The following is a 55,954-nucleotide window of genomic DNA, read 5'->3' as shown; positions in this document are numbered from 1 at the left end:
GCAACCCGTCCTCGAACGGCCCACAAGGCCAGTCGACACGCCACACTGGAGGGGTGAAGCGATCAGCGGTTCGCCCCAGCCCACTGTTCCTCGGCCTGCTCGCGGCAACCGCCGCCGGAGCCGCCCTCACCCTTCTCGAGGGTGACGCCGCCATCATCTCGGGCACCATCCTGTTCGTACTCGCCGGGTGGGCGGTGACGCTGTGCCTGCACGAGTTCGGGCACGCCGCCGTCGCGTACAAGGGTGGCGATTTTTCGGTACGTGACAAGGGTTATCTGACTCTCGACATCCGTCGTTACACCGACCCGGTGCTCAGCATCGTCCTGCCGCTGGTGCTGCTGGTCATGGGCGGAATCCCCCTTCCGGGTGGTGCGGTGTGGATCAACCACCACGCCCTCCGGTCGAAGAAGATCGAGTCGTTGGTCTCACTCGCGGGCCCGCTGTCGAACCTCGTGATCGGCGTCCTGCTCGCGCTCGTCGTCGCGATCTTCTCGCCGCCGGCCGCACTGGCCTCCGCGATTTCGTACCTTGCTTTGTTGCAGGTGTTCGCGTTCGTGCTCAACATCCTGCCGATCCCCGGTCTGGACGGCTGGGGCGCGATCGAGCCGTTCCTGCCGTACAGCGCCCAGCGGTTCGGCGCGAAGGCGCGGCCGTGGGCGCCGCTGGTGCTGTTCGCCGTCCTGATCGGCTTCAGCGCGGTCAGCCAGGTGTTCTTCGACGTGTCGACCGCGCTGTTCCAGGCCGTCGGCGGCGAGCCCGGCTACGCCTACGCCGGCTCGGCCGCGTTCTCGTTCTGGCGCTACCTGTAGGGGCGGATCGGCTGCAGGGGCGGATCGGCGCTGTGGAAGCATGGGCGGGCGTGAAGGTCGTAGCACTCGTCGGCGGGGTCGGCGGCGCGAGGTTCCTGCAGGGACTCAAAGCTCTCGGAGCTGACGTCACGGCGGTGGTGAACACCGGCGACGACGTGTGGATGCACGGGCTGCGCATCACGCCCGACCTCGACACCTGCATGTACACGCTGGGCGGTGGCATCGACACCGAACGCGGCTGGGGTCGCGAGGGCGAGTCGTGGACCGTCAAGGAGGAGCTCGCCGCGTACGGCGCCGAGCCGACGTGGTTCGGCCTGGGCGACCGGGACATCGCGACGCACCTCGTTCGCACCCGCATGTTGCGCGCCGGCTACCCGCTGTCCGCGGTGACGGAGGCGCTGTGCGACCGGTGGAAGCCGGGCGTGAGGCTGCTGCCGATGTCGGACGACCGCGTGGAGACGCACGTCGTCGTGGAGATCGACGGTGAGACGAAGGCCATCCACTTCCAGGAGTGGTGGGTCAAGCACCGGGCCGGTCTGCCCGCGAAGTCGTTCGCGTACGTCGGCGCCGAGACGGCCACCGCCGGTCCGGGGGTGCTGGAGGCGATCGGCGAGGCCGATGCCGTGGTCCTGGCGCCGTCCAACCCCGTGGTGAGCGTCGGCACGATCCTCAACGTGGCCGGCGTGCGCGACGCGCTGCGCAAGACCGAGGCCGGTGTGGTGGGCCTGTCGCCGATCATCGGCGGGAAACCGTTGCGCGGCATGGCCGACGCCTGCCTGGACGCGATCGGCGTGGAGACCTCGGCCGAGGCGGTCGGGCAGCTCTACGGTTCCCGCAAGTGCTCCGAGGACGGCATCCTCGACGCGTGGCTGGTGCACACCGGCGACCGCGCGGACGTGCCCGGTGTCGCGGTGCGCGCCGTTCCGCTGCTGATGTCCGATGTGGACGCGACGGCGCAGATGGCCCGCGCCGCGCTGGAACTGGCCGGAGTCGAAGTTGACTGACCACGCCGCGGCGGCGCTGGAGCTGCTGCCGGTCACGGGCCTGCCGGAGTTCCGCCCCGGCGACGACCTGGCCGGCGCGATCGCGGCGGCCGCGCCCTGGCTGCGCGACGGCGACGTGCTGGTCGTCACGTCCAAGGTGCTGTCCAAAGTAGAGGGACGGCTCGTGCGCGTGCCGGCCGATCCGGAGGAACGCGACAGGATCCGGCGCGAGCACGTCGACGCGGAGTCGGTGCGGGTGCTCGCCCGCAAGATGCGCACGCTGATCACCGAGAACAAGCTCGGCATCGTGCAGGCAGCGTCCGGAGTGGACGCTTCGAACGTGGCGGGCGACGAGATCGCGCTGCTCCCGGTCGACCCGGACGGTTCCGCCGCTTCGCTGCGCGCCGCGCTGAAGTCGTCGCTGGGCGTCGAGGTCGCCGTGGTGATCACGGACACGATGGGCCGCGCGTGGCGGATGGGCCAGACCGACGCCGCGATCGGCGCGTCCGGCATCCGCGTGCTGCACGACTACGCCGGTGCGGTGGACGAGCACGGCAACCAGCTCGCCGTGACGATGGTCGCTGTCGCCGACGAGATCGCGGCGGCCGCGGACCTGGTGAAGGGCAAGCTCGGCGCGGTGCCGGTGGCGGTGCTGCGCGGGTTCGACGTGGTGGACGACGGGTCCACGGCCCGCGACCTGAACCGGCCGGTCGAGGACGACCTGTTCAGCCTCGGCACGGAGGAGGCGCTGGCACGGGGCCGTTCGGAAGCCGTGCTGATGCGGAAGTCCGTGCGGTTCTACTCGGACGAGCCCGTCGACCTCGCGGTGCTCCGGCGGGCCGTCGGCGCGGCGTTGACCGCGCCCGCGCCGCACCACACGAAGCCGCTGCGGTTCGTGCTGGTGCGGGAGAAGCGCGCGGAACTGCTGCAGGCGATGCGCGAGCAGTGGGAAAACGATCTGCGGGCCGACGGGTTCACGCCCGAGCAGATCGCACGGCGGGTGCGCCGGGGCGACCTGCTGGTGCAGGCGCCGGAGATCGTCGTGCCGTTCCTCGTGCGCGACGGGGCGCACACCTACCCCGACGACCGGCGCGCGGCCGCCGAGAAGACGATGTTCACGATCGCCGGCGGCGCCGCCGTGCAGGGCCTGCTGGTGGCGCTGGCCGCCGAGGGCCTGGGCTCGTGCTGGGTGTCGTCGACGATCTTCTGCGCGGACGTGGTGCGAAACGTTCTGGGCGTTCCGGGCGACTGGGAACCGTTGGGCGCGGTAGCGGTCGGCCACCCGGTCGAGCCGCTCGTTCCGCGCGAGCCGCTGGAAGGGCTGATCGAACTGTGACGCTGCACGCCGACGCCGTCTCGACGCTGAGCCGGTTCCCGGGACAGGACGCGCTGAAGGAGGCCTACCTGGGCTTCCTGGCGGCCCGCGAGGACGCTTGCCAGCGATCTTGCGAGCCCGGGCACATCACGGCCTCCGCTCTGGTGCTGGACGCCACCGCGGAGCACGCGTTGCTGACACTGCACCCGCGCGTGGGCCGGTGGTTGCAGCTCGGCGGTCACTGCGAGCCAGGGGACGCCACCCTGGCCGACGCGGCCCTGCGCGAGGCCACGGAGGAGTCCGGCATGCGCGGCCTGCGCATCGAGCCGGCGCCGGTCCACCTCGACGTGCACCCGATCACGTGCTCGCTCGGCAAGCCGACGCGGCACTTCGACGTGCGCTTCCTGGTGCGCGCGCCCGTCGGCGCGCAGCCGGTGCGGTCGGCCGAGTCCGTCGACCTGCAGTGGTGGCCGCTGGATTCGTTGCCGGACAACGTCGACGACCTTCACCCTCTGATCGAGAGCGCTCTCGCGCGCCTCCGCTAGAACCTGCGGTAGTCGCGCGGCGAGAACCTCGGTGCTCGCCGCGGCCGCGTCAGACCGGCCGCCAGCAGGTAGCAGACCGCCCGGTGGCGTTGCGGCGTGTAGGGCTCCAGCAGTTCCATCATCCCGTCGTCGTCGCCGGGTGTGCCGGTCAACGCCCACGTGACGTTCTTCGCGACGTGGTAGTCGCCCACGCTCACGGCGTCAGGATCGCCCCAGGCCCGTTGGGCCACCTCGGCCGACGTCCACACGCCGATGCCGGGCACCTTCTCCAGCAGCTCACGGCTGCGCATCTCGGCGGCCTTCTCCAGCCGGTGCGCGACCTGGGCCGCGTTGATCAACGTCCGGCGGCGTGCGCCGTCGAGCCCGCACTGGTGCCATTCCCAGTCCTGCAGGCCCAGCAACCGCTGCGGTGTCGGGGGGACCTTCAGCGCCTTCGGTCCGGGAGCGCTCTCACCGAACCGCCGTCCCAGCTCGCGCCACGTCCGGAAGGCTTCCAGGCCGGTGACCTTCTGCTCCAGGATCGAGGCGAACAGCAGGTCCCAGACACGTCCGGTCGCCCCGAGCCGCAGCCCGGGCCTCCGCCGGCGCGACTCGGCGATCACGGGGTGGTGCGCGACGAACTCGTCCACGGGGTCGTCCGCGCCGAGCAGGGCGGGCAGGCCGTCCAACAGCCACGGCCCGCCCTCACCCCACGCCTCCGCCACCACCTCGGCACCGGCACGTGTGATGTGCAACGTGCCGGCGCCGCACGGTGTGTTCGCCGCGAACCAGACGCCGCCCTCCGCACTGAAGGACGGGTCGCCGGGTCCGCGGCGCAACGTTCCGAGCACCGCGCCCAGGTCCAATGGGAACGGTGGGGTCCAGGCTCTGCTAGGCATCCGTCGAGAAGCGCACGCCGGCCTCGGGCAACACCACACCCGGCCACACCCGCGCTCCCCCGATCAACTCGCACCGCGCGCCGATCACCGCGGAGTCGCCGACCACGGCGTCCCTGAGAACCGCACCGGCCTGCACGAGCGCACCGGCACCCACGATCGAACGCTCCACAACAGCACCCTCACCGACGACAGCGCCGTCGAACAGGATCGCGCCGTCGAGCACAACACCGTCCGCGACCGTGCAGTTCGCACCGACCGTGCTGCCACCTCGGAGGGTCGCACCCTCGTGCACAGCAGAGCCGTCGAGCACCAAGTAGTCGCCGGGCTGTGCAACTGCGGCAGACGGAGCAACGCCGCGCACCAGGTCCGCGGACCCCTGCACGAACGCCTCCGGCTTGCCGAGGTCCAGCCAGTACGTGGCGTCCACGTGCCCCTGCAACCTCCGGCCCGCCTCGAGCAGCCCGGGGAACGTCTCGCGCTCCACCGACACCGGCCGCCCGGCGGGAATCGCGTCGATCACCTCACGCCGGAACACGTAACAACCGGCGTTGATCTGGTCCGTCGGCGGGTTCTCGGTCTTCTCGAGGAACGCCTGGACGCGCCCCTCTTCGTCCGTCGGCACGCACCCGAACGCCCTGGGGTCCGCCACCTTCACCAGGTGCAACGTCACGTCCGCCTCGTGCTCGCGGTGCGTGTCGACGATCCCCGTCAGGTCGACGCCCGACAGGATGTCACCGTTGAAGACCATCACGTCGGGTTCACGCAGCTTGTCGGCCACGTTGCGAATCGCGCCCGCCGTGTCCAGCGGCACCTCTTCCACCACGTACTCGAGCTCCAGCCCGAGCCTCGACCCGTCCCCGAAGTACTCCTCGAACACCTCGGCCTTGTAACTCGTACCCAGCACCACGTGGGTGATGCCGGCCTCCTTGATCCGCGACAGCAGGTGCGTCAAAAATGGCACCCCCGCGGTCGGGAGCATGGGTTTGGGGGCGGACAGGGTCAGCGGGCGAAGGCGGGTGCCCTTGCCCCCGACCAGCACCACAGCTTCGACGCCGTGCACCTTTTTCCTCCTCCGCGTTACAGCAAGCCGTTCGACGGAATACTCTGACACGAAGCAGATCGTCATATGGGATCTGGTCCCGGCAAGGAGCTAAATCCGACATGGACCCCCGCGACCGGGCCGACGCCATGCTCGCCCGCGCCCGCGCACGTGGGCGGAACATCGTGACGCCGGACAACATGACGTCCCCGATGGACTCCTCGGACACGCAACAGATCCCTCGTGCCCTGGTCAACGCCATGGACCCGCGCCGAGACCCGGACTCGACCATGATCCTGCAGCCCGCCCAGATGGGCCAGCAGCAGCACCCGCACCAGGCGCCGGGCGCGCCGATGCCGACCCAGCCGATGGCGGCGCAGCACAAGCCACCGCAGTCGATGCCCGCGCAGCAGGCCCCCAAGGACGACGCGGAGATCACACAGGTGGTGCGGCCGGGTGTGATCCCGACCGTGTCGAACCACCAGCAGGCGCGCAACACGCTGACGCAGCGGCTCAGCGGCGACATGTGAGTCCGGGCACGCGCCCGCGGATCAGATCCGCGGGGGCCCGGGAACCAGCGGCCGCGTCAGGACTTCCGGGTGAACGCCCACACCCGCAACCCCAGCCCGGCCTTCAACGCCAGCCGGAACGGTGCCCACAGCACCCCGGTGTGCCGATCGGCCAGGTACCGGTACGCGCTGCGGTGGTGCTCGCGGAGCATCCGAGCGGAGGACCGACCGGTCGAGTGCCCCCCGATGTGCGTGACCTCGGCGTCTGGGACGTAGACGTTCAGCCACCCGGCGGCGGAGACCCGCTCCCCCAGGTCGACGTCCTCGAAGTACATGAAGTACCGCTCGTCGAACCCGGAGACCGCGTCGAAGGCCTCACGCCGCATCAGGAAGCACGACCCGGACAACCACCCGGCGACGCGCTCGACCGGTGCGATCTCCTGCCGGTAGGCCCTGGTCCAGGGGTTCGACTTCCACACGGCGCCGAAGACCGCGTGCCCGACCCCGCGCCCGATGGAGGGCAGCAGCCGGGCGGACGGGTAGACCTCGCCGGAGGGCTCCCGGATCAGCGGCCCGAACATCCCGCCCTTGGGCCACCGCTCGGCGGCCGCGATCAGCGCGTCGACGCTGCCGGGGGCGAACTCGATGTCGGGGTTGGAGATCAGCACCCACCCGACGTCGGGGCCCAGCGCGGCGACACCGCGGTTGGCTCCGCCGCCGTAGCCGAGGTTGCCGCCGGTGGACACGAACGTCACGTTGTCGCGGGACGCGGCCACCTCCTCCGGCACCCCGTCGGTCGACCCGTTGTCGGCGAGGATCACCTGCACCGGTCGGGAGGTGGCCTTGTCGAGGGTGTCCACAAAGGGAGCCAGCGTCTCGCCCGGCGAGTACGTGACCGTCACGACACCAAGTCCGTCGCCGTAGTTCACGCGCGTCACCCTAGCGCCGCCTGGCAGAGCCGCTGACGACGCATCACGCCGAGCCGGTTCACCGGCGCTGGCGCACCAGGGCCGCGCGCTCGTAGGCCAGGCGGTGGCGGTCCGCGCTGACCGCCCACGAGAAGTCCTTGGCCCGCTGCTGCCCGGAGGCGGCCAGCGAGGACCGGCGAGCCGGGTCGTCCAGGAGGTCGGCGATCGCGGCGGCGATGTCACCGGCGCCGACACCGCAGTAGGCGACGGCCTCGCCGCCCACCTCCGGCAGCGACAGGCGGCGGGTGGTGAGCACGCAGGCGCCGCACGCCATGGCCTCCAGGACGGGCAGGCCGAAGCCCTCGCCCAGGGACGGGTACGCCACCAGCTGGGCGCCGCCCAGGAACCCGGCCAGCTGTTCGAACGGCAGGTAGCCGGCGCGGATCACGCGGATGCGGTGCGGGACGGAGTCGAGGGCGCGCTCGACCTGGCTGTCCCAGCCGGGCTGGCCCGCGAGCACCAGGGCGGGCGGGTCGGCGCGGCCCACCATCGCCTGGGCGAAGCCGCGGATCAGCGCCGGGACGTTCTTGCGCGGTTCCAGGGCGCCCAGGAAGGCCACGTAGGGCATGTCCCCCAACGAGAGCGAGCGCCGGACGGCCGTGACCTCGTCCGGTGACGGCGGGTGGAAGCGTTCGGTGTCGACGCCGTGCTGGGCGATGTGCAGGACTCGGCGTTCGGCGCCGGCGACGCGGACCAGTTCGTCGGCGGTCGCCTGGGACGGGACCACGCACAGGTCGGCGCGCTTGAGCGACGCCCTGGTCCAGGCGCGGAAGAAGCGGGCCTTCACCGAGGAGTGCAGGACCGGGTCGGTGAAGAAGGTGGCGTCGTGCAGCGTCACGACCGAGGCGGCCTTGCCGGCCAGCGGGAGCGTGTAGTGCGGGGAGTGCACGACGTCGACGCCGAGCGTGCGGATCAGGCGGGGCAGCGTCGTCTGTTCCCAGGCCAGGCGGGCCGTCCTGGTGGCGACGGCGTCCGCCGCCCTGACCACGCGGGCGTTCGGCGCGATCTTGGTGAACAGCTCCTCGTCGCGCGGCTGGCAGACGACGGAAAGTCTGGCTCCGTCGGCGTCCAGCGCCGCGACGAGCGAATCAACGTAACGGCCGACGCCACCGCGGTCCGCGGGGATCGCGGTGGCGTCGATCAACACGCTGGGTTCGGCGGTGGGCACGATCAGCTAGCGTAATGTCATTTGCTTTTGCGTCTAACGGGAATGCACTAATCCGGTCGTACAGCGTGGGTGCGCCAGACACCCTGCGCTGTCTTTGCCCAGGTGAACTCACTCGCGCGGGTGATCCCGGCCTCGACTGTGTGATCAGGATCCGCCATGACGGCACGCAATCCTTCCGTCAACGAGGCCAGATCGCCGCGCCGCACGACGGTTCCGGCGCCGCCCGCGACCTCCACCAGTGCCGGGTCGTCGGAGTGCACGACGGGCACGCCCGCGGCCATGGCCTCCAGCACCGGCAGGCCGAACCCCTCGGCGAGGCTGGGCGCCGCCAGCACGGTCGCGCCGGCGAGCGCCGAGGCGAGCCGCGCGTCCGGGACCCTGCCGAGCAACGTCACGTGCGGCGCGCGCAGGTCGACGTCGCCCCAGCCCTGCGGACCGACCACGACCAGCGGCACCCCCAGCCGTTCGGTCGCCCGCACCAGCAGGTCGAAGCCCTTGCGGGGCTCGATGGTCCCAACCGCGAGCACGTACGACGGGGGCAGGTCTTCTGCCGGCGCACCGGCCAGTCGCGTCACGCCGTTGGGCACGACGTGGACCGGCACCTCCACCCGCACACAGGCTTCCAATTGAGACGCCACAGCGGAAGTCGGCACCACGAGAGCGCGCGCCTCGCGGGCCGCCCGCGCGATCACCTTGCGGTGCCAGGCGACTCCGCGCGGCGTCAGCGTCTCCGGGTGCGTCCACGGCACCACGTCGTGCACGGTGACGACCGCGCCGGGCAACGGCGCGAGCGGCGTCGGGGCGTGCACGTGCGGGCCGAGCTTCGGCGGGAGGCCGCGCTCCCACAACGCCACCAGCGCGCGGCGCGGCACCCTGATCACGCGGTCGGCGCGGGCGGTCGCCGCGGTCACCACGGACCACCCCTGCGGCGCGGTCTCCCGCAACGCCCGCAGCAGCTCCGCGGTGTAGCGGCCGGTGCCGCCGGGGACCGGGGCGTTGAGTTGCTCGGTCAGCACTACCAGCTCTGGCACGTCGCGTACCGTCTCACGCCGTGTCGGCAGTCAGCACCGTGGTGGTCGTGACGTGGCGCGGCCGTGACCACGTCACGGCGTGCCTGGACGCCCTCAGGGCCCAGAAGAGTCCACATAGGACGATCATCGTCGACAACGCGTCCGACGACGGCACGGCCGAGCTGATCGCCGCGCATCCCGGTGGGCACGAGGTCGTCAGGCTGCCGCGCAACCGCGGGTACGCGGGCGGGCTCGCCGCCGTCCTCGACATGGTCGACACCCCGTACGTGGCGTGGCTCAACGACGACGCGGCGCCGGACCCGTCGTGGCTGGCCGAGCTGGAGAGCGCTCTCGCGGGCGATCCCGGAGCGGCCGCCGCCACCTCCTCGATCCTGCTCACGGACGGTTCGACGCAGTCCGTCGGCGTGGCGCTGACGGCCGACGGCCACGGCAGGGACGTCGTGCTCGCCGGGCGCGAGGTGTTCGGGTTCTGCGGCGGAGCGGCGCTCCTGCGGACGGCGGAGCTGAAAGCGGTGGGCGGCGTGCCCGCGAGCTTCTTCTGCTACTACGAGGACACCGACACGGCCTGGCGGCTGCGGCTGGCCGGGCACCGGGTGATCTCGGTCGGACCGGCGCGGGTCCGGCACAAGCACGGCGCCAGCACGCGTCCCGGCTCGGCGCTGTTCCACCGCTGGAACGAGCGCAACCGCCTGCTGATGCTCCTGCGCTGCGCCCCCGCGTCCGTCGCCCTCACCCAGTTCGCCCGGTTCCTGGCGATCACGGCGCTGCTGCCGTGGCGCCGGAACGTCCCGGACGCCGCCAACTTCCGGCTCGGACTGCGCACCCGCGTGATCGGGGAGGTGCTGCTGAGGCTCCCGGTCACGCTCTGGCAGCGGCTGAGGGTCAGGACCGGGGTGTCGCGCAGGAGCGTCTGGCAGGACTGGGCAGGCCGGTGAAGGCGGCCTGGCTGCTGATCGCCGGTGGCCTGACCGCGCTGGCGCTCGGCGTCGGCGCGAGCGCCACGCTGACCCGCGGGCTGGTGTTCATCGCCCTGCTCGGCGGCCTCGCCTACGCCCTGGGCGTCAGCGGCCTGTCCCAGCGCAAGTGGATCGCGCTGCCCGCGTTCGTCCTCGGGCTCCTGGCGCCGTTCCTGCTGACGTTCGGCGTGCACAGCGTGCTGATGCACCGCGTTGGGCACGTCGAGCGCTGCACGGTCACCGCGAAGGACGAGCGGCCGTTCGCCAAGTACCCGAGCGTCGACTACGTGCTGGCCTGCCCCAGCGGCGAGGTCGAGCTGGACCGCGACTGGAACGACCGCCTGAAGACCGGCGAGGCCGACGTCCTGCTGGGGCCGCCGCTGCTGCCGGACTGGGCGGACAGCACCCGATGGAACCTCCTCCTGGTCACAAGCGTCCCCGGAGCGATGATTCTTCTCGTTCCGGTCGCCTGGGCGCTCAGGAAGCAGCCGTGAGGCGGCCGTTGCCACTCGTGGTGATCGGGCTCGCCGCCGTCGCCGCCGCCGTGGTGCTCGGTGCCGTGGTGCCCGAGCAGTACGAGCTCGCGGTGCTGGTGCCGTGCTGCCTGCTGTCGATCGCGTTCGCCTGGGGCCTCGGCAAGCTCGGGCCCGCGTGGCTCGTGCTGCCCGCGTTCATGGTCGTGATCCCCGGCACGGCGGTGCTCGTCGGCGACGGTCACCGCGCGTTGATGGACGTCCTCGCCACGCCCCAGACCTGCGAGGTCACCGGCGTCGAGGACGTGCCGGGACCGGACAACCCGGTGTTCGCGCACCGCGTCACCTGCCCCGGCGGCGCCGAGCTGCGCATCGTCGTGCGGGGTGAGCAGGACAAGAAGGTGCTGCCCGGCCCGGCCACCGTCCTGCGGCACCCGGTGATGCGGCCGCTGTTCGCCGAGCGCAACGACTGGTCCGCCGAATGGGTCTTCGGGGTACCTCTCGCCGTCCTGTTGCTCCTGATCTGTGCAACCACACTGCGGGCGCGCAGAGTGATGAGGCAGGCTTAGCGCGTGGATCGAGCCTCACTGCCCGTCGTGTCCGTCGTCGTCGTGAACTACAAGGGCGCGGACGACACCATCACCTGCGTGCGCGGGCTGGCCGAGGTGGACCACCCGGCCGAGCTGCTCGAAGTGATCGTCGTCGACAACGAGGCGCACGACACCGCACGGCTGAAGGCCGCGCTGCCCGGCGTCAAGATCGTCACCTCGGAGCGGAACCTCGGCTTCGCGGGCGGCTGCAACCTCGGCGTCGAGCACTCCACGGGCGGCGTGCTCGCGTTCCTCAACAACGACGCGCGCGCGGACCGGAACTGGATCAAGGCCGCGATCAGGGTCTTCCACACCGAACCGGCGGTCGCCTCGGTCGCGAGCAAGGTGCTCGACTGGGACGGCGAGAAGATCGACTTCGTCGACGGCGGGCTCACGTGGTTCGGCATGGGCTACAAGCGGCACGCCGGACAGCCCGACGACGGCAGCCACGACGGCCCGAAGGATGTGCTGTTCGGCACCGGCAGCGCGATGTTCGTGCGGGCCGAGGTCTACAAGGAGCTCGGCGGGTTCGACGAGCGGTTCTTCATGTTCTACGAGGACGTCGACCTCGGCTGGCGGCTCAACCTGCGCGGCTGGCGGGTCCGCTACGAACCGGCGTCGCTCACGTTCCACCGCCACCACGCGTCGATGAGCTCGATCGACCACAGCCGCGAGCTGTACCTGCTGGAGCGCAACGCGCTCATGTCGCTGTACAAGAACTTCTCCGACGAGACGCTGGCCAAGGTGCTGCCGGCCGCGCTCGCGCTGTGCGTGCGCAGGGCGACGGCGCGCGGTGAGATCGATCCCACGCAGCTGGAGATCACCCGCCGCCCGGCCGACCCCGCGGCCGACCGCGAGCCCGTCGCGGTGTCCCGCCAGGCGCTCGCCGGGTTCCTCGCAATCGACCAGTTCGTCGAGGCGATGCCCTCGCTGGCCGAGTCGCGCAAGAAGGAGCAGACCGCGCGCCGGATGTCGGACGTCGACCTGGTTCCGTTGATGCGCAAGGCTCTCGAGCCCGCCTACCCCCTGCCGCGCTACCTCGCGGCGCACGACATCCTCGTGGACGTGCTCGGCCTCGACGACGTGTTCGGCAAGCCGCGCAAGATCCTGGTGATCACCGGCGACGCGATCTCGGAGCGGATGGCCGGTCCGGCGATCCGGGCCTGGCACATGGCCGACGTGCTGTCCGGCGAGCACCAGGTCCGGCTCGTCACGACGAACCCGCTGTGCGCGCCGCCCGAGGCCCCGTTCGCCGTCGAGCGCGCCCGGCAGAAGGAACTGCCGGCGCACGTCGCGTGGGCGGACGTGGTCGTGCTGCAGGGCCACGCGCTGGAGATGGCGGGCGAGGTGAAGAAGCAGTCGTCGACCAAGATCGTGGTCTGCGACATGTACGACCCGATGCACCTGGAACTGCTCGAACAGGGCAAGGACAACGCGGACGACAAGCGCGCCCTCGACGTCGAGGCCGTCACCAAGGTGCTGAACACGCAGCTCGAACGCGGCGACTTCTTCCTGTGCGCGTCCGAACGGCAGCGGCACTTCTGGCTCGGCCACCTGGCGGCGCTGGGCCGGCTCACGCCCACGTTGTACGACAACGACCCCACGACGGCGTCGCTGCTCGGGATCGTCCCCTTCGGACTGTCGGGCAAGCCGCCGCAGCGCACCGGTCCGGCGATCAAGGACGTGGTGCCGGGCGTCACGGACGCGGACAAGGTCGTGATCTGGGCCGGTGGCGTCTACAGCTGGTTCGACCCGCTGTCGCTGATCGAGGCGATGGGTCACCTGAGCAAGCGGCAGCCGTCCGCGAAGCTGTACTTCCTCGGCATGAAGCACCCGAACCCCGAAGTACCGGACATGGACATCGCCGGCCAGACGCGGACGTTGTCCGCACAGTTGGGGCTGACCGGCGAGAACGTGTTCTTCAACGACGGGTGGGTGCCCTACAACGAGCGGCAGAACTGGCTGCTCGACGCGAACTGCGGTGTCACCACGCACTACGAGCACGTGGAGACCACGTTCGCGTTCCGCACGCGGGTGCTCGACTACCTGTGGGCGGGTCTGCCGATCGTCACCACGTCCGGCGACTCGTTCGCGGACCTGGTGCTGCGGGAGGGTTTGGGCGTCGTCGTGCCCCCGGAGGACCCGGAGGCGCTGGCCGACGCGCTGGAGAAGGTGCTCTACGACGAGGAGTTCGCGGCCGCGTGCCGCGAGCGCATCGCCGTCGTACGCGAACGGTTCACCTGGGAGACGGCACTCGCGCCACTGGCCGAGTTCTGCCGCAACCCCAGGCCCGCCGCGGACCGTCTGCCCGGTTCGGCCCCCATGGTGCGCACACCAGGGCTGAGCACGGCGGACAAGGTGAAGCGGGACCTGCTGCTGGTGCGCGAGTACCTGGACGCGGGCGGCCCGACCGAGTTGGCCAAGCGGGCGACGGGGCGCCTGCGCAAGATCGCGCGTGGCGGTAGGTAAATGGCGAGATCCCCGAAACCCCTCAAGGTGCTGCTCGACGGCACCCCCCTGCTCGGACACCGCACCGGGATCGGGCGGTACACATCGGCACTGGCCGAGGAACTGGCCTCGATGTCCGACGACGTCGACGTGCGGGCGGTGGCGTTCACGTTGCGCGGCTGGCGCGCGTTGCGGACGGTGCTGCCGCACGACGTGACGGCGCGCGGTCTGCCCGTCGCGGCACGGGCGCTGCGCCAGATGTGGCTGCGCGCCCCGTTCCCGCCCGTGGAGATGCTGGCCGGGTTCACCGACGTCATGCACGGCACGAACTTCGTGCTGCCGCCGACGGTGCGGGCCGGTCGCGTGGTCACGATCCACGACCTCGCGTTCCTGGACGCTCCCGGTGACCTGCCGCCGTCCGACCGCAGACTGCCCGAGCTCGTCCGGCTCTCGGCCCACCGCGCCGACGTGATCTGCACGCCGACCGCGGCCGTCGCCTCCGTGGTGGCGGACCGGTTCTCCGTGCCGCTGGACAAGATCGTCGTGACACCGCTGGGCGTCGACCCCGCCTGGTTCGCCTCCCGCCCGCCGACGCCGACGTTGCGCGGCAGGCTGGGGCTGCCCTCGGAGTACCTGCTGTTCGTGGGTGCGGCCGGACCGCGCAAGGGCTTGCACCACCTGGTCGAGGCGCACGCGTCCGACCCGTCGCTGCCACCGCTGGTGATCGTCGGGCCCGGCCGGTCCGGTGTGGACGGCCGGGTGCTGCGGACCGGGTACCTGTCGGACGTGCACCTGCGTTCGGTGGTGGCCGGGGCGACGGCGCTGGTGCTGCCGTCGCGCGACGAGGGCTTCGGCCTGCCGGTGCTGGAAGCCCTGGCCTGCAACGTGCCCGTGGTGTGCTCGGACGTACCCGCGTTGCGCGAGGTCGCCGGTGGGCACGCGTTGCACGTGCCGGTGGGCGACGTCGAGGCGCTGGCGGACGGCTTGGCTCAGGCCGTTGCGGCGCCGGCCACTCCGGAGGCCCAGTCCGGACGGCGGGCGCACGCGTCCGGGTTCACCTGGCGGCGGTGCGCGGAGAAGACGGTCGAGGCGTATCGGCGCAGCCGTGCCTGAGTTGCACCTGATGTTGTTGCACGCGAACTTCCTCCGCGAGCCGTGCCTGGACGAGTTCGTGGCCGAACTCAGCGAGAAGGCGCTCACGAGCACCGACGCCGAGATCGACGCACTGCTGTCCGGTGGTTGGCGGGAGAAGCTCGTCGGCTCGTACCTGGCGGGGTTCGCGCGGCGCACCGCGTTCCGGGACCGCATCGGCGCGCTCCTGGTGGAGAGCCGCACCGCCTACGCGGGCCAGGGCTACTGCTTCGCCCTGGCCGCGTTCGGGGGCACGGACGACGCCGAGTGGCTCGCCACCCATCTCGACAGGTGGCTGCCGGAGTTGAACCGCCAGTACGACCAGCCGTGGGCGATGGGCGCGTTGCTGCACACAGATCCCTTGCGCGCGCAAAGTTTCACCGACGCCTGGAATACCTGGCTCACCAAGGGCTGTCATGGCCACGGCTATCCCGGTCTCACCGATGAACGCGAGACGATCGCCCGGTTGTGCTCGCTGTAGGGCGTCAGGAAACCCTGACGCCCCAACGTGTCACCGAGAGTGCGGCCTCGTCGGGTGCTTGTCGAGCTGGCTCAGCGACACCTGCCGCGAGCCCGTGACAACAGCAACGCACTTCAGAAAGCGCTGCCGATCGGAATCCGTTGTCGCGGGACGCTGCGGTTCGCGCCCGGAATCGAACATGCCGACCAGGCTCCCGCAATTGGAACTGCGGTGCCAGACCGGTCACTCCAATGGCGCAGCACCACCACGTGGAGCTACCACTCCCGCCTCGACCGCCGCCGAAAGGGCGCTTCGCCAGTGCGGCAACGGGCGCAGTCCCGCCGCTGACCAGGCAGCACCCGACAGCACTGAGTAGGCGGGGCGCGGCGCCGGACGCGGGAAGTCCGCCGTGGTGCACGGGCGCACCCGCGTGGAATCGGCGCCGAGCTCCTCGAAAACGGCCTGGGCGAACCGGAACCACGTCGTCTCACCGGCGCTGGTCGCGTGCAGCAGGCGTTGCGGCGGCAGCACCGAGGTGAGCTCGAGCAGCCCGGCGGCGAGGTCGTGCGACCACGTCGGCGAGCCCGTCTGGTCGTCCACAACGGACACCGTCGGCCGCGAGGACTCCAGTGCCGCCATGGTCTTCACGAAGTTCGAGCCGTGTTCGCCGTAGACCCACGCGGTGCGCACGACGTAGCCGCCCGCCTCCAGCACGCGGTGTTCGCCCTCGAGTTTCGTGCGGCCGTAGGCGGACTTCGGGCCGACCGGGTCCGAAGTCTCGTACGGCCGCGTGCCCTCGCCGGAGAACACGTAGTCCGTCGAGACGTGGATCATCGGAATGCCAAGGGATGCGCACGCCTCGGCGAGCAGACCGGGGCCGACGGCGTTGACCGCGAACGCGCGGTCCTCGTCGGTCTCGGCGGCGTCGACGGCGGTGTACGCGGCGCAGTTGATCACCGCGGCGGCGCTGGCCAGGTCCGCGGCCGTCACCTTCGTCACGTCGAGCTCGGCGGAGGACACCGCGCGGACGTCAGCGGACAGAGCCGCGAGGTCGTGGCCGAGCTGGCCACGACCACCGGGAACGAGGATCACGGATCAGCCCTTCTCCAGCGCCGCGCGCTGCTTGAGCGGCTCCCACCACGCGCGGTTCTCGCGGTACCAGTCGACGGTGTCGGCCAGGCCGGAGGTGAAGTCGACCTGCGGCGCGTAGCCGAGCTCGGAGGCGATCTTGGAGATGTCGACCGAGTAGCGGCGGTCGTGGCCCAGGCGGTCCTGCACCGGCTCGACGGCCGACCAGTCACGGCCCGTGGCGGCCAGCAGCTGCTCGGTGAGCTCGCGGTTGGTGAGCTCGGTGCCACCGCCGATGTTGTAGATCTCACCCGGCCGGCCGGCCTCGGCGACGAGCTGGATGCCGCGGCAGTGGTCGGCGACGTGCAGCCAGTCGCGGACGTTGAGCCCGTCCCCGTAGAGCGGCACCTTCTCGCCATCGATCAAATTGGTGACGAAGAGCGGAATCACCTTTTCGGGGAACTGATACGGCCCGTAATTGTTCGAACACCGTGTGATGCTCACGGGCAGTCCGTGAGTGCGGTGGAACGCGCGTGCCAAGAGGTCGGAAGAAGCCTTCGAGGCCGAGTACGGCGAGTTCGGTTCGAGAACGTGCGTCTCGGTCCAGGAACCGGTCTCGATCGAGCCGTAGACCTCGTCCGTCGAGACGTGCACGAAACGGCCGACGCCCGCGTTCAGGGCACCCTGCAACAACGTCTGCGTGCCGAGGACGTTCGTGAGCACGAAGTCCGCGGACCCGGTGATGGACCGGTCGACGTGCGACTCGGCCGCGAAGTGCACCACGACGTCGATTCCGCGCATCTGCTCCGCGACCACGCCGGCGTCGCAGATGTCGCCCCGGACGAACTCGAACTTGCCCGCGACCGGCGCGAGGTTCGTCTCGCTGCCCGCGTAGGTGAGCTTGTCGAGCACCACGACTTCGGCACCGGCGAACGCCGGGTACGACCCGCTCACCAACTCCCGCACGTAGTGCGAGCCGATGAACCCGGCCCCACCCGTCACCAGAACGCGCATGCCAATTTCCTCCCGTGGTGTCCCCGCTCGCAGTCTGTCACGTGCCTAATCGTTGCAACCCACAGCAACGTCACGCCGTCTGACTTATAAAGAACTAAACTCGTGGTTGTGGGGGAGGAAACGGTCGTGGGAGGCAGAAGTCTGCCGGTCAGAGTGGTCGGAAACCGGCCATCCGCGGCCCTTCGCGCTTTCCTGGTGACGGGGAAGATCTTCGTGGCCCTCGTCTCGACCGCTGTGCTCCTCGTCACGTCGTACGGCTGGAACAAGCTGCGCACGACCAACGAGGGCATCGTCAAGACCGAGGTGATCTCCGACGAGGTCACCCAGCAGGGCCCCAAGCCGCTCGACGGCGCGGTCGACATCCTGCTGGTCGGCATGGACAGCCGCACCGACGCGCAGGGCAACCCGCTGTCGAAGGAAGTGCTGGCCATGCTCAACGGCGGCATCGCCGACGGCGAGCAGAACACCGACACGATGATCCTCGTGCACATCCCGGTCGACGGCACGCGCGCGGTCGCGATCTCGTTCCCCCGCGACTCCTACGTCGAGATGGCGGACGGGTTCGGCAAGCACAAGCTCAACTCGGCGTTCGCCCGCCAGCGCAACACCGTCGACCAGGAACTGCGGTCACAGGGCGTCACGGACGAGGCGCGCATCCGCACCGAGTCGATGGCCGCCGGTCGCAAGACGCTGATCAAGACGATCGAGGGCCTGTCCGGCAACCAGGTGCGGATCGACCGCTACGCCGAGGTCAACCTGGCGAGCTTCTACGAGGTCACCAAGGCCATCGGCGGCGTCGAGGTGTGCCTGAACGAGGCCACCTCCGACCGCGACTCCGGCGCGAACTTCCAGGCGGGCCAGCAGGTGATCGAGGGCGCGGCCGCGCTGTCGTTCGTGCGGCAGCGCAAGAACCTCCCGAACGGCGACCTGGACAGGGTCGTGCGCCAGCAGGCGTTCATCGGGGCGCTCGCGAAGAAGGTGCTGTCGACCGGCACGCTGACAGACCCCGGCAAGCTCAACGGGCTGGTCGAGGCCGTGCAGAAGTCCGTGATCCTCAGCTCCGGCTGGGACATCACGACGTTCGCCGAGCAGATGCAGGGCCTCGTGGGCGGCAAGTTCGAGTTCAAGACCATCCCGGTGGGCGACCCGACCGACACCTACAGCGACGGCAACGTGCTGCCGGTGAACCCCGCGCAGGTGCGGAAGTTCCTCACCGACCTGGCCGCGGACAAGGGCTCGGCGAGCACGTCGCCGACGGCCACCAGCACCCTCCCCGCGCCGCCGAACTCCTCGATCACCGTGCAGGTCTTCAACGCGGCCGGCGTGCAGGGCCTCGCCGGTGAGGTGATGAACACGTTGGTGGCCAAGGGCTTCCAGCGCGGCACCGTCTCCTCGGCGCAGCAGAACAGCGACACGACGGTGGTGCGGTACGCCACCGGCGAGGAGGGCTCGGCGCGCAAGGTCGCGGCGGAAATCGGCCAGAACGTGGCGGTCGAGGAGGACGCGTCCGTCCGAAAGGGACAGATCCAGGTCTTCGTCGGCGGCGACTACCAGTCCCCGGACGACGAGGCCGTCGACCCCCAGGGCGTGCCCGGCACGTCGACGGCCGCGAGCTCGAGCAGCACCCCGCCGATCACGGCGGGCGGACTGGTCTGCGTGAACTGAATCCCCGGCGTAACGCGCTAGCGATAGTTACGCTGAGAGAGCAGGTCCAGTACACGGAGGGCAACGTTGAGCACTGCCGCACGCGCGAAGAAGGCCGCACGGGTCACAGGCCGTGTGGTGATCGCGCTGGTCGCTGTGACGACGCTGGTGTTCTCCGGCTACTTCTGGACGGCGTTGCGCCTGGTGAAGCAGAACACCAACACGACGCAGATCCTCCAGGTGCTGGAGGACATCCCGAACTCGCCGCCCGTCGAGGACGGCGCGATCGACATCCTGCTGGTGGGCAGCGACAGCCGGACGGACGCGCAGGGCCGGCCGCTCCCCGCGGACGTGCTGCGCAAGTTGCGCACCGAGGGCACCGACACGGTGAACACGGACACGATCATCGTGATGCGCGTGCCCCGCAACGGCGGCAAGGCGAGCGCCATCTCGATCCCGCGTGACACCTACGTCCCGATCGCCGGCTTCCGCGACGACAAGATCAACGCCGCGTACGGCGCGGTGAAGTTCCTGACCGCCGAACGGCTGCAGGCCGAGGGCGTGAGCGACCAGCAGGAGCGCGAGCGCAAGTCGGACGAGGCGGGGCGCAAGGCGCTGGTGCAGGCGGTGCAGGACCTGACGGGGATGCGCGTCGACCACTACGCGGAGATCAACCTCTACGGGTTCTACCTGCTGACCGAGGTGATCGGCGGCGTGCAGGTGTGCCTCAAGGCCGGTACGTCGGACCCGAACTCGGGCGCGAACTTCCGCGCCGGCCCGCAGACGATCTCGGGCGGTGACGCGTTGTCGTTCGTGCGGCAGCGGAACATGCCCGGTGGTGATCTGGGTCGCATCGCGCGGCAGCAGGTGTTCATGTCGCAGGCGATGAAACAGCTGCTGTCCGCGGGCACGTTCACCGACCCGGCGAAGATGAGCGGGCTGCTCGACGCGGTGTCGAAGTCCGTTGTGGTGGACCAGAACCTCGACCTCGCGACGCTCGCCACGCAGGCGCAGGGCCTCGCGTCGGGCAACGTGGAGTTCGCCACGATCCCGGTGACCAGCATCGACGCCCGCAACGAGCGCGGGCAGAGCGTCGTCACGGTCGACCGCGAGGCGGTGAAGGCGTGGGTGGCCCAGCTGATCGGCGAGACCGCGAAACCGGCGCCGTCGTCGACGTCCGTCCCGCCGACGTCCACCTCGTCGTCGTCCACCCCGGGTGAGCCGTCGCGGTTCGGTCCTGAAAAGCTGCTCTCGCTGGACGGCGCGCACGCCGTCGCCGCCCAACAGGATGTGCCCTGCGTCGACTAGGAGTCACCGCGTGAGCGTCACCGAGATCCTCTTCACGCCGTTGCTCAAGGCCGACCCGGGTCGTCCGCTGATCACGCACTACGACGACGCGGCGGGCACGCGGATCGAGCTGTCGCGCGCGACGGTGAAGAACTGGGCCGCGAAGACGGCGAACTGGCTGCGCGACGAGCACGACGTCGAACCGGGTGACCCGGTGGCGGTGCTGCTGCCCGCGCACTGGCAGACCGTGGGCCTGCTGCTCGGCGCCTGGTGGTGCGGTGCCCGCGTGGTCGGTGCGGGCACGGACGCGAAGGTCGCCGTGGTGCCGCCCGGTGGCACTGCGGACGCGGACGTCGTGGCCGTGGCCTCGTTGCACCCCTTGGGGTTGGGTTCCGGCGCCCCGGTCGACTACGCCGACGACGTGCGCCTGCACGGCGACGACTTCATGCCATGGCAACCAGTTGCGGGTTCCACGCCCGCCCTGGGCGAGTCCACTGTGGATGAGGTGGTGGCCGCCTCACGCGAGCTGAGCGCCGGCCTCGGCGCCGAGCCGCGCGTGCTGTCCACTCTGGAGTGGGACTCGCCTTCCGCTGTGCTGGAAGGCTTTCTGGCCGTGCTGGCGGCCGGTGGCTCGCTGGTCCAGGTCAGCAATCCCGACGCGGGCCAGTTGGCCGCGCGCCGGGACGCCGAGAAGGTCACACAGCAGCTGGGTTGAGCACCTTGTTGTTCTTGAACAGCACGCGGTCGAGCGCGTAGGCGCCACCGTTGAAGCCGAGCGCCAGGGCGGCCGCGCCGAGCACGATCACGAGCTCCGCACCGCCCTCGCCGAGCAGGCCGTTGGGCAGGTGGACGAGCAGCCACGCGCCGAGCATGTCGAGGGCGAGCAGGACACCGACGACCGGCAGCGCCACACCGGCGATCAGCGCGAGGCCACCGGCGAGCTCGACGGTCGCGGCGAACCACGCGGACAACGACGGCAGCGGCACGCCCATCTTGTCGAACGACCCGGCGGTGCCCGCCATCCCGAACTCGGTGAACTTCTGCCAGCCGTGCGCGACGAACACGATGCCGACTGCGATCCGCCCGATGAGTGCGGCGATGTCCTTGACCATGATCCTTGCTCCCCGATCCTGTCGTTCCGCTGTAGGTCGTTCACGTTCGAACCAAAACTAGTACAGGTTTGAACAACCTCACGGTTTCGACAGGAATCCAACAGGGAGTCCTTAGGTTCGCAGGTCAGTCACTTCTTCAGCGTCACGCCCGCACCCTCCGGATTCGTCAGTGTCAGAGTGCTGCGATCGATCTTGTAGGTGGGCCCGCCGCCGGTGAACGCCTGCAGGACAGCGGTCTCCACCTCGTCCACCTCGCCGCACCCCTTCTGCGTCACGGGCCCGAGGTCGACCTTGATCACCTGGCCTTCGAGCGCGTACGGCCGTTCCGCGCCGTTGAGGTTGCAGCCGGTGGCGATGGCCATCGTGCCGTTCTTGAAAGTGATCGTGGCCTTCACACCGGCGGGCACGGACGAGGCGGCGTCCTTGGTGACCAGGCCGTCGACGGTCCAGATGCCCTCGAGGGTGGCGGGCTGCTCCGGCGCGAGCACGATCTCCGAGCCCGACCCGGTGAGCACGAGGTTCTCACCGTCGAGCTTCCACGACGGCTTCGCGCCGAGCAGCTTCGACAGCCACGTGTCCTGCTCGTGCAACTCGGGCTTGGGACAGCCCATGGCGGTCATGCCGAGCTCGGCGACGGAGACCTTGCCGTCGTCGAGGCTCACCGGGCCCTGCATCTGGTTGCAGCCGGCGTCGGCGATGAGCCTGTCGTCGTCGGTGAACCTGAGCTCCACGTTCGTGCCCTCGACCAGGGCGCGCGGCTTGCCCTGCTCGGTGACGGACGACGACACGTACACCTTGCCCTTGAGGTTCGCGCCCTGACCCGTGGGCGCGCTGCCGCACCCCGTCGCGGCGACCAGCAGCAGGACGGCGAGGGCGATTCGGTTGCTCATGCGCGTAGGACGGAACATCGCGGGGTCATGGTTGCCCGAAGGCCGGGAGCGGGATCTCCGCGCCCGGCCAACGGAAGGATTCGACGTCACGGCGACAACGACTCCGCGAAGTCGTAGAGGCTCTTGATGTCGTTGTCGAAGTACGGCCCGTCCATCTGGCTCGCGTCGGCGTGCCGGTGGCTGACCACGCTGTTGATGTAGCCCAGCCCGTTCTGGTCGTTGTACTCCTGCAGCCACGGACCGCCGGACGACCCGCCGGTCATGTTGCACCAGGCCCGCACCTGCTGGCCGTGGCCGTTCCAGGTCGTGCCCTGGCAGAAGTACTGCAGCTCACCGGTGAACGGCGCACCCGCGGGGTAGCCGAGGATCGTGACGTACACCGAGTAGCCCCAGTTCCAGCGCAACCCGTTGCCACCCACGACGTTCGCGATCGAACTGCCGCCGAGGGTGTTCATGACGACGATGCCCATGTCCTCGTCGCTGTTGCTGGAGTTGATCCAGGCAGTGCGAGTCGTGAGCGTGTACGCGCTCCACGTGCCGAACGGCCGTGCGCCGTTGCGGTAGCGCGGGACGAACACCCAGTTCGACATCCACTGGCCTCCGGCACCGCCGTGCACGCAGTGCCCCGCCGTCTGGACCAGCTTCCTCTTGGTGCTGCTCACGGTCGCGCCGGAGCAGACGTAGTTCAGGCCGTTGGCGGGGTTGGTGAAGAACACCTTCCCGACCGTCTGCGCCTCGTTGAGCATCGTCCCGATGCCCTGCGCCTGCTCGGTCTTGACCTTCACCGAGGGTGCGACGCCCTCGATGCTGCCCGCACGACCCGAGGGCTGGCGTGGGGAAGCGGCCTGAACCGTGGCGGGAGCCTGCGCCGGGATCGCGGCAGCCATGCGTTCCGGCGTCCAGTACGCCTCGGCTGCGGCAGCGGACTGGATCTTGTTGTCGGACGTCCTGGCCAGGCTGGAGGAGCTCCCGCTCGGTGCCGCCTGCGCGGTCGGCACGAGCACGGAAGCAGCCAGCACAAATCCGAACGCCAATGAAACCGTTCTTTTCGCTCTCATTCGAAATACCTCACTAAACGAGGTTCACTTGCGGCTTTTCGAACGTAGCGAGCCCTCTGACCTGGTGTCCAGCGGCAGTTTCGAAGTTGCTCTGTTCAGTCGCCACCGATTCCATGCTCTTTAGAAAGGAGTCCTTTCGGGCCATTTGTTTGCCTGATTTGCCTTCATGGAAATCGCTATTCAGCTAGATGATCTTGAACTTGGGGCTTGACAGCCGCCGCCCCGGTCGCTGTACTTAACCCCACGGTTAGATAACCAAGTGGTTAGGTACGAGATGGACCAGCTGAGCGCCACCTTCGCCGCACTGGCGGACCCGACGCGCCGGGCGATCCTCGCCCGGCTCACCGACGGCCCGGCAACGGTGAAGGAGCTCTCCGAGCCGTTCGACATGAGCGGCCCGGCGATCTCCAAACACCTGCGCGTGCTGGAGAAGGCAGGCCTGATCACCCGCGGCAGGGAAGCCCAGTGGCGCCCCTGCCAACTCGACGCGACACCGCTCAAGGAGGTCGCCGTGTGGGCTGAGAACTACCGCCGCTTCTGGGATGCGAGCTACGCACGCCTGGACGAGCTGTTGACCGAGATGAAGGAGAAGGACTCATGAACGACACCAAGTTCGGCACCACCGTCACCCTCCCGTCCGACACCGAGATCGCGATGACGCGCGCCTTCGACGCGCCCGCTTCGCTGGTGTGGAAGGCCTACACGTCACCGGAGCTGTTGCGCCGCTGGCTGCTCGGCCCCGACGGCTGGGAGATGCCGATCTGCGAGATCGACCTGCGCGTGGGCGGCAAGTGGCGCTACGGCTGGGCGTTGCCGGACGGCTCGCAGGCCTTCGAGATGCACGGCGAGTACACCGAGGTCACGCCGCACTCGCGCATCGTGAACACCGAGATCTTCGAGGACAACCCGCCGGCCGTCACCGTGGTCTCGTTCGCCGAGGAGGACGGGCGGACCGTCATGACCACGACGATGCGGCTCGTGTCGCAGGAGGCGCGGGACGCCGTGCTGGCCACGGGAATGGCGGACGGCGCGGGTCGATCGTACGAGCGGCTGGGCGAGCTCATCGCCACGCTGTGACCCGTTCGGCGGAGTAATGCGGGTGTTCGTGTGGGCGATGCTCCGCGTGACCGGTCACGCGGAGGTAGCTCATGAACGGAAACTTGGTCGTGCTGCTGGCGGGCCTCGTGCTGGTGGGCGTGGTCCTCTACGTCAGGAAGACCGCCTCCACGGCCCGCCGGGCCGAACGCTCCAGCGAGACCGCCGTCTCGGCGGCCAAGCTGGCCATCGTCACCGCCACCACTCAGGCGGGGCCGCTTCCCGACGACGTCGAGCAGGGACGCATCCGCACGTTCCTCCTGCTCGACGAGAGCTCGATCATGAGCCTGTACGGCCAAACCCCGCACGCCGCCGCCGAAGCACGCATCCGCGAGGTGGAGCGTGGCACCTCCCGCGAGGGCTCGCTGGGCCTGAGCAGTTCCCTGGTCGAGGCGGGCGGCAAGCGTTCGGGCAGCGAAACCGTGCGAGAAACCTTCGAGGCGGAGACGAACGCCGCCCGAGCACTCGACGTCGTGCTCCGGCACCTCGTCGCTTCGGATCAGCTGGTGCGGCTGGACCTGACCGCGGGCGCAGCGGTGCGGCCTTCGTTGCAGGGCTACGTGAAGGTGAAGGCGGCCTTTCACATCACCTTGTCGGACAACGACATCACCGTCGCAGCTCCCGGCTTGGGCTTCACCGTGCCGCGATCACGGGTGCTGCCCTCCGCCGCAGGCGTTCTCGTGGACGGCGCGACCGTCACGGCGATCTGCTTCGGCCGCGCGGTGCGCTGGGACGGGTCCACTGTGGTCGTTCTGCCCACCGCGCTCTACCTGGCGTGATGCTCTCGCTGCGTAATCACCTTCGGTGACAACGGTTCCCCCGGTCAGGGCTGTCGTTGTTGGTTACGTTCGGACGCATGGGACGTTTTCTCGTGGCTCTGGCGCTCGTGCTCGGCTTCGCCGTCGTGTCCGCTCCCCTCGCTCACGCTTCTGAGAGCACCCGATGGGAGGTCGTGCCGTGTGCGGCCGGGACCAAGGCTCTGTGGTTGCCTCGTGAGTCCGGGGCCGGGACCGACATCAGTTGCACCACCGAGGAGGCCCGGTCCGCCGCGGTGAAGGCGGCGCGGGAGAGCGGCAGTCCGACTCGGATCGCGAACGTCGCCGTGGCGTACTCGCAGCAGTTCGCGGACAGGTCGATCACGCCGGAGTCGACCTGTGTGCTCGGGGCGAAGGGGGCTGTGGGCGAGGCGATCGGCACGTGCGTGGCCGCCTGAGCCGGCGATCTTGTCGGTGGTGTCCTGCATCATGCGGTGCAGGACACCACTCGGGGGGATTGCTGGTGATCGTGCGGGGTTCTGGCGACCTGTTGGACGCTGAGGTCGAGGCGCTGGTGAACGCGGTGAACTGCGTCGGCGTGATGGGCAAGGGGTTGGCGCTGCAGTTCAAGCAGCGCTTTCCCGACTACTTCTCGGCTTATGCGGCGGCTTGTACTGCCGGGCAGGTCCGGCTGGGGCGGGTGCACGTGGTCTCGCTGGACCGGTGCTTCATCAGCTTTCCGACCAAGGGGCACTTCCGGTCGCGGTCTCGGCTGTCCGACGTGGCGGACGGGCTGGACGACCTGGCTCGGGTGATCTGGGAGCTGGGGCTGCGGTCGGTGGCCGTGCCGGCGTTGGGGGCTGGGCTCGGTGGGCTCTCGTGGGACGACGTGGAGCCGTTGATCTCAGCGAAGCTCGGGGCGGTGGACGCGACCGTGGTGGTCTATCCACCACACGACAAGCAGTAGGCGGGGCGTCGGGGGACGTCCACCCTTCGCGGGTAGCTTGGTCGCTGTACAGAACCGCGCCCGCTGAGGAGATGGCTCATGACCGGCAACGCCCAGCCCGGGCGCGTTGGCTATCGGGACATCGCGAACGACCTCCGGCGGCAGATCGACTCCGGTGAGCTCCCGCCCGGCAGCAAGGTTCCCGGCGAGAACGACCTCACGAGCCAGTACGGCGTGGAGCAGCCGACCGCCCGCCGCGCACTGGACGTGCTGAAGAACGAAGGTCTGATCGTCGCCAAGCGCGGCTCGGGAACGTTCGTCCGCGAGTTCAAGCCGATCCGGCGCGTGTCACCAGACCGACTTCAGGCCGGCACGTCGTGGGGATCCGGCCGCCCGATCTGGACGGCTGACGTCGGTACGCGCCCGCGGACGGAGGGTGTCACCGTTGATGTCGAGCTTCCGGCCGCACAGGTCGCCGAGGTCCTGAACCTCGATGGCGGCTCTCATGTCGTGGTCCGGCGGCGTACGTACGTGGTCGACGACAAACCGGTGCAGCTTGCGACCTCCTACTACTCGGAGGCGCTGGTCGCGGGGTCCGCGATCACGCAGATCAACACCGGTGATGGTGGCGCGTACGCCAGGCTCAAAGAACTCGGGTACGAGCCGGTCAGGTTCCGCGAAGAGCTGCGCGTCCGCATGCCGCGGGACGCTGAGCGCGAGACCCTCGACCTCGCGCAGGGCACACCGGTCATCTTGATCGTGCGGACGGCTTACACGGCCGATGACCAGCCAGTTGAGGTCAACGAGATGGTTCTCGACTCGGCGGCGTACGTGCTCGAGTACAAGTTCACGTCCGAAGACTGACTCGCGCTTCTATACAGAACTGCGCTTCACTCTGAGCACAGAGTTCTGTACAGAACAGGTGGTCTCCTTTGTCTCGCAGCAGCATCGCGCCGTACATCACCGCGTGGAGTGCCGAGCAGGATCTGCCGTGCGCGTTGGTGGAGCGACCCGACCGCAGCATCGGTTACGCCAGCGAATTGCTGAGTGATCGCGACCGGCATGGCGTGCTGTGGCAGCAGACGGCCTTGCGCCACGGGGTTGGCCGGCCTGAGTTCGCCAGGGTTCATCCGTTGCGGCAGCGACGCGCGATGGAACTGTTGCTGTGCCAGGTCTGCGGCGGACCGGCCGATCAGAACGAAGACGGTGTTCTGTGGCTCCAACGCGACTGCCGCGGCGACTGGCCACAATGGCCTGACGGGATGGCGTCGGCGGAGCCGCCGGTATGCCTGCCTTGTGCCGCAACGGCGACGCGCATGTGTCCGGCGCTGCAACGGGGTGCCGTGACGGTTCGTGTGAGGGACTGCCCGGTCGCAGGTGTGCGGGGCGTGTTCTACAAGCAGAGCGTGCTGGCGCCGACGGCAGCCACGGCCGGGAACTTCAGCTACGACGATCCCGCGATCAGAAGAGTTGTCGCTTCCGCGTTGATCCGCGAACTGCGCGGCTGCGTCATCGTCCCGCTCGAAGAGTTGAGCGGGACGATGACGTGAAAGGTCAGCCCTTGAGGACGGCGCGCGACATCACGACGCGCTGCACCTGGTTCGTGCCCTCGTAGATCTGCGTGATCTTCGCATCCCGCATCATCCGCTCCACGGGGAAGTCACGCGTGTACCCGGCACCACCGAACAGCTGCACCGCATCGGTCGTGACCTCCATGGCCACATCAGACGCGAAGCACTTGGCAGCAGCGGTGATGAAGCCGATGTTCGCCTCACCACGCTCGGCCTTGGCAGCGGCCACGTAGACCATGTGGCGAGCGGCCTCGATCTTCATGGCCATGTCGGCGAGCATGAACTGCACACCCTGGAAGTCCGAAATGGACTTCCCGAACTGCTTGCGGTCCTTGACGTACGCGACCGCGGCCTCGAGAGCACCCTGCGCGATGCCGACGGCCTGGGCACCGATCGTCGGACGCGTGTGGTCCAAAGTACGAAGGGCGGTCTTCAGACCGGTACCCGGCTCACCGATGATCCGGTTGGCAGGGATCGTGCAGTTCTCGAAGTAGATCTCGCGGGTCGGCGAGCCCTTGATGCCGAGCTTGCGCTCCTTCGGGCCGACCGAGAAGCCCGGGTCGTCCTTGTGCACGACGAAAGCCGAGATGCCGGCGGACTTCTTCTCCGCCTTGGGGTCCGTCACGGCCATGACGGTGTACCAGGTGGACTCGCCGGCGTTGGTGATCCAGCACTTGGTGCCGTTCAGAACCCAGTCGTTGCCGTCAAGCACAGCGCGGGTGCGCATCGAGGCGGTGTCGGAGCCCGCCTCGCGCTCCGAGAGGGCGTAGGACGCCATGGCCTCGCCGGAGGCGATGGACGGCATGACGAGCTGCTTCAGCTCCTCGGAGGCCGAGAGGAGGATCGGCATGGTGCCGAGCTTGTTGACGGCCGGGATCAGGGAGGACGAGGCGCAGACTCGGGCCACTTCCTCGATGACGATGCAGGTGGCGACGGAGTCGGCGCCCTGGCCGTCGTAGGACTCGGGGACGTGGACGGCCGCGAAGCCCGCCTTGACCAGGGCGTTGTGGGCTTCTACCGGGAAGCGCTCGTTCTCGTCGACCTCGGCCGCGTACGGCTTGATCTCCTTCTCGGCGAGCGAGCGGACGGCCTCTCGCAGCGCCTCGTGCTCCTCGGCGAGCTGATAGGTGCCGAAGCTCGGGTTCACCTTGTTACCTCCCAGTAGCGTGTCCTCGGCACGATGTTAGCGCCCGTTCACGTCGAGCGCTCCTGTGCTGTTGAGCACTCAGAGGGACTTCTGCAGGGCCGCGTCCTTGTCTAGTACGAGCTGCTCGAGTTCTGCCTGGAAGCGGGCCATGCGCTCCTGCAGACCGGCGTCCGAGGCCGCCAGCATGCGGACGGCCAGGAGGCCTGCGTTGCGGGCGCCGCCGACCGAGACCGTGGCCACCGGGACGCCTGCGGGCATCTGCACGATCGAGAGCAGCGAGTCCATGCCGTCGAGGTACTTCAGCGGGACGGGGACGCCGATCACCGGGAGGACGGTGGCGGAGGCGACCATGCCGGGCAGGTGGGCGGCGCCGCCGGCGCCCGCGATGATGACGCGGAGGCCGCGCGAGGCGGCGGACTCGGCGTAGTCGATCATGCGCTTGGGGGTGCGGTGCGCGGAGACGACGCTGACCTCGTACGCCACGTCGAACTCGGCGAGGGCCTCGGCCGCGGCCTTCATCACCGGCCAGTCCGAGTCGCTGCCCATGATCACGCCAACCTGCGTCACTCTGCACTCCCGTGAATGTCGTATCCGTCTGACCAGACGCCTGTGGACAGCCAGTCCGCGGCGAGCCGTGCGCGCTCGCGGACCTCGGTCATGTCGTTGCCGAGGAACGTCACGTGGCCGACCTTGCGGCCCGGCCGTTCCTCCTTGCCGTAGAGGTGCACGTGCGCGTCCGGGAACCGGGCGAACAGGTGGTGCACGCGCTCGTCGGGGCCCATCGCCGGTGTGTCGGAAGCGCCCAGGACGTTCGCCATCACGACGGCCGGGGCCATCAGGTCCGTGCGGCCGAGCGGGTAGTCCAGGACGGCTCGCAGGTGCTGTTCGAACTGGGAGGTGCGCGCGCCCTCGATCGACCAGTGGCCGGAGTTGTGGGGGCGCATCGCGAGCTCGTTCACGACCACGCCGTCCGCGGTCTCGAACAGCTCGACTGCCAGCACGCCCACGACGCCCAGCGCGTCGGCGACCTTCAGCGCCAGCTCCTGGGCGTCGGCGCCGTCCAGGTCCGGCGCGGGCGCCAGCACCTCGACGCAGATGCCGTCGGACTGCACGGTCTCGACGACCGGCCACGCCGCGCCCTGCCCGAACGGCGAGCGCGCCACGACGGCGGCCAGCTCGCGGCGCATCGGCACGCACTGCTCGACCATCAACGGGGTGCCGGACTCCAGCAGCTCGGGGACGACCCGCTCGGCGCTCTGCGGGGTGTTCAGCATCCACACGCCGCGGCCGTCGTAGCCGCCGCGGATCGCCTTCAGCACGCACGGCCAGCCGTGCGCAGCGCCGAACTTCAGCACGTCGCGGACCTCGTGCACCTCGGCGAACGGCGGCACCGGCAGGCCCAGCTCCGCCAGCCGGACCCGCATCTTGAGCTTGTCCTGCGCGAACTGCAGCGCGTCCGGGCCGGGGTGCACCTTCACGCCCTCGGCGACCAGCGTGCGCAGGTGTTCGCCGGGCACCTGCTCGTGGTCGAACGTGACCACCTCGCAGCCCTTCGCGAACGCGCGCAACGCGTCGAGGTCGGTGTGCGTGCCGAGCACCACGTCGCGCGCGACGAGGGCGGCGGGGTCGTTCTCGGAGACGGCGAGCACGCGCAGCGACTGCCCGAGCGGGATCGCGGCCTGGTGCGTCATGCGGGCGAGCTGCCCGCCGCCGATCATTCCGACGACGGGGAGACGGGTACGGGAGTCCACGGTTCAGGCATCCTACCTGCGGCTTCGGTCGCCGTCGCGAGCAGAGCCAGCCTCCGCGCGGTGACGCTGCCCTCCGGTGCGACGTGGATCACCAGCCGCTGGTCGTGCTCGGGCGCGCCGAGCACCTCGCAGTCGAACTCCAGCAGCCCGAGAACCGGGTGCCGCAGCCGTTTGCTCGCCGAGCGGCGCACCGCCACGTCGTGCTCGTCCCACAGCCGAGCGAACAACGGGCTGGCCATCAGCTCGTCGGCCAGCGGCCGGGCGGCGGGTCTGCGGGCCAGGGTCGCGCGCAGATCGGCGACGTGCGAGCGGGCGACGTCCTCGCGGTCCTCGGCGGGCACCCAGCTGTCCTCGTCCAGGAAGAACGCCCTGAGCAGGTTCCGGCCGACGACGTCACCGAACACCTGCTCCGCGCGTGGCGTCGCGGCCAGCACGTCGCCGAGGTCGGAGATCACCACCGCGAGGTCGTCGCGCAGCCGGTCGAGCAGGAGCCGGACGCCCGGCCGCACCGAGGTCGTCGCGGGTTCCTCCGGCACGGCCTCGCCCGCGAGCCGGAACAGGTGCGCGCGCTCGTCGGCGTCGAGTTCCAACGCGTGCGCAAGACCGTTCAGCACCGACACGGACGGATGCGGCCCACGCGCCTGTTCGAGGCGCGAGTAGTAGTCGACGGACATGCCCGCCGCCTCCGCGACCTCTTCCCGGCGACGCCCCGGCGTGCGGCGCCGCCCGTTGCCCAGCGGCTCCATCCGTTCGCGACGGTTGCGCAGGAAGGCGGCCATCTCTCGCATGCCTCCACGGTAGCCACGTACCAACTGTCCCTGGCTGGCCTCCGCACACCGGAAGAGGCTGACACGCATGAAGATCGCGATGACGGGCTCGACCGGACGGGTCGGCAGCAGGCTCCTCCCACGACTGCGCGAGCAGGGTCACGACGTGCGCGCGCTGACCAGCCGACTCGAGGACACGGAGGCGGTCGAGGAACTGGTCGACGGCGTGGACGCCGTGGTGCACGTGGCGGCCGCACTGCGCACGAGCACCGACTTCGAGGGCGTGAACGTCCACGGCACGAGGAAGCTCGCGGAACTGAGCGAGAAGGTGCCGTCCTTCGTCCACATCAGCACGAACCTCGTGTACCCGAAGGGCCTGGGAAGGCCCGCGGTCGAGACCGACCCGACCGGCCCCGCCGAGGAGTTCGGCGACTACCCGCGCACCAAGGCCCTCGGTGAGCAGGCCGTTCTCGGCGCACGCGAGGCCGCGGTCCTGCGACTGGCCTTCGTCTACGGCGACGGCGACCCGCACCTCGAGGAGTCGCTGCGCTGGGCCTCGACGTGGCCGGGACACCAGCGGCTGCACCTCGTGCACCACGAGGACGTGGCACAGGCGGTGCTCAAGGTGCTCGACAGCGGGGCGAGCGGGATCTTCAACATCGCCGACGACAGCCCGCTGACGGCCGTGGAACTGCACCTGCTGAACGGCCTCACCCCGAGAGAGGCCGTTCAGCAGGACTTCGACCCGTGGCACGGAATCGTGTCGACGAACCACGCCCAGCGGGTGCTCGGTTTCCGGCCGCGCTATCCGTCGGCCTGGGTGGCGGAGGTGTCGGGCGCGCTCTGATCGGCAGGAGCGGCTTCGGAGTCGGGGGCGACCTCGGGCTCGGGCTCGGGCTCGGGTTCGGGTTCGGGCAAGACTTCCGCCTCCGGCAAGACTTCGGGCTTCGGCTCGACTTCGGGCTTCGGCTCGACTTCGGGCTCCGGCACGACTTCGGGCTCCGGCACGACTTCAGCCTCCGGCAGGGCTTCCGGCTCGACCTCCAGCTCCGGCTCGTCCGAGACCAGGAGCGCCGTCGTGCCTCCAGCCGCCACCCCCACCGCAGCCCCCACCAACACGGGGACGGGAACCGGCGAAGCGGGACCGATGTGCCGGTGCGAGCGAGACGGCTTCCACCTGCCACCGTTGCGCAGCAACCGGAAGGTCACCGCGAACAACCCGGCGGCCAGCAGCACGTACAGCACGAACTCGATGATCTGGAACGTCACGACCCGATCGACCGGCTGGTACTCGACGTACGTGCCGACCGCGGCCTTCTCGCTGCGCATGCAGGAGCTCTCGTTGATCGCCTGCAGGCACCGGGCCACCGGGTCCACCGGTTCGAGCCGGGCACCGACGAAGCCGGTGCCGAGCTCGATGCCGCCGTTCGGCACGACGGCGGTCTCCTCCCAGCGCGCGACCACGCGGCGCGGCGGCAGGTAGTGGTCGCGTGCCACGGAGCCCAGCAGGAGGCGGACGAGCGTGAAGAACACCAGCGTCGCCGCCATCGCCGTCACCACGTGCCGGGACAGCAGGCCGATCAGCACCCCGAGCGCGAGGCCGAAGAGCGCGTAGCCGGCCTGCAGGAACGAGGAGGACTCGAAGGCGTTCCACGTCGTGCGGTCACCGCCGAAACCGTCGCCGACGCCGACCAGCGCCCCCAGCAGGACCGCCAGCCCGCCGAACACGAGCACCTTGCCGCACAACCACTTCACCGGCGTGACGTCCTGGCCCCAGGCCACGAAGTGGGTGCGCTCCTCGAGTTCGCGGGCGATCAGGGGCGCACCCCAGAAGACACCGACCACGCCACCGAAGGCGAGCTGGATCATGAGGCCGTAGAAGCCGGCGATCTCCATCGAGCCGGTCCGGCCGCCCTCCGTGATGACGAGCGCGAAGGTGGCGGCCAGCGCGATCGCGGTGACACCGGCGATCGACCAGCGGTGCTGACGCCAGGTCAGCCAGACGAGCGAAGGGAAGTTCACGCCGCACGCTCCAGGTGCGCCACGACGAGCTCCTCCAGCGTCACGTACCGGGCGGTCCACGGCTCGTCGACGCGTCTGCCGCCGGACCGCACCAGGTACGACGACTGCGACTGACCGTGCTTCGCGAGCACCACCGGGCCCTCCACAGGGGATCGGGAGGCGTGCGGACCGGTGTAGAGGACGTGCTCCTCGAGCAGTTCGTCCGTGTCACCGTCCACGAGCAACCGCCCGTCGGACAACAGCAACAGCCGGTCGGCCACACCGCCGATCTCCGCCACGACGTGCGTGGAGAACACCAGCGTCATGCCGTTGTCGTTCACCTCGGTCAGCAACTCCCGCATGACCTTGTTGCGCGCCAACGGGTCCAGTTCCGCGAGCGGCTCGTCGAGCAGCAGGACGTCCGGCCGCGCCCCCAGCGCCAGCGCCAGGGTGACGTGCGTGCGCTGACCGCCGGACAGGTCGCCGACCTGGAGCCTGCGCGGCACCTTGAACCGGGTCAGCCACTCGTCGGCGCGTTCGTCGTCCCAGATCGCGTTCATGGCGCGGCCGAACCGCAGCACGTCCGCGACCTTGAACGACCTGTACATCGGCTTGTGCTGCGGCACGTACGCCACGCGGCCCGCGGTCGACGCGTGCCCCGCATCCGGCGACAGGTGCCCGGCCAGCACGTTGAGCAGCGTCGACTTGCCGGAGCCGTTGGCCCCCACCATCGCCGTGACGCTGCCCGGCGGCAGCTCGAAGGAGACGTTGCGCAACGCCCACTTCGACACTTCGGCCGCGACCACGCTCATTGCGCTCCCCCACTCAGCACTTCGCGCAGCAGCGCGTAGATGTCCTCGTCCTCCAACCCGGCGGAGCGTGCCTCCGCGACCCACTTGGCGAGGCCCTCGCGCAACGGGTCCAGGACCTCGGGGGCGGCGGACCCCAGGGTGCCCTTGACGAAGGTGCCGGAGCCCTGACGGGCTTCGACGAGGCCGGCGAGCTCCAGCTCGCGGTAGGCCTTGAGCACGGTGTTCGCGTTCACGCCGCTCGTGGCGACGACGTCGCGGACCGTCGGCAGCCGATCACCCGGCTGCAACCAGCCGAGCCTCATGGCCTCCCTGACCTGCTGACCCAGCTGCAGGTACGCGGGAAAACCGCTGCCGCGGTCAACGTGGAACTCGACCACGCACGCTCCCCAGATTGTTCTAGTGAACTAGGACAATAGAACACTTCTGCGGGTGCGGGGAAGAGACCCCCGGTGGGGACACGGGGAGTGCCTCCGGGCGCGGGACAGGGGGTTCAGCGCCCGAGCGAGGTCAGGAGCGCACGCGCCTGGGCGTGCGTGTCCGGAAGCTGCTCGACCCAGACCTTGGCGGGTCCGACCGGCCGGACGTTGGGGTCGTCGGCGAGCCGGTCTGCCGCGAGGACCCTGAGGTTCGAGACTCTTCGGGCGAGGAGCTCGTCACGGCGCACCAGCACCGCGGCCACGCACGGCCCGAGCGACGCCAGCGTCTCGCCGCCGTCGAAAACGGTGCGCAGGGCCTCGGACACCAGCGTCATCGCGACGACGCGGGACCAGCCGGAGGCGCGGTGGACGTCGAGCCGCAGCATCACGAGGGCGTACTCGAGGGGCGCGACCGGGGTCTCCCGGTACACCTCACCCAGCCGCGTCCGCAGGTAGGCGGCGGTCGCCAGCCCGGTCAGCGGGTCCTCGGCAGCGCATTCGCCCGCCTGCTTCGTCACCACGTCCGCCCACCCCAGCGCGGTCATGCGCACCATCCGCGACGGCAGCGCGTCGACGTCCGGCGACACGATGTGCGACGCGTCGGTCAGCACGGCGTGCAGCGCGGCGAGGTCCAGCAGCGTCTCGCTCAGGCCCGCCCCGGCCTCGGCGCGGGCGCGGCCCAGCCGAACCAGCGCGTCGCCGGGGTCGGCGTCCTCCAGCATCGCCGCGCACACCTCGTCGACCTCGGCGAGGGGCCAGTCTGCGGGGAACGCCCAGCCTGCGGCCATGGTGGCGGTCCGCCACCTCGACTTCAGGAGGCGTTCCGCTTGTGCGACACCCACCCGGTCTCCCTCCAGCTCATCCGATTCCAGGTGGGAGACGCAGCCGTCGCTGATTCGTGACGCAACCCGCGCGGGGGATTCAGATGACTCCCCCACACGCCGTAAGTCACACTGAGTGCCGCGAGGGAGGGAAACGAAGACCGTGGCTATCGTTCCTGCAGACGTCCAGGGACCCAGCGACGCGGAACTCATCGAGTCCGTTCGTGGCGGGACCATCGACGCCTACGGCCAGTTGTACGAACGCCACGTCTCGGCGGCCTACAACCTCGCCCGCCAACTGGCCCGTTCCCAGGCGGAGGCCGACGACCTCGTCTCCGAGGCGTTCTCCAAAGTTCTGGACACGCTGCGTGCCGGTCGCGGCCCGGACTCGGCGTTCCGCGCCTACCTGCTGACGGCCCTGCGCCACACCGCGTACGACAAGACGCGTCGCGACAAGAGGGTCGACCTCACCGAGGACATGACCGACGTCGCACCCGCGGTGCAGTTCAGCGACACCGCCGTGGCCGGGCTGGAGAAGTCCATGGCCGCCCGCGCGTTCGCCGCGCTGCCCGAGCGCTGGCAGATGGTGCTGTGGCACACCGAGATCGAGGGCCAGTCGCCCGCCGAGGTCGCCCCGCTGCTCGGGCTGACGGCCAACGGCGTGTCCGCGCTCGCCTACCGCGCCCGTGAGGGCCTCAAGCAGCAGTACCTGCAGATGCACCTGGCCGACACGGAGGCGGAGCGCTGCAAGGCGACCGTCGACCGGCTCGGCGCCTGGACCCGCGCGGGCCTGTCCAAGCGCGAGGCGACGCAGGTCGAGACGCACCTCGACGAGTGCGGGCGGTGCCGTGCGCTGGCCGCCGAGCTCGCGGACGTCAACGGCGCGCTGCGGATCTTCGTCGCCCCGCTGGTGCTGGGCATCGGCGCCACGACGTACCTGGTGGCCGCCGGGACCACGACCGCCGTCGTCGGTGCCGGCGCGGCCGCGGGTGGCGCGGGCGCCGTCGGTGCCGCGATCCCCCGCCAGCTCGTCACGGTCGGTGGTTCCGCCGCCGCCGTCGCCGCGGCCGTGGTGGTCGCGCTGGCCTCGGGTGTCGGCGAACAGCAGGTGCCCGTCGTCCAGGCCATCCAGCCGCCCCCCTCGCAGACCCAGGTGCAGCCGCCGCGACCGGTGCCGCCCGCACCCGTTCCGCCCGCGCCCACCACCCCGGCCCCCACGACGGAACCGCCGGTGACCTCGGAGCCCCCGCCCGCACCGGTGCCCGCGCCGCCGCCCGCTCCGGAGCCCCCCGCTCCCGAACCCCCGGCCCCCGAACCGCCCGCCCCGGCGCCACCGTCGCTCACGCCGACCACGCCGAGCGGGTACACGCTGACGCCGGGCGAGGAGCCCAAGGACTTCCCGATCACCGTCCTGAACACGGGTGGCACGCCCGCGCCGCCCGCGAGCATGGTGCTGAACCTGCCTCCCGGCGTGGTGTCGGCAGGCGGCCCGGCCTCGTTCGGCGGCGCACGCCTGCTGCAGCCCGACGGCGGCTCCGCCGACCAGACCGTGAACTGCCCCGCCGGCACCGGCACGATCACGTGCGTGACGCCGCAGGCCATCGCGCCCGGCGGGCGGGCGACGTTCCACTTCCTGCTGCGGGCGACCGACTCCGCCGTGCCCGGCACGATCACCGGCATCATCAGCGCGGGCACGGCGATCTCGGTCGACGTCAGCGTCGCGGTCAACGTGCCGCCGGTGAACGACGACCTCGAACTGTCCGTGAAGACGTGGCAGGAGCAGGTCTTCTGGGACCCGCGCGCGGACGTCGAGGTGCGCAACACGGGTCCGCGCGCGGGCACGTTGAAGCTGGACGTGTCGACGTCGGAGAACCTCGTCCTCTACACGCCGTACCGCGAGTGCACCCAGACGGGGCGGACGACGCTGCGCTGCGTCACCGACCTGGACAAGGGTGGCCGGTTCCGGATGTCCCTGTGGGCGTTCGGGCACCGCGGCGGCAACATCACCGTCACCGCCGCGCTGGGCAACGCGACGAAGTCCGTGACCGTGCCGATCAGGGCCTGGCCGGAGTGGCCCGGCGAGGAACCGCCGAACCCGCCGACGAGCACGACGGTCCCGCCGACGACCACGACCACCCAGCCGACGCGACCGACCGACCCCACGAAGCCGACCGAACCGGGCACGCCGACCGTCACCGTTCCGACGGAACCGACCAAGCCCACGCAGCCGACGGAACCTACGGTGACCTCGCCGTCGAACACCGTGCCGACGGTGCCCGCGGTGCCTTCGCTGCCGGTCCCGTCCGAGACGCTGCCGCCGTCGACGCCGCCGCCCACGAGGTCGGAACCGTGCGAACCGCCGCACGGCCTGCTGCCGGGGCTGATCGGCGGCATCATCGGCTGGCCGGACTGCGAACCGCCGCGGAGTTGATCGAAAGTTGATCTTTGATCGTCACTGAACGTGCAGGTCACGTACCTTTGCGTGGCGGAACGTAACACCCGGCGGCAGCTGCCGTGACCTTGATCCGTAAGCTGGCGCGGTGCTGCCAGTCGTTCGCCGCGCCATGAGCCGGCTGCCGGAACCACTCCAGTTCTTGCTGCACAAGCACCGCGAGATGATCAGGTTCGCCCTGGTCGGCGGCACGACGTTCCTCATCGACAACGGCGTCTGGTACGCGCTCAAGCTCACCGTGCTGACCGACAAGGTCGTCACGGCGAAGGTCATCGGCGTGCTGGTGGCGATCATCGCCTCGTACGTGCTGTCCCGCGAGTGGTCGTTCCACACCCGCGGCGGCCGCGAACGCCACCACGAAGCCGCGTTGTTCTTCCTGGTCAGCGGCCTGGGCGTGGGCATCAACATCCTGCCGCTGTGGCTGTCGCGGCACCTGTTCGGCCTGCAGGCCCCGTTCGTCTCGGTGCTGACCGAGGAAGCCGCGGACTTCGTCTCCGGTTCGATCATCGGCATGCTGCTCGCCACCGGCTTCAAGTTCTGGGCGATGCGCCGCTGGGTGTTCCCCGACGCCGACGCCCGGCCTGACCGGCGCGTTCACCCGATCTCCGTAGACTCGCCCCGTGTCCCTAGGCGAAACAGTGATCTCCCGGTTCCCGGAACCGATTCGGTCGATCGCGCTGAAGCATCGTGAGCTGGTCAAGTTCGCCCTGGTAGGGGGCACCTGCTTCGTGATCGACACGGTCCTGTTCTTCACGATCAAGACCGTGGTGCTGCCGAACAACCCGGTCACCGCGAAGATCATCGCGACCCTCGTCGCCACGATCGTGTCGTACATCCTGAACCGGGAGTGGTCGTTCCGCACCCGCGGTGGCCGTGAGCGTCACCACGAGGCGCTGCTGTTCTTCCTGGTCAACGGCATCGGCATCGTCCTGAACTCGGCTCCGCTCTACATCGCGCGGTACGCGTTCCACCTGCAGGAACCGCATGTGTCGCGACTCACCGAGGAAGTCTCGGACTTCCTGAGCGCGCAGATCGTCGGCACGCTCGTCGCGATGGCCTTCCGCTGGTACGGCTACAAGAACTGGGTGTTCCCCGAGGAGAACGTCCGCGGCGCCAAGCGGTCGATCGAGGACGAGAAGGAACTCGGCCACTCGTAGCCCTCAGCGGGGCGTGCTGGGCGCCTTCCACGGGATGCCCACCACGTCCTGCGCCTTCGGCACCGGCAGGAACACCGCGAACGTCGCCGGCCTCGCCGTGGACAGCTCCAGCCTGCCGCCGTCCGCGTCGACCAGGGCCCTGGCGAGCGCCAGCCCCACACCGGTCGAGCCACCGCCGGAGACGCCGCGTTCGAAGATGTGCGCCGCGAGGTCGTCCGGCACTCCCGAGCCACCGTCGCTGACCTCGACGACGACCGTGCCGTCCTCCCCGCGGGCGGAGACGACGACGGAGCCCTCACCGTGCCGCAGGGCGTTGTCCAGCAGCACCCCGATGGCCTCGCGCAGGCGTGCGGGCGTGGCGCGGGCCAGCAGTCCCTCCGGGACGCGGACGCGCAACGCCCTGCCCTGGCTCTTGACCTGTTCGCGCCACTCGTCGGCGATGGCGGTCAGCGCGGGCCGCAGCTCCAGCGGTTCGGCACCGACGGCCCTGGCCGCGCGGGCGGCGGCGAGGAGCTCGTCCAGCACGGCGGCGAGGCGTTCCGCCTGTTCCAGCGCCGCGCGGGCTTCGGCGGCCGTGTCGGGTTCCGGGTGCTCTGCGAGGGCTTCCAGCCGCAGCTGGAGGGCCGTGAGGCGGCTGCGGAGCTGGTGGGAGACGTCACCGACCAGTTCGCGCTCGCGCTGGACGAGCCTCGCCAGAGCCGTCGCCGAGGTGTCGAGGGCGTCGGAGACCGCGTCCAGCTCCTGGATGTTGTAGCGCTGCTCCTCGGCCCGGAAGTCGCCGGCGCCCAGGCGGGCGGCTCGTGCGGCCACGAAGCCGAGCGGTTTGGCAAGCGTTTGCGCGGTCACCAGGGCGACGATCGTCCCGGTGCCGACGGAGACCGCGAGCAGGAGCAGCACCAGGCCCGTGACCTGGTACTGCGTGGTGTGCATGGGGCCGGAGGGGATCTCCAGGCGAACCGTGCCGGCCTGGGCGATCGGCAGTTCGACGGTCAGCGGCTCGTCGCCCGGTGAGGGACCGGTGACCTTGGTGACGCCTCCCGACACGACCGTCAGGCGGCCGTCGGTCGGTATGGCGACCCGCACCTCCTCGATGTCGAGGCTCTGCTGCTTGGCGAGCTGGTCGTCGAGCCTCGTCGCGATGCGCTGGGCGCTCTCGTTCAGGTCGCCGCGGGCGGTGTCCTCGACGAGCGTCAGCGCCGAGTAGCCGAGCGGCAGGCCGAGCACGAAACCCGTGACGGCGACGGCGAGCAGGATCGCCCGCAGGATCCGGCGGCGCATCAGTCGGCGTTGAAGCGGAAACCGCGGCCGCGCACGGTCGCGATGCGCTTCTCGGCGGAGTTCGGGGTGCCGTCGCTGAGCTTGCGGCGCAGCCACGACATGTGCATGTCGAGCGTCTTGCTGCCCTTCAGGTCCGGGTCGTTCCAGACCTCGGACAGGATCTCGTCGCGGCTCACGACCTGCCCGGCGCGCTGGATCAGCACCTTGAGCAGCTCGAACTCCTTGTTCGCGAGCTGGATCTCACCGCCGTCGACCGTGACGCGGCGGGCGGCCAGGTCGACGCGCACGCCGTTGACCTCCAGCGTTCCCGGTGCCCGGCGGCGCAGCAGTGCGCGGATGCGGGCCATCAGCTCGGCCAGCCGGAACGGCTTCGCGACGTAGTCGTCCGCGCCCGCGTCGAGCCCGACGACGAAGTCGACCTCGTCGGCACGTGCGGTGAGCATCAGCACCGGCACGCTCCTGCCGCTCTGCCGCAGCCGGCGGCACACCTCCAGCCCGTCCATGCCCGGCAGGCCGAGGTCCAGCACCAGGAGGTCGATGCCCCCGGTGATGGCTGCTTCGAACGCACTCGGCCCGTCACCGACGACCTGCACCGAATAACCCTCCCGCGTCAACGCGCGGGAGAGCGGTTCAGCGATGGCCGGGTCGTCCTCGGCCAGCAACACCACGCTCACGGGGCCCAGCGTATTCGTGGAACGATCGCCGCGTGTCACGCCACGATGCTGATCTCGAACTCGCCCTCCGCCTCGCCGACGCCGCCGACGCGATCACCGCGACCCGGTTCCGCGCCCACGACCTCGCGGTGGAGCGCAAACCGGACCGCACGCCCGTCACCGATGCCGACGTCGCGGTGGAGGACGCGATCCGTTCGGTGCTCTCCTCCGAACGCCCGGACGACGTCATCATGGGCGAGGAGCGCGGCGGCACGCTGGACGCGGCGCGCGTCTGGGTGCTCGACCCGATCGACGGCACGAAGAACTTCCTGCGCGGCGTGCCGATCTGGGCGACGCTGATCGCCCTGGTCGAGGACGGCGTTCCGGTCGTGGGCGTCGTGTCGTCACCCGCGCTGGGCCGCCGCTGGTGGGCCGCTGCCGGTGGGGGCGCGTTCGCGTCGGACGCCTCCGGTGAGCGCGCGATCTCCGTGTCAGGAGTGCGTTCTCTCGAGGACGCCTACGTGTCCACAACGGACATCAAGTCGTGGGTCAAGTACCACTCGCGCGAGGCGTATCTGCGTTTGGTGGACGCGACCTGGGAGAGCCGTGCGTTCGGCGACTTCTACCAGCACTGCCTGGTCGCCGAGGGCGCGATCGACCTGGCGCCCGAGTGCGTGGCGAACCCGTGGGACATCGCCCCGTTCCAGGTCCTGGTGACCGAGGCAGGTGGCCGTTTCACCTCGCTCGAGGGCGAGGAGCGCTACGACGGCGGCAGTGTGCTGACGTCGAACGGCCACCTGCACGAGGAAGCGCTCAAGCTGTTGGCACGCTGAGACTTCCGCGCGCGACCTGGGCCCAGGCGAGACGGCCGAAGAGGTAGTGGCACGCCACGCTCTCGTCGTCGAACCGGGCCCAGTCGTAGCGGTTGCCCTGCTCCTGCCAGAACACCTCGTACCCGGTCTCGTCGGCGAGGAGGCACCAGCGCCCCTCCGTCTCCTCGCCGATGCTGACGACGTCGTCCGGCACGCCGATCCTGTTCAGCCACTCGGGCAGCGACTCGACGTTCATGGGGTGATCTCCGTGAGGTAGCCGAGCGCGACGAGGTCCGCGACGGGGTAGGTGGTGCGGTAGCGGCTCGCCCCACCGGGCTGGCCGAACCAGGGCGCGCTGATCGTGCGGTGGACGGGCAGGTCCTTCGTGACCCGGTACCGCCGGTAGCCCTCGCCCGCCGCCTGAGGAGGCAGGGAGCGCTGGGCGAACGGCGTGCCCGCCGCGCTCAGCACGCGGCCCTCGGGGGTGCCGAACCTGTCGAGCTCGGTGCCCTCCTCGACGACCTCGGCCTGGCTCTCCTCGTAGCCGCCCTCGCGTTCGAGCGGCCAGCGCGGAGTGCCGTCCTCGTGCTGGAACAGGCCTTCCCAGTCGCGTTCGTGCATGCCCGCGAGCGGGTCGTGACCCTGCAGGAGCTCTTGCACGATCGGGTGATCCTTGCCGAGGCCCTCGGAGTGCGGCACCGGCTTCGGGGACGAGATGTCGATCGCCTGCGGGTGGTCGTCCGGCGCGAACCTCGGGACCTCCTCCGCCTCCGCCTGCGGGGGCGGGGGGAGCTGACGGGCCGGCTTCGGGGCCAGCCGCGGAGCCCGTCCCGCACTCAGGAAGACGGCCATGAACCAGCTTCCCGCCGCCGCGGCGGTGTAGGTGTGGCCGAGGACCTCGCCGGCGAGTCCCAGGCTCTGCGCCTGCGGCTCGCGGCTCTCGAGGCGGTCGCTCAGGGCGTGCGAGACCGGGTGCGAGGTGAGGTCGGTGGTCGCCACCGGCCCCGAGGTGCCCGCGCCGAGGTCGACGTCGGCGCCGGGCGCGGACGGGCTCGCGATGGTGTCGCCGACCTGGCGCTCACCGCGTTCGTCCACGGTCGTGACTTCGCCGTCGTGCAGTGCGGCGAGATCCTTCGCCAGGTCCTTGGCCGCGGCGTCCTTCGCGGCCACCTGGCCGTGGGAGGCGGGCTGCGTGCCGCCCTGGGTCTGGCTCTGCACCTGACCGGGCTGGGTGGTGGTGGCCTGACCACCGAACTGGGTGAGCTGGCCGCTCATCACCTGGCTCGGCACACCGCCGGTCTTGGCAGCCGCCTGCGGACCGGCCTTGGCCTCGCCCGACTTGAGTTCTCCGGCCTTCGCCTCGCCGGCCTTGAGCTCGGCTGCCTTGGCGTCGGCGGCCTTCGCGTCCGCCGACTTGGCGGCCTGCTGCGCCTGCTGGGCGGCTTGGCCCTGCTGGCCCGCCTGTCCCTGCTGGCCCGCTGCCACGGCACCGGCCTGGCCCGCGACGGCACCGGCCGGGGAGGCCGCCGCCGGAACACCACCGACAGCACCACCCACGGCACCGCCGACAGCACCCACGGCACCACCGATCGGGCCTGCGGCCGGAGCACCGCCCGCCGCGGGACCCGCGGGAGCGGCGGCCGGGGCGGCGGGCGCCGCGGCCTGGGGCGTGGAGGAAGCCTGGCCGGGCACGTCGCCGCGCACCAGCGTCGGGTCGAGCACGGCGGCGGAAGCCTGGGTCGTGCCTTCGGCGATCGGGCCGAGGCTGCCGTGAACGCTCGGGATCACGTCGGCCACCGGCTGCGCGACGGGCGCGACGACGTGCCCGGCCGCGTTGCCCACGTCGGCCACGAGCCCGGGCAGCGCGCCGCCCTTGGTCTCGCCGCGGCCCTGTCCCTGACCTTGACCGGGGCCCTCGCCGTCGCCCCGGCCGTCGAGCACCGGACCGATGGTCTCGTGGGCACCGGGGACCGCGTGGACCACCGGCTGCACCGCGGCCGCCACAGGCGCGGTGACGGGCGCGGCGGCGTCGAGCACCGGCGCGGCAACCTCGGTCACGGCACCGACAACGGGCGCGAGAGGCGCCGTCACGGCACCGACGACGGGCGCGACCGGAGCGGTCACGGCACCGACGACCGGCGCCACGGTTTCGGTCACCGGCGCGACCACGGCGGCGACGGGGGCGACGACGGGAGCGACAGCGCCCGCCACGGGTGCCACCACGTCACCGACGAGGCCGAGCAGCCCGCCACCGCCGTTGCCACCGGGGCCGTGGGCGCCGGGTGCGGTGTTGACGGGCTGCGAGCTCTGGCTCATGTCGATGCCGCTGTCGAGCCGGATCGCGGACGTCAGCGTGTTCTGGAGGTTCGCGACGTTGGCCGCGGCGCCCTTCGTCAGCGTGTCGAGGCCGAGCAGCGCGTTGGGGTTGCCGGCACTCGCCGAGGCCTTCGCGGCGTCGTCGTTCTTGGCGAGCGTCACGAGCTCGCGGACGATCTCGACCTTCGCGGCGCCGACCTGCTTGGCGGCGTGGTCGAGCCGGTCCGCGGCGGCGTGGCACCCGCGGGCAGCGCGGTGGAAGTCGCCGTCGGGGCCCACGACCTTCGACCAGCGCCCGCGAGCGGCATCACCGGTAGCGCCGGTGACACCACCCAGGGCACGCCCGGCAGCACCGTCGGACGTGGTCCCGAGACTCTTGATCTTTTCGCCCGCCTCGCGCCACGCGACGGCGCTGGAACGCATGGCGTCCTCGTCGGCCTTGGGCCACGTGACACCGGCCTTGGCCGCGACGGCGGCGAGTTCGGCGGGAAGCTCGATGCCCATGTCAGCCGTCCAACCTTCTCATCCCGGAAGCGTTGCTCTCCTCGACGTGGCGATACGTCGCCGCCGTGGAGGCGAGCCGGTCGCCCACGTCCCCCAACGTCGACGCGAGCCCGGCCAGCGCCCCGCTCGCATCACCGGCGGGCTTCTCGTGCGAGGCCGCGAAACTCCGCCCGACGGCGTCGTCCCCCCAGCAGACCCCGAACCCGGCCAGCGCCCGCTCGAGCGCCCCCGCGATCTCGGTCGCCTGCCCGGCAAATCCCTTGAGCTCGCGCGCCCCGGCGTCCAACCGCTCGAGGTCGGCCGAGTACCCGGTCATCGGACCCTCCTGTCGATGAGCTCGGAGTCGAGCCAGCTCTCCCGTTGCTCGTTGTCCTCGTCGTCGTCCACCCGCCGCCGAACGGGCTGGTGCCCCAGATCAACGGTCTCGGTGTCGTCGCCCACCACGTACTCGTCAGGCCGCAGGTCGGCAGTGCCCGCCACCACCGCGGCGGGATCCGTCGCAGCCGGCAACACAGCGCTCAACGTCTGATAGGTGTCCTCAGCCGCACTCGCGGCAGCAGCGGCAACCGTCCGCACGATCACCTCGGCCAACTGCTCGGGCCGATGCCTCCGATAGGCCAGCTCCGAGAGCTCGAGCCCAGTCAGCTTCCCGCCCGCACCGACGGTCGCGGTGACCATCCCGTCCGGACTGGAGGCCTGCCCGGACACGGCAGCGAGCTCGCGCTGAACCGACACCAACTGCTCGCGGCTGCGCCGGTAGTCGGCGAGCAGCTCATCGACCTGCGCACGGTGGTCGTCCACCGAGTCCCCCTCACACGCATAGCCCTGGGCTCGGGCTCTAGGACGCCGTTGCCCATAGATCGGTTCCCAGCGGATTCAGTTACTAGAATCGACGACGTGATCGCCTTCGAGGATCTACCCGCAGGCCGCATCATCCCGCTCGGCGAGCTCACCGTCGACAGGGACGACATGCTGGACTTCGCGAAGAAGTTCGACCCGCAACCGTTCCACCTGGACGAGCAGGCGGGCAAGAACTCGATTTTCGGCGGTTTGTCCGCCTCCGGCTGGTACACCGCCTCCCTCTGGATGCGCCGCTGGGTGGACGAGGTCCTCGCCGACTCCACCTCCCAGGGCTCACCGGGGGGCCGCGAACTCTCCTGGCTGGCCCCGGTATACCCCGGCGACACCCTGACCTTCGCCGCCGAGGTGCTCAGCGCCCGCCTCTCCAAGAAGCGGCCGGACCTCGGGCTGGTGGAGTTCGAGGGAACGGCCCGGCGAGGCGACGAGCTGGTGTACCGGTTCATCGCGACAGGCATGTTCACCGCACGGGGCTGACGGCAAGCGGGCGGGCAGGCGAGCCGCACGATCAGTGCGACGCCGAAGGCGAGCCGCCTGATCGGTGCGAAGCCGCAGGCGAGCCGTCCTTACCAAGAGGCTTGGGCGGTGGGGTCCCATCACGAGTCGCGCCATAGCTCTTGCTGCACCTGAGGGGTGAGGTCAAGTCGACACGCTTTTCGTCGACTTGACCTCACCCCTCAGGTGTGGCCCGCTCTTGGTGCGGCTCGTGATGGGACCCCACCGCCGACCGCACCCGACAAACCAACGCGCAGCCGCCCAACGCAACAGGCGTGCCATCAACCCACGAACGGCGCAGGCCCCCATCTCAGATTGCCGGGGTCTGGGGCAGAGCCCCAGGGGAAGCACGCCAGGTGACAGGCCGCACACAACCCGACCACCCCAACAAACCGGCGCAACTACTTGGACAACGCCCGAACCACCCGAGAAGGACTGGGCCGCCCCAACTGCTCAGCCATCCAAACCGAGGTAGCAACCAGGGCATCCAAATCGACCCCGGTCTCAACCCCCAACCCGTCCAACATCCACACAAGATCCTCAGTGGCAAGGTTCCCAGTAGCGGACTCCGCATACGGACACCCACCCAGCCCACCAGCGGAAGAGTCCACAGTGGTCACCCCACACCGCAAAGCAGCAAGGGTGTTCGACAACGCCTGCCCATAAGTGTCATGAAAATGAACAGCCAACCGAGAAACATCCGAGAACCCGGCCAGCAAAGCCTCAACCTGCCCAGGCGTCGCAACCCCGATCGTGTCCCCGAGCGAAAGCTGCGAACACCCCATCCCCAGCAACCGCTCCCCCACCGCCACAACCTGCGACTGCGGAACAGCCCCCTCCCACGGGTCCCCAAAACACATCGACACGTACCCACGAACAGACACCCCAGCCGCCAACGCCCGAGCCACAACAGGCTCGAACATCTCGAACTGCGACTCCAACGTCCGATTCAGGTTCCGCGCAGCAAAGGTCTCAGTGGCCGAGGCAAAGATCGCAATGTGCGACACCCCGGCCTCAAGCGCCCGATCCAACCCACGCTCGTTCGGCACCAGCACGGGATAAACAACCCCAGCCCGCCGATCCAACCCGGCCAGCAACTCAGCGGCATCAGCCAGCTGAGGCACCCACTTGGGATGCACGAAGGACGTGGCCTCCAAGACGGACAGTCCGGCAGAAGCCAGCCGTGCCAGGAACTCCAGCTTCACCGACACCGGCACCACGACGGACTCGTTCTGCAGCCCGTCCCGGGCCCCGACCTCCCAGATGGTCACCCGCGAGGGCAGCCCTGCGGCACCCACCACGTCCGGCAGGCCGACCTCACGCGCGCCCATCGACGACTCCCGGCCGGAAGTCGTCCTCGGGGTTGTCGTTGACCTCTCGGTACAGCATGGTGTGCACCTTCTCCACGGACGGGATGTCGTCGAACTCGAGCGGCTCGTCCGAGGCCGACTCGATGATCAGGGTGCCGCAACCGAGGAAGCGGTCCACCAGACTGTGCTCGAAGCGGACGCTGTTCACACGGGCCAAAGGGATGTCGAGGCCTGTGCGCTTGAACACGCCCTCGCGGTACATCACGCGGTCCGACGTGATGATGAAGTGCGTGGTGCGCCAGCGCATCAGCGGTGCGACGGTCAGCCACAGGAACAGCACCACGCCGATGACGGCGAGCACGATCCACGCGATCGCGGCCCACGACAGGTCCGAGACGAGGCCTGCCAGGTAGGTGCCGAGCGCGACCACCACCAGCAGCCAGAACACCGGGAAGATCAGCATCTTCCAGTGGGGGTGCTTGTGGATCACGACGTGCTCGCCGGAGCTCAGCAGGTCGTCGGGGTAGGCCATGGGTGAACCCTAACTACGCCGGGCGCAAATGCACCACGTCACCAGCGGACACGCCGTGGTCCTGCCCGTCGTCGCCGCGCACGGTCAGGGTGCCGTCGGGTTCGATGCGCTGGGCGACGCCGAGGAGCTCGAGGCCGCCGGCCAGTTCGACGCGCACGCGCTGCCCGATGGTCGACGAGTGCTCGACGTACTCCTCCAGGACGCCCGACTCCTCCGCGTCGCCGCCGTTCTTGCGCCACACGCCTTCCAGGCCGGCCAGTTCGACGAGCAGCCGGAACGCGAGCTCGCCGCGGTCGAGGTCCGCGCCCTGGTCCTCGAGCGACGTGGGCGCGAGGCCGCCGGGTGCCGGCTGGACGTCCGCGGGCAGCTTCGCCACGTTCAGGCCGATGCCCACGACGACCGAGCCGTCGGCGGTGATCTCGGACAGGATCCCGGCGCCCTTGCCACCACCGAGCAACAGGTCGTTCGGCCACTTCAGCGAGGCCTCGACACCAGCCGACTGGGCGACGCGCACCAGTGCCAGCCCGGCGATCAGGTTCAGCCACGGCAACCGCGCGGCGGGCACGCCGGCAGGCCGGAACAGGACGCTCAGGTAGAGCCCGCCCTCGGGTGACGACCAGCTGCGGCCGCGGCGGCCCTGGCCCGCGGTCTGTTCCAGCGCGATCAGCACCGTGCGGTCGGCGGCGGAGGAGGAGGCGAGGTCCGCGTTCGTGGACGGAGTCGACGCCACGACGTCGAGAGCGGCGTACGGGCCGTTGGGTGCGACGAGCCGCGAGCGCAGCTCTTCAGCGTCGAGTGCGGTGGTCATCGCGCCAGGTTATTGGAACGGAAGAGGGTACGTGCGATCGGAGACGACGAACAGGTCGCCGTGACCTGGACAACTGCACGGAGCAGTTCAGCAATGGTCTCGTTAGGCTGCGAGCCCATGAGCAGTGCGACCGAGCCGATCGGGCACGTCCCCACCGGCGCTTCAGGCGCCCCGGACGTCCACACCACCGCGGGCAAGCTCGTTGACCTCTACCGGCGCAACGCCGAGGCGGTTCACGCCGGCTCGGAACGCGCGGTCGAGAAGCAGCACGCCAAGGGCAAGAAGACAGCCCGCGAGCGCATCGACCTCCTGCTCGACCCCGGTTCGTTCGTCGAGCTGGACGAGCTCGCCCGGCACCGCTCCACCAACTTCGGCCAGGAGCGCAACCGCCCGTACGGCGACGGCGTCGTGACGGGCTACGGCACCGTCGACGGCCGCCCGGTGTGCGTGTTCTCCCAGGACGTCACGGTCTTCGGCGGCTCGCTCGGCGAGGTGTACGGCGAGAAGATCGTCAAGGTCATGGACCTGGCGATCAAGACCGGCCGCCCGATCATCGGCATCAACGAGGGCGGTGGCGCGCGCATCCAGGAGGGTGTCGTCTCGCTCGGCCTCTACGGCGAGATCTTCTCCCGCAACGTCAAGGCGTCCGGCGTGATCCCGCAGATCTCGCTGATCATGGGCTCGAACGCCGGCGGGCACGTCTACTCCCCCGCGCTGACCGACTTCGTGGTCATGGTCGACCAGACCTCGCACATGTTCATCACTGGCCCGGACGTCATCAAGACCGTCACCGGTGAAGACGTGACGATGGAGGAGCTCGGCGGCGGTCGCACGCACAACACCAAGTCGGGCAACGCGCACTACCTCGGCAGCGACGAGGAAGACGCGATCGCGTACGTCAAGGAGCTCCTGAGCTACCTGCCGTCGAACAACCTGGCGGACTCGCCGACGTTCGAGAGCACCCTGGCCGAGGGGTCGATCACGGACTCGATCACCGACGAGGACCGCGAGCTCGACACGCTCATCCCCGACTCGGCGAACCAGCCGTACGACATGCACGAGGTCATCAACCGCGTGCTCGACGACGGCGACTTCCTCGAGGTGCAGCCGCTGTTCGCGCCGAACATCCTCGTCGGCTTCGGCCGTGTGGACGGCAACAGCGTCGGCGTCGTCGCGAACCAGCCCACGCAGTTCGCCGGCTGCCTCGACATCGACGCCTCCGAGAAGGCCGCGCGGTTCGTGCGGACCTGCGACGCGTTCAACATCCCGGTGCTGACGTTCGTGGACGTGCCCGGCTTCCTGCCCGGCACCGACCAGGAGTGGAACGGCATCATCCGCCGCGGCGCCAAGCTGATCTACGCCTACGCCGAGGCCACCGTCCCGCTCGTCACCGTCATCACGCGCAAGGCGTACGGCGGCGCGTACGACGTCATGGGCTCGAAGCACCTCGGCGCCGACATCAACCTGGCGTGGCCGACCGCGCAGATCGCCGTCATGGGCGCGTCCGGCGCGGCGAACATCGTGCACCGCAAGACCCTCGCGGCGGCGGCCCAGAACGGTGAGGACGTCGACGCCCTGCGCGCGCAGCTGCAGCAGGAGTACGAGGACGCGCTGTGCAACCCGTACGTCGCCGCCGAGCGCGGGTACGTCGACTCGGTCATCCCGCCGTCGTACACCCGCGGCTACGTGGCGCGGGCGCTGTCGATGCTGCGGGACAAGCGGGAGACCCTGCCGCCCAAGAAGCATGGGAACATCCCGCTGTGACCGCGCCCGAGGAGAAGCCCCAGGAACAGGCACTGCTCAAGGTCGTCAAAGGGACGCCGGACGACCACCAGCTGGCCGCGCTGACCGCGGTCGTCGCCGGACTGGCGTCGGCCGCGCCCGCGGAGGCCGAGCCGGAGCGGCGTTCGGAGTGGGCGAACCCGGCCCGCCGGGTGCGCAGGCCGCTGCAGCACGGACCGGGCGCGTGGCGAGCGTCAGGTTTCCCGGGCTAGGAGCACTCCACCCTGCGACTGGTGACGTTGAGACCGACGGCGACCTCGCGGCAGCGGGTCTCGCCGTCGACCTCCATCTTCAGCGTCCAGAACGCGCTGCCGTAGGCGAACGACTGCCGCAGGACCTGCACGTCCGAGTGGTTTATGGGCAGGTTGCCGCGCACCGCGGGCACGACGGCGGACAGCAGCGCGTTCTCCGCGCGATCGGCGGTGTTGGCGAACGGCCAGATGGGCACTCCATAGCCGATCGGGTCACTCGCGAGCACGCTTCCAACGCCGAATGATCCGATCAGGCCACCGAGCACGACCAGCAGTGCCGCGATCCGTCTGCGCTTGCCGTCGCGATCGGAACCGCGTTCGGTGAGGACAAGCACCCAGCGCTTCACTCTCCCGAGAGTGCCGATTGGAGAGGTGATCGCGCATCAGCAGTACTACTCAATCCGACCGTGCGAACTGGCGGACGGTGTACGCGCTGTGCATCGGCTTCTTCATGACGCTGCTGGACACGACCATCGTCAACGTCGCGCTGCCGTCGATGATCACCGATCTGGGCGCGACGCTGAACGACGTCATCTGGGTCGTGAGCGCCTACCTGCTCGCGTTCGCCGTGCCGTTGCTGCTGACCGGGCGGCTGGGCGACCGGTTCGGGCCGAAGCGCCTCTACGGGATCGGGCTGGTGCTGTTCCTGGGGGCGTCGCTGGCCTGCGGTCTCGCGACCAGTGCGGACGCGCTGATCGCCGCCCGCGTCTTCCAGGGCCTGGGCGCCGCGGCCATGACGCCGCAGACAATGGCGTTCATCACGCACCTGTTCCCGCCGGACAAGCGCGGCGCGGCCCTGGGCATGTGGGGGTCGGTGGCCGGGCTCGCGACGGTCTCCGGGCCGTTGCTCGGCGGGGTGCTGGTCACGCACCTGGGCTGGGAGTGGATCTTCTTCGTGAACCTCCCGATCGGCGTGCTCGCGCTGGTGCTGCTGTTCCTGTGGGTCCCCGACCTGCGGCCGAACCGCGCGCCGAGGTTCGACGTGCTCGGGGTCGTGCTGTGCTGCCTCGGGCTCGGGCTGCTGGTGTTCGGGATCCAGAACGGCGAGCACTACCGGTGGGGCCGGGTGGCGGGGCCGATCACGGTCGCCGAGATCATCGCGGCCGGGGTGCTGTTCCTGGCGCTGTTCGTGCTGTGGCAGGCGTCCGCGCGCAACCCGGAGCCGCTGATGCCGCTGCGGATCTTCCGCAACCGCAACTTCTCGCTCGGCAACGTCGCGAACGTCGCCATCGGCATCACCGTGACCGGCGTGTTCGTGCCGCTGGCGCTGTTCCTGCAGACCGTGCCGAAGCTGTCGCCGCTGATGACGGGCCTGGTCACGGCTCCGGCGTCGCTGATGTCCGGGGTGGTGGCGATCTTCGCGGGCCGGCTGTCGAACCGGGCGGACGCCAAGTACCTGCCGATCACCGGTTTCGCCCTGATGGCGCTGGGCATCGGGGCGATGACGTTCCTGCTGGGTGACGGTTCCCAGTGGGTGCTGCTGCCGTCGATGATCGCCCTGGGCATCGGCATGGGGCTCGTGTTCTCGCCGCTGACGAACATCTCCACGCGGACGCTCGACCGGTCGCTGCTGGGCGCGGGGTCCGGCATCTACAACACCTCGCGGCAGTTCGGGAACGTGCTGGGCAGCGCCGCGACGGCAGCCGTGCTGCAAATCGTGCTCGCGGCGACCGGCGACTTCACCGCGGCCGTGCGGGCGGCGTTCTACCTGCTGCTGGCGGTGACGGCGGTGGGCATCGCGGCCGCGTTCGCCTTCCGCCGGGTCGCCGCCCCGAGCGTGACAGACTCGCCGCGTGCGTCTGATCCTGGCCTCCCAGTCACCCGCCCGTCTTAGCGTCCTGCGGTCCGCGGGCGTCGAGCCCGTCGTCCGGGTCTCCGGTGTCGACGAGGACGCGCTGGTCGCGTCGCTCGAGGACCCGACGCCGGAGGAGACCGTGGTCGCGCTGTCCGCGGCCAAGGCGGAGGCGATCGAGCACGACGACGAGTGCGTGGTCATCGGCTGCGACTCGATGCTGCTGTTCGAGGGCGAGCTCGTGGGCAAGCCCGGCACGCCCGAGGTGGCGCGCGAGCGGTGGCACCGGATCGCGGGCAAGAGCGGCGTGCTGATCACCGGGCACACCGTGCTGAAGGTGTCCGGCGGGAAGGTGGCCGACCGCGCGTCGGGCGCCGAGTCGACCACCGTGCGGTTCGGCACGCCGTCGGAGGAGGAGCTCGAGGCCTACATCGCGACGGGCGAGCCGTTGCACGTCGCCGGCGGCTTCACCATCGACGGGCTCGGCGGCTGGTTCATCGACGGCATCGAGGGCGACCACACGTCCGTCATCGGCATCAGCCTGCCCCTCACCCGGAGGCTCCTCGGCCAGGTGGGTGTTTCCGTGTCCACACTCTGGTAGACGCTGGTCACAGTTCACCTGATCGGGGAAGACTGCCCTCAACGCCGGCGTTGGGGGCTAGCGGTGAACGAGTACCTGACGCGTCGAAGGAACATCGACCTGGCACGCCGGGCGAGCACGGGTTGTCGGAGCTAAACGCTCCCGACACCCCTCACTCAGCTCATCCCTGCCCAGGAGATGCTCCGATGTCGTTCGTCCAGACATATCGCAAGCCCAAGGTCTTCGGATTCACAGTTCTCGGCGCGCTCGTCCTTGGCGCGCTCGCCGGCTGGCTCGGCAAGGGCACGTGGCTCGCGCCCGTTCTCGCCAAGATCGGCTCCACGTTCACGGCGCTGCTGCAGCTGACCGTCATCCCGCTGGTGTTCACCGCGATCGTCGTCGGCATCGCGTCGCTGCGGAACCTCGGCGGCGGCCGCACCGCGGCACGCCTGGGCGGCAAGACGTTCCTGTGGTTCGCCATCACGTCGTTCATCGCGGTGCTGATCGGCATCGCGGTCGCCTCGATCCTGCGGCTCGGCCAGGGCGTGCAGATCGAACCCGCCGCCGGTGCCGTCGACAAGCTCGCCAAGCGCGCGTCCGGCTCGTGGCAGGCGCTGCTCGACAACCTGGTGCCCACCAACATCTTCAGCTCGTTCACCGAGGGCGACGTGCTGCAGGTCGTGTTCATCGCGGTGCTGGTCGGCTTCGCGGCCTACGCGCTCGGCGACAAGGCCGCGCCGTTCACGAACCTGGTGAAGTCGTTCTTCGAGATCATCCAGAAGGTCGTCGGCTGGATCATCCTGCTGGCCCCGATCGGCATCTTCGGCCTCATCGGCAACGCCGTCGCCTCCTACGGCAACTCGTTCGTGAAGCCGCTGTTCTCGTTGATCCTCGCCGTGTACCTCGGCTCCGCGCTCGTGCTGTTCGTCGTCTACCCGGTGCTGCTCAAGTTCGTCGGCAAGACCTCGCCGGTCGAGTTCTTCCGCAAGGCGGGCACGGCGCTGCAGTTCGCGTTCGTCTCGCGCTCGTCGGGCGCCACGCTCCCCTTGTCCCGCAAGGCCGCCACCGACCTCGGCGTCCCGCAGGAGTACGCGAACTTCGCCGTGCCGCTGGGCACGACGACCAAGATGGACGGGTGCGCCGCGGTCTACCCGGCCGTCGCGACGATCTTCATCGCGAACCTGTTCGGCATCCAGCTCTCGGTGTGGCAGTACGTCGGCATCGTGGCCGTCGCCGTGTTCGGCGCGCTGGCCACGGCCGGCACGACCGGCTGGTACACGATGCTCACGCTGACCCTGAGCGTCGTCGGCCTGCCGCCGGCCGTGATCGCGACCGGTGTGGCCGTGGTCTACGCGATCGACCCGATCCTCGACATGATGCGCACCGCGACCAACGTGGCCGGCCAGATCACCGTGCCAGTGCTGGTCGCCCGCAGCGAGGGACTGGTCGAGGAGCCCGCCGCCCAGGCCGACGACAACAAGGAACTCGTCACCGCCTAGGCATCAGCGCACGGGCGCAACTGCGACAACTTCGGCACCGGTGCGGGCCAGCCTGCGAGCTGCTCCCGCGCCGGTGCCGGTGTCGTACAACCGATGTTCGCGCCGAGCGCCGAGAACACCTGCACGAACGAGTCGTTGCACTGGCCGTCGCAGGCGCGCTGGGCCGAGACGATGTCCGCCGTGCCGTCCTCGTTGACGTCGTGCAGCCCGAGGTACCCGGCGCTGGACAGGTAGGCGGCCTGCGCGCGCGACCACGTGCCGTCCTTGCGGACGAGCACCTCGCCGAGCACCTTGCCGCCCTGGTCCCCGCGCACCAGGCACACGCTGACCGGTGCCTCCGCGCACAGCAGCGACTTGTCGGTCACCGCCGCGCCGGACTCGGCGATGGTCATCTCGAAGATGAACGGCCCCGACTCGCCGGTCACCCTGATGCGCCCGCCGCCCGTTCCCGCGAGCAGCTCGACGAGGTCCCTGCCGACCGACTTGCCGATCACGACCTGGCAGACGGTCGTACCGCAGCGCATTCCGGCGTCGGTTCCGTATTGACCTGAATCGGTGCCGTCCGGCCTCTGGAAATAGGCGAACACCAGACCCGCGACTACGACCACGGCGGCGACGACGGCGACCACCTGCATTGACCTGGTTCCACCCACATCGCAGATTGTGCTCGACGCGTTCACGATGTGAGGTGGAGTGAGGCGTCTCTCCCTCTCGGAGTTCGGCCTTTTCCGTAGACTGCGGCACCAGCCAGAGCCGTAATTACCGGTCCAGCAGGAGGTACGACGCCGTGTCGCTGCGCAAGGTGCTCATCGCGAACCGCGGTGAGATCGCCGTCCGGGTCATCCGCGCCTGCCGTGACGCCGGACTGACGAGCGTCGCCGTCTACGCCGATCCCGACAGGGACGCGCCGTTCGTGCGGCTGGCCGACGAGGCGTTCGCGCTCGGTGGCAGCACCCCCGGCGAGAGCTACCTGTCGGCGGAGAAGCTGCTGGCCGCCGCCGCGCAGTCCGGTGCCGACTCCGTGCACCCCGGTTACGGCTTCCTGTCCGAGAACGCCGAGTTCGCGCAGGCGGTGATCGACGCCGGTCTGGTGTGGATCGGCCCGACGCCGCAGGCGATCCGCGACCTCGGTGACAAGGTGACGGCGCGGCACATCGCGATGCGCGCGGGCGCACCGCTGGTGCCCGGCACCAAGGACCCGGTCAACGGACCGGACGAGATCATCGCGTTCGCCTCCGAGCACGGGCTGCCCGTCGCGATCAAGGCGGCGTTCGGCGGTGGCGGTCGTGGCCTGAAGGTCGCGCGCACGTTGGAGGAGATTCCCGAACTGTTCGACTCGGCGGTCCGCGAGGCCGTCACGGCGTTCGGCCGCGGCGAGTGCTTCGTCGAGCGCTACCTTGACAAGCCGCGCCACGTC

Annotated in this window: 62 protein-coding genes (1 of these 62 running past the window's edge); 33 read left to right on the top strand and 29 right to left on the bottom strand. The window is 70.1% G+C overall.

Going from position 1 to position 55,954, the window contains the following annotated elements; translation table 11 throughout:
• Window positions 1–53: 53 nt before the first annotated feature.
• The 4 genes from IE307_RS40260 to IE307_RS40245 are packed head-to-tail and all read left to right on the top strand — an operon-like array spanning window position 54 to window position 3,652.
• On the top strand, window positions 54–809 hold the full coding sequence (locus IE307_RS40260; RefSeq protein WP_191304737.1) for a site-2 protease family protein: 756 nt from the start codon (window positions 54–56) through the stop codon (window positions 807–809).
• 50 nt (window positions 810–859) lie between these two features.
• Entirely contained in the window at window positions 860–1,813 is a 954-nt protein-coding gene (cofD, locus tag IE307_RS40255; RefSeq protein WP_191304736.1) for a 2-phospho-L-lactate transferase, read from the top strand.
• Window positions 1,806–3,128, top strand: a complete 1,323-nt coding sequence (locus IE307_RS40250) for a coenzyme F420-0:L-glutamate ligase (RefSeq protein WP_229905540.1) — start codon at window positions 1,806–1,808, stop codon at window positions 3,126–3,128. Before cofD ends, IE307_RS40250 begins: the two co-directional genes overlap by 8 nt.
• A complete protein-coding gene (locus tag IE307_RS40245) occupies window positions 3,125–3,652 on the top strand; it encodes an NUDIX hydrolase (protein ID WP_191304734.1) in 528 nt (175 codons plus the stop codon). The genes IE307_RS40250 and IE307_RS40245 overlap by 4 nt, the downstream gene beginning before the upstream one ends.
• Here the strand turns inward: IE307_RS40245 and IE307_RS40240 are convergent.
• Together IE307_RS40240 and manB are read right to left on the bottom strand one after the other, a co-directional pair.
• Complete coding sequence (locus tag IE307_RS40240; RefSeq protein ID WP_191304733.1) at window positions 3,649–4,530, bottom strand: DNA-3-methyladenine glycosylase family protein; 882 nt, start codon at window positions 4,528–4,530, stop codon at window positions 3,649–3,651. The genes IE307_RS40245 and IE307_RS40240 overlap by 4 nt on opposite strands.
• Complete coding sequence (manB, locus tag IE307_RS40235; protein WP_229905539.1) at window positions 4,523–5,590, bottom strand: mannose-1-phosphate guanylyltransferase; 1,068 nt, start codon at window positions 5,588–5,590, stop codon at window positions 4,523–4,525. The genes IE307_RS40240 and manB overlap by 8 nt, the downstream gene beginning before the upstream one ends.
• Window positions 5,591–5,691: 101 nt before the next feature.
• Here manB and IE307_RS40230 point away from each other — a divergent pair, with 101 nt between their 5' ends.
• Window positions 5,692–6,099 carry a hypothetical protein gene (locus tag IE307_RS40230; RefSeq protein WP_191304731.1) on the top strand — a complete coding sequence of 136 codons (408 nt, stop codon included), beginning with the start codon at window positions 5,692–5,694 and terminating at the stop codon, window positions 6,097–6,099.
• A 56-nt stretch (window positions 6,100–6,155) separates the two neighbouring features.
• Here IE307_RS40230 and IE307_RS40225 read toward each other — a convergent pair whose 3' ends face one another.
• The 3 genes from IE307_RS40225 to IE307_RS40215 all read right to left on the bottom strand — a co-directional run bounded on the left by IE307_RS40225 (window position 6,156) and on the right by IE307_RS40215 (window position 9,245).
• Entirely contained in the window at window positions 6,156–7,007 is an 852-nt protein-coding gene (locus IE307_RS40225; protein WP_308436436.1) for a glycosyltransferase family 2 protein, read from the bottom strand.
• Between the two features lie 58 nt (window positions 7,008–7,065).
• On the bottom strand, window positions 7,066–8,193 hold the full coding sequence (locus tag IE307_RS40220; protein ID WP_191304769.1) for a glycosyltransferase family 4 protein: 1,128 nt from the start codon (window positions 8,191–8,193) through the stop codon (window positions 7,066–7,068).
• A gap of 68 nt (window positions 8,194–8,261) precedes the next feature.
• Entirely contained in the window at window positions 8,262–9,245 is a 984-nt protein-coding gene (locus tag IE307_RS40215; RefSeq protein ID WP_191304729.1) for a glycosyltransferase family 4 protein, read from the bottom strand.
• 20 nt (window positions 9,246–9,265) lie between these two features.
• On the opposite strand from IE307_RS40215, the gene IE307_RS40210 reads away from it, so the two are divergent.
• The 6 genes from IE307_RS40210 to IE307_RS40185 are packed head-to-tail and all read left to right on the top strand — an operon-like array spanning window position 9,266 to window position 15,324.
• Window positions 9,266–10,180 (top strand): glycosyltransferase family 2 protein, encoded by a 915-nt coding sequence (locus tag IE307_RS40210; RefSeq protein WP_229905538.1) that lies wholly within the window; start codon window positions 9,266–9,268, stop codon window positions 10,178–10,180.
• Entirely contained in the window at window positions 10,177–10,695 is a 519-nt protein-coding gene (locus IE307_RS40205; RefSeq protein WP_191304728.1) for a hypothetical protein, read from the top strand. The genes IE307_RS40210 and IE307_RS40205 overlap by 4 nt, the downstream gene beginning before the upstream one ends.
• On the top strand, window positions 10,692–11,243 hold the full coding sequence (locus IE307_RS40200; protein WP_191304727.1) for a hypothetical protein: 552 nt from the start codon (window positions 10,692–10,694) through the stop codon (window positions 11,241–11,243). The genes IE307_RS40205 and IE307_RS40200 overlap by 4 nt, the downstream gene beginning before the upstream one ends.
• A gap of 3 nt (window positions 11,244–11,246) precedes the next feature.
• Entirely contained in the window at window positions 11,247–13,733 is a 2,487-nt protein-coding gene (locus IE307_RS40195) for a glycosyltransferase (protein WP_229905537.1), read from the top strand.
• Window positions 13,734–14,825, top strand: a complete 1,092-nt coding sequence (locus tag IE307_RS40190) for a glycosyltransferase family 4 protein (protein WP_191304726.1) — start codon at window positions 13,734–13,736, stop codon at window positions 14,823–14,825.
• Complete coding sequence (locus IE307_RS40185) at window positions 14,818–15,324, top strand: DUF6000 family protein (protein WP_191304725.1); 507 nt, start codon at window positions 14,818–14,820, stop codon at window positions 15,322–15,324. Before IE307_RS40190 ends, IE307_RS40185 begins: the two co-directional genes overlap by 8 nt.
• A gap of 222 nt (window positions 15,325–15,546) precedes the next feature.
• On the opposite strand, the gene rfbD is transcribed toward IE307_RS40185, so the two are convergent.
• Together rfbD and rfbB are read right to left on the bottom strand one after the other, a co-directional pair.
• Window positions 15,547–16,395: a dTDP-4-dehydrorhamnose reductase gene (rfbD, locus tag IE307_RS40180; protein WP_191304724.1), complete on the bottom strand. Its 849-nt coding sequence runs from the start codon at window positions 16,393–16,395 to the stop codon at window positions 15,547–15,549.
• A gap of 3 nt (window positions 16,396–16,398) precedes the next feature.
• Window positions 16,399–17,385, bottom strand: coding sequence for a dTDP-glucose 4,6-dehydratase (rfbB, locus tag IE307_RS40175; protein WP_191304723.1), 987 nt, complete (start codon window positions 17,383–17,385; stop codon window positions 16,399–16,401).
• Between the two features lie 195 nt (window positions 17,386–17,580).
• On the opposite strand from rfbB, the gene IE307_RS40170 reads away from it, so the two are divergent.
• From IE307_RS40170 to IE307_RS40160, 3 genes are all read left to right on the top strand, one after another.
• On the top strand, window positions 17,581–19,050 hold the full coding sequence (locus IE307_RS40170) for an LCP family protein (RefSeq protein WP_229905536.1): 1,470 nt from the start codon (window positions 17,581–17,583) through the stop codon (window positions 19,048–19,050).
• A gap of 66 nt (window positions 19,051–19,116) precedes the next feature.
• The gene (locus IE307_RS40165; RefSeq protein WP_191304722.1) at window positions 19,117–20,337 is read left to right on the top strand and encodes an LCP family protein; all 1,221 of its coding nucleotides are present in this window, start codon (window positions 19,117–19,119) and stop codon (window positions 20,335–20,337) included.
• 10 nt (window positions 20,338–20,347) lie between these two features.
• The gene (locus IE307_RS40160; RefSeq protein ID WP_191304721.1) at window positions 20,348–21,031 is read left to right on the top strand and encodes a TIGR03089 family protein; all 684 of its coding nucleotides are present in this window, start codon (window positions 20,348–20,350) and stop codon (window positions 21,029–21,031) included.
• Here IE307_RS40160 and IE307_RS40155 read toward each other — a convergent pair.
• The 3 genes from IE307_RS40155 to IE307_RS40145 all read right to left on the bottom strand — a co-directional run bounded on the left by IE307_RS40155 (window position 21,012) and on the right by IE307_RS40145 (window position 23,352).
• Window positions 21,012–21,428, bottom strand: coding sequence for a DoxX family protein (locus tag IE307_RS40155; protein WP_191304720.1), 417 nt, complete (start codon window positions 21,426–21,428; stop codon window positions 21,012–21,014). The genes IE307_RS40160 and IE307_RS40155 overlap by 20 nt on opposite strands.
• 128 nt (window positions 21,429–21,556) lie before the next feature.
• Entirely contained in the window at window positions 21,557–22,318 is a 762-nt protein-coding gene (locus IE307_RS40150; protein WP_191304719.1) for an META domain-containing protein, read from the bottom strand.
• Between the two features lie 86 nt (window positions 22,319–22,404).
• A complete protein-coding gene (locus tag IE307_RS40145; RefSeq protein ID WP_229905535.1) occupies window positions 22,405–23,352 on the bottom strand; it encodes a trypsin-like serine peptidase in 948 nt (315 codons plus the stop codon).
• Window positions 23,353–23,650: 298 nt separating this feature from the next.
• Here IE307_RS40145 and IE307_RS40140 point away from each other — a divergent pair, with 298 nt between their 5' ends.
• The 7 genes from IE307_RS40140 (at window position 23,651) to IE307_RS40110 (ending at window position 27,722) form a co-directional block, all read left to right on the top strand.
• Window positions 23,651–23,977, top strand: coding sequence for an ArsR/SmtB family transcription factor (locus IE307_RS40140; protein ID WP_191304765.1), 327 nt, complete (start codon window positions 23,651–23,653; stop codon window positions 23,975–23,977).
• Window positions 23,974–24,453, top strand: coding sequence for an SRPBCC family protein (locus IE307_RS40135; protein ID WP_191304717.1), 480 nt, complete (start codon window positions 23,974–23,976; stop codon window positions 24,451–24,453). The genes IE307_RS40140 and IE307_RS40135 overlap by 4 nt, the downstream gene beginning before the upstream one ends.
• Before the next feature lie 71 nt (window positions 24,454–24,524).
• On the top strand, window positions 24,525–25,250 hold the full coding sequence (locus IE307_RS40130; protein WP_191304716.1) for a hypothetical protein: 726 nt from the start codon (window positions 24,525–24,527) through the stop codon (window positions 25,248–25,250).
• Window positions 25,251–25,327: 77 nt separating this feature from the next.
• The gene (locus IE307_RS40125) at window positions 25,328–25,684 is read left to right on the top strand and encodes a hypothetical protein (RefSeq protein ID WP_191304715.1); all 357 of its coding nucleotides are present in this window, start codon (window positions 25,328–25,330) and stop codon (window positions 25,682–25,684) included.
• A gap of 65 nt (window positions 25,685–25,749) precedes the next feature.
• Window positions 25,750–26,193: a macro domain-containing protein gene (locus tag IE307_RS40120; protein ID WP_191304714.1), complete on the top strand. Its 444-nt coding sequence runs from the start codon at window positions 25,750–25,752 to the stop codon at window positions 26,191–26,193.
• A 78-nt stretch (window positions 26,194–26,271) separates the two neighbouring features.
• Entirely contained in the window at window positions 26,272–27,036 is a 765-nt protein-coding gene (locus tag IE307_RS40115) for a GntR family transcriptional regulator (RefSeq protein WP_191304713.1), read from the top strand.
• A gap of 68 nt (window positions 27,037–27,104) precedes the next feature.
• Window positions 27,105–27,722 carry a hypothetical protein gene (locus tag IE307_RS40110; RefSeq protein ID WP_191304712.1) on the top strand — a complete coding sequence of 206 codons (618 nt, stop codon included), beginning with the start codon at window positions 27,105–27,107 and terminating at the stop codon, window positions 27,720–27,722.
• A gap of 4 nt (window positions 27,723–27,726) precedes the next feature.
• Here IE307_RS40110 and IE307_RS40105 read toward each other — a convergent pair whose 3' ends face one another.
• The 4 genes from IE307_RS40105 to IE307_RS40090 form a co-directional block, all read right to left on the bottom strand.
• A complete protein-coding gene (locus tag IE307_RS40105) occupies window positions 27,727–28,890 on the bottom strand; it encodes an acyl-CoA dehydrogenase family protein (RefSeq protein ID WP_191304711.1) in 1,164 nt (387 codons plus the stop codon).
• Window positions 28,891–28,968: 78 nt separating this feature from the next.
• Entirely contained in the window at window positions 28,969–29,457 is a 489-nt protein-coding gene (gene purE, locus IE307_RS40100) for a 5-(carboxyamino)imidazole ribonucleotide mutase (protein ID WP_268250465.1), read from the bottom strand.
• Window positions 29,454–30,641, bottom strand: coding sequence for a 5-(carboxyamino)imidazole ribonucleotide synthase (locus IE307_RS40095; protein ID WP_191304710.1), 1,188 nt, complete (start codon window positions 30,639–30,641; stop codon window positions 29,454–29,456). The genes purE and IE307_RS40095 overlap by 4 nt, the downstream gene beginning before the upstream one ends.
• Window positions 30,605–31,429 carry a helix-turn-helix transcriptional regulator gene (locus IE307_RS40090; protein WP_191304709.1) on the bottom strand — a complete coding sequence of 275 codons (825 nt, stop codon included), beginning with the start codon at window positions 31,427–31,429 and terminating at the stop codon, window positions 30,605–30,607. Before IE307_RS40090 ends, IE307_RS40095 begins: the two co-directional genes overlap by 37 nt.
• Before the next feature lie 67 nt (window positions 31,430–31,496).
• Between IE307_RS40090 and IE307_RS40085 the strand changes: the two genes are divergently transcribed.
• Window positions 31,497–32,255 (top strand): NAD-dependent epimerase/dehydratase family protein, encoded by a 759-nt coding sequence (locus IE307_RS40085; protein WP_191304708.1) that lies wholly within the window; start codon window positions 31,497–31,499, stop codon window positions 32,253–32,255.
• Here IE307_RS40085 and IE307_RS40080 read toward each other — a convergent pair.
• The 4 genes from IE307_RS40080 to IE307_RS40065 all read right to left on the bottom strand — a co-directional run bounded on the left by IE307_RS40080 (window position 32,213) and on the right by IE307_RS40065 (window position 35,479).
• Entirely contained in the window at window positions 32,213–33,430 is a 1,218-nt protein-coding gene (locus IE307_RS40080; protein ID WP_191304707.1) for an ABC-2 membrane transporter-related protein, read from the bottom strand. The genes IE307_RS40085 and IE307_RS40080 overlap by 43 nt on opposite strands.
• On the bottom strand, window positions 33,427–34,221 hold the full coding sequence (locus tag IE307_RS40075) for an ATP-binding cassette domain-containing protein (RefSeq protein ID WP_191304706.1): 795 nt from the start codon (window positions 34,219–34,221) through the stop codon (window positions 33,427–33,429). Before IE307_RS40075 ends, IE307_RS40080 begins: the two co-directional genes overlap by 4 nt.
• Window positions 34,218–34,598 carry a GntR family transcriptional regulator gene (locus IE307_RS40070; protein ID WP_191304705.1) on the bottom strand — a complete coding sequence of 127 codons (381 nt, stop codon included), beginning with the start codon at window positions 34,596–34,598 and terminating at the stop codon, window positions 34,218–34,220. Before IE307_RS40070 ends, IE307_RS40075 begins: the two co-directional genes overlap by 4 nt.
• A 113-nt stretch (window positions 34,599–34,711) precedes the next feature.
• Entirely contained in the window at window positions 34,712–35,479 is a 768-nt protein-coding gene (locus IE307_RS40065; RefSeq protein WP_229905534.1) for a GGDEF domain-containing protein, read from the bottom strand.
• A 142-nt stretch (window positions 35,480–35,621) separates the two neighbouring features.
• Here IE307_RS40065 and IE307_RS47365 point away from each other — a divergent pair, with 142 nt between their 5' ends.
• From IE307_RS47365 to IE307_RS40050, 3 genes are all read left to right on the top strand, one after another.
• On the top strand, window positions 35,622–37,889 hold the full coding sequence (locus tag IE307_RS47365; protein WP_191304704.1) for a sigma-70 family RNA polymerase sigma factor: 2,268 nt from the start codon (window positions 35,622–35,624) through the stop codon (window positions 37,887–37,889).
• A 112-nt stretch (window positions 37,890–38,001) separates the two neighbouring features.
• Complete coding sequence (locus IE307_RS40055) at window positions 38,002–38,601, top strand: GtrA family protein (protein WP_373306079.1); 600 nt, start codon at window positions 38,002–38,004, stop codon at window positions 38,599–38,601.
• Window positions 38,531–39,067, top strand: coding sequence for a GtrA family protein (locus tag IE307_RS40050; protein WP_191304703.1), 537 nt, complete (start codon window positions 38,531–38,533; stop codon window positions 39,065–39,067). Before IE307_RS40055 ends, IE307_RS40050 begins: the two co-directional genes overlap by 71 nt.
• A gap of 3 nt (window positions 39,068–39,070) precedes the next feature.
• Here the strand turns inward: IE307_RS40050 and IE307_RS40045 are convergent, their stop codons facing one another.
• Both IE307_RS40045 and IE307_RS40040 read right to left on the bottom strand, forming a co-directional pair.
• Window positions 39,071–40,345: an ATP-binding protein gene (locus IE307_RS40045; RefSeq protein ID WP_191304702.1), complete on the bottom strand. Its 1,275-nt coding sequence runs from the start codon at window positions 40,343–40,345 to the stop codon at window positions 39,071–39,073.
• A complete protein-coding gene (locus IE307_RS40040; protein ID WP_191304701.1) occupies window positions 40,345–41,019 on the bottom strand; it encodes a response regulator transcription factor in 675 nt (224 codons plus the stop codon). Before IE307_RS40040 ends, IE307_RS40045 begins: the two co-directional genes overlap by 1 nt.
• 32 nt (window positions 41,020–41,051) lie before the next feature.
• Between IE307_RS40040 and hisN the strand changes: the two genes are divergently transcribed.
• Complete coding sequence (gene hisN, locus IE307_RS40035; RefSeq protein WP_191304700.1) at window positions 41,052–41,831, top strand: histidinol-phosphatase; 780 nt, start codon at window positions 41,052–41,054, stop codon at window positions 41,829–41,831.
• Here hisN and IE307_RS40030 read toward each other — a convergent pair.
• The 4 genes from IE307_RS40030 to IE307_RS40015 are packed head-to-tail and all read right to left on the bottom strand — an operon-like array spanning window position 41,812 to window position 45,431.
• Window positions 41,812–42,066 (bottom strand): hypothetical protein, encoded by a 255-nt coding sequence (locus IE307_RS40030; protein WP_191304699.1) that lies wholly within the window; start codon window positions 42,064–42,066, stop codon window positions 41,812–41,814. The genes hisN and IE307_RS40030 overlap by 20 nt on opposite strands.
• Window positions 42,063–44,630 (bottom strand): TNT domain-containing protein, encoded by a 2,568-nt coding sequence (locus tag IE307_RS40025; RefSeq protein ID WP_191304698.1) that lies wholly within the window; start codon window positions 44,628–44,630, stop codon window positions 42,063–42,065. Before IE307_RS40025 ends, IE307_RS40030 begins: the two co-directional genes overlap by 4 nt.
• A gap of 1 nt (window position 44,631) precedes the next feature.
• Window positions 44,632–44,946: a WXG100 family type VII secretion target gene (locus tag IE307_RS40020; RefSeq protein WP_191304697.1), complete on the bottom strand. Its 315-nt coding sequence runs from the start codon at window positions 44,944–44,946 to the stop codon at window positions 44,632–44,634.
• The gene (locus IE307_RS40015) at window positions 44,943–45,431 is read right to left on the bottom strand and encodes a YbaB/EbfC family nucleoid-associated protein (RefSeq protein WP_191304696.1); all 489 of its coding nucleotides are present in this window, start codon (window positions 45,429–45,431) and stop codon (window positions 44,943–44,945) included. The genes IE307_RS40020 and IE307_RS40015 overlap by 4 nt, the downstream gene beginning before the upstream one ends.
• 96 nt (window positions 45,432–45,527) lie before the next feature.
• On the opposite strand from IE307_RS40015, the gene IE307_RS40010 reads away from it, so the two are divergent.
• Entirely contained in the window at window positions 45,528–45,965 is a 438-nt protein-coding gene (locus tag IE307_RS40010; protein ID WP_229905533.1) for a MaoC family dehydratase, read from the top strand.
• 419 nt (window positions 45,966–46,384) lie between these two features.
• Here IE307_RS40010 and IE307_RS40005 read toward each other — a convergent pair whose 3' ends face one another.
• Genes IE307_RS40005 through IE307_RS39995 form a run of 3 tightly spaced genes read right to left on the bottom strand, consistent with a single transcriptional unit; the run spans window position 46,385 to window position 48,633 of the window.
• Window positions 46,385–47,314, bottom strand: coding sequence for a hydroxymethylglutaryl-CoA lyase (locus IE307_RS40005; RefSeq protein ID WP_191304695.1), 930 nt, complete (start codon window positions 47,312–47,314; stop codon window positions 46,385–46,387).
• Entirely contained in the window at window positions 47,301–47,825 is a 525-nt protein-coding gene (locus IE307_RS40000; protein WP_191304694.1) for a PH domain-containing protein, read from the bottom strand. The genes IE307_RS40005 and IE307_RS40000 overlap by 14 nt, the downstream gene beginning before the upstream one ends.
• A gap of 13 nt (window positions 47,826–47,838) precedes the next feature.
• Window positions 47,839–48,633 carry a biotin--[acetyl-CoA-carboxylase] ligase gene (locus IE307_RS39995; protein WP_191304693.1) on the bottom strand — a complete coding sequence of 265 codons (795 nt, stop codon included), beginning with the start codon at window positions 48,631–48,633 and terminating at the stop codon, window positions 47,839–47,841.
• A 117-nt stretch (window positions 48,634–48,750) separates the two neighbouring features.
• On the opposite strand from IE307_RS39995, the gene IE307_RS39990 reads away from it, so the two are divergent.
• Together IE307_RS39990 and IE307_RS39985 are read left to right on the top strand one after the other, a co-directional pair.
• Window positions 48,751–50,397, top strand: coding sequence for an acyl-CoA carboxylase subunit beta (locus IE307_RS39990; RefSeq protein WP_191304692.1), 1,647 nt, complete (start codon window positions 48,751–48,753; stop codon window positions 50,395–50,397).
• Entirely contained in the window at window positions 50,394–50,627 is a 234-nt protein-coding gene (locus tag IE307_RS39985) for an acyl-CoA carboxylase subunit epsilon (protein ID WP_191304691.1), read from the top strand. The genes IE307_RS39990 and IE307_RS39985 overlap by 4 nt, the downstream gene beginning before the upstream one ends.
• Here IE307_RS39985 and IE307_RS39980 read toward each other — a convergent pair.
• The gene (locus IE307_RS39980) at window positions 50,624–51,013 is read right to left on the bottom strand and encodes a hypothetical protein (RefSeq protein WP_191304690.1); all 390 of its coding nucleotides are present in this window, start codon (window positions 51,011–51,013) and stop codon (window positions 50,624–50,626) included. The genes IE307_RS39985 and IE307_RS39980 overlap by 4 nt on opposite strands.
• 77 nt (window positions 51,014–51,090) lie before the next feature.
• Here IE307_RS39980 and IE307_RS39975 point away from each other — a divergent pair, with 77 nt between their 5' ends.
• From IE307_RS39975 to IE307_RS39965, 3 genes are all read left to right on the top strand, one after another.
• Entirely contained in the window at window positions 51,091–52,500 is a 1,410-nt protein-coding gene (locus IE307_RS39975) for an MFS transporter (RefSeq protein ID WP_229905532.1), read from the top strand.
• Window positions 52,460–53,059: a Maf family protein gene (locus IE307_RS39970; RefSeq protein ID WP_191304689.1), complete on the top strand. Its 600-nt coding sequence runs from the start codon at window positions 52,460–52,462 to the stop codon at window positions 53,057–53,059. The genes IE307_RS39975 and IE307_RS39970 overlap by 41 nt, the downstream gene beginning before the upstream one ends.
• Before the next feature lie 185 nt (window positions 53,060–53,244).
• A complete protein-coding gene (locus IE307_RS39965; RefSeq protein WP_191304688.1) occupies window positions 53,245–54,537 on the top strand; it encodes a dicarboxylate/amino acid:cation symporter in 1,293 nt (430 codons plus the stop codon).
• On the opposite strand, the gene IE307_RS39960 is transcribed toward IE307_RS39965, so the two are convergent.
• The gene (locus tag IE307_RS39960; protein ID WP_191304687.1) at window positions 54,534–55,172 is read right to left on the bottom strand and encodes a hypothetical protein; all 639 of its coding nucleotides are present in this window, start codon (window positions 55,170–55,172) and stop codon (window positions 54,534–54,536) included. The genes IE307_RS39965 and IE307_RS39960 overlap by 4 nt on opposite strands.
• Window positions 55,173–55,324: 152 nt before the next feature.
• On the opposite strand from IE307_RS39960, the gene IE307_RS39955 reads away from it, so the two are divergent.
• Window positions 55,325–55,954, top strand: partial view of an acetyl/propionyl/methylcrotonyl-CoA carboxylase subunit alpha gene (locus IE307_RS39955; RefSeq protein ID WP_191304686.1) — the 5' portion only. 1,137 nt of this gene lie beyond the right edge of the window; the window shows 630 of its 1,767 coding nt (coding positions 1–630); it begins with the start codon at window positions 55,325–55,327; the stop codon falls past the right edge of the window.

Source organism: Lentzea cavernae (genome assembly GCF_014653695.1).
Taxonomy (GTDB): domain Bacteria; phylum Actinomycetota; class Actinomycetes; order Mycobacteriales; family Pseudonocardiaceae; genus Lentzea; species Lentzea cavernae.
This window is presented reverse-complemented; position numbering and strand designations above follow the sequence as displayed.

Bases quoted from the DNA above. Each gene is read 5' to 3' on its own strand.
- rfbB (WP_191304723.1), bottom strand. From the start codon at position 17,385: ATGCGCGTTCTGGTGACGGGTGGGGCCGGGTTCATCGGCTCGCACTAC.
- IE307_RS40030 (WP_191304699.1), bottom strand. From the start codon at position 42,066: ATGAACGTCGAGTCGCTGCCCGAGTGGCTGAACAGGATCGGCGTGCCG.
- IE307_RS40020 (WP_191304697.1), bottom strand. From the start codon at position 44,946: ATGACCGGGTACTCGGCCGACCTCGAGCGGTTGGACGCCGGGGCGCGC.
- IE307_RS40240 (WP_191304733.1), bottom strand. From the start codon at position 4,530: ATGCCTAGCAGAGCCTGGACCCCACCGTTCCCATTGGACCTGGGCGCG.
- IE307_RS39960 (WP_191304687.1), bottom strand. From the start codon at position 55,172: ATGCAGGTGGTCGCCGTCGTCGCCGCCGTGGTCGTAGTCGCGGGTCTG.
- IE307_RS40140 (WP_191304765.1), top strand. From the start codon at position 23,651: ATGGACCAGCTGAGCGCCACCTTCGCCGCACTGGCGGACCCGACGCGC.
- IE307_RS40025 (WP_191304698.1), bottom strand. From the start codon at position 44,630: ATGGGCATCGAGCTTCCCGCCGAACTCGCCGCCGTCGCGGCCAAGGCC.
- IE307_RS40125 (WP_191304715.1), top strand. From the start codon at position 25,328: ATGGGACGTTTTCTCGTGGCTCTGGCGCTCGTGCTCGGCTTCGCCGTC.
- IE307_RS40190 (WP_191304726.1), top strand. From the start codon at position 13,734: ATGGCGAGATCCCCGAAACCCCTCAAGGTGCTGCTCGACGGCACCCCC.
- IE307_RS39995 (WP_191304693.1), bottom strand. From the start codon at position 48,633: ATGACCACCGCACTCGACGCTGAAGAGCTGCGCTCGCGGCTCGTCGCA.
- IE307_RS40090 (WP_191304709.1), bottom strand. From the start codon at position 31,429: ATGCGAGAGATGGCCGCCTTCCTGCGCAACCGTCGCGAACGGATGGAG.
- IE307_RS40005 (WP_191304695.1), bottom strand. From the start codon at position 47,314: ATGGGCGCGCGTGAGGTCGGCCTGCCGGACGTGGTGGGTGCCGCAGGG.
- IE307_RS40045 (WP_191304702.1), bottom strand. From the start codon at position 40,345: ATGCGCCGCCGGATCCTGCGGGCGATCCTGCTCGCCGTCGCCGTCACG.
- IE307_RS39965 (WP_191304688.1), top strand. From the start codon at position 53,245: ATGTCGTTCGTCCAGACATATCGCAAGCCCAAGGTCTTCGGATTCACA.
- IE307_RS39990 (WP_191304692.1), top strand. From the start codon at position 48,751: ATGAGCAGTGCGACCGAGCCGATCGGGCACGTCCCCACCGGCGCTTCA.
- IE307_RS40135 (WP_191304717.1), top strand. From the start codon at position 23,974: ATGAACGACACCAAGTTCGGCACCACCGTCACCCTCCCGTCCGACACC.
- IE307_RS40150 (WP_191304719.1), bottom strand. From the start codon at position 22,318: ATGAGCAACCGAATCGCCCTCGCCGTCCTGCTGCTGGTCGCCGCGACG.
- IE307_RS40085 (WP_191304708.1), top strand. From the start codon at position 31,497: ATGAAGATCGCGATGACGGGCTCGACCGGACGGGTCGGCAGCAGGCTC.
- IE307_RS40075 (WP_191304706.1), bottom strand. From the start codon at position 34,221: ATGAGCGTGGTCGCGGCCGAAGTGTCGAAGTGGGCGTTGCGCAACGTC.
- IE307_RS40115 (WP_191304713.1), top strand. From the start codon at position 26,272: ATGACCGGCAACGCCCAGCCCGGGCGCGTTGGCTATCGGGACATCGCG.
- IE307_RS40130 (WP_191304716.1), top strand. From the start codon at position 24,525: ATGAACGGAAACTTGGTCGTGCTGCTGGCGGGCCTCGTGCTGGTGGGC.
- IE307_RS40230 (WP_191304731.1), top strand. From the start codon at position 5,692: ATGGACCCCCGCGACCGGGCCGACGCCATGCTCGCCCGCGCCCGCGCA.
- IE307_RS40000 (WP_191304694.1), bottom strand. From the start codon at position 47,825: ATGGCCTACCCCGACGACCTGCTGAGCTCCGGCGAGCACGTCGTGATC.
- IE307_RS40155 (WP_191304720.1), bottom strand. From the start codon at position 21,428: ATGGTCAAGGACATCGCCGCACTCATCGGGCGGATCGCAGTCGGCATC.